Origin of the sequence: Anaerostipes caccae L1-92 (genome assembly GCF_014467075.1) — a bacterium.
Lineage (GTDB): Bacteria > Bacillota > Clostridia > Lachnospirales > Lachnospiraceae > Anaerostipes > Anaerostipes caccae.
In genome coordinates this window covers 2,809,287-2,866,957 of sequence record NZ_AP023027.1, presented here as the reverse complement: position 1 = coordinate 2,866,957, position 57,671 = coordinate 2,809,287, and the positions used below count along the sequence as shown (strand labels likewise).

The window sequence follows — 57,671 nt, the reverse complement described above, 5'->3', positions numbered from 1 at the left end:
CCACAGACTTTACCCATAAAAGTGATTGTTTCAGGAAAAACTTTATCCAGGGATATTGATTATACGTTGAGCTACAAAAATAATACTAAGATTGGGACGGCAGAGGTATGGATTAAGGGCAAAAACATGTATTCCGGAAGTATCATAAAAAAATTTAAGATATCCGCACTAAAAGGTAGGATTTACTCTGTAGGAAGCATGAAATATCAGGTTATAAGTTCGGCGGGAACAGTTAAATTGATTGGCAGTTCGAGATCTAAAACATCCTTAAAAACGCTTACAATTTCGAGCAGTGTTAAAATTGGCGGAAAGAATTTTCGTATTACAGCCATTGGGGACAAAGCGTTTAAAGGATATAAAAAGCTTAAGAAAGTTACTGTTGGAAACAATATAGTGTCAATTGGAAAAGAAAGTTTCAGCGGATGTAAAAGCTTAAAGTATATTTATATTAAAACTGCTAAGCTTAAAACCATGGGGAAAAACGCCATAAAAAGTATAAATAAAAAGTCTGTTATAAAGGTTCCGCGAAAACAGTTGAAGAAGTACAAAAAGCTGATGAAAAGCAGAACCGGTTTTAAGAAGACAATGAAAATAAGAAAATAACTTTAAACAGGAGGTGTAAAAGATACAGGTGTTCAATTCATGAGCACCTGTATTTTCCATGTAAGTCAGTAGAATTCTCAGGTAAATTAAATTAAAACGTTTTCATAAAATTACATTTATATTATAATAGTTCCATATGGAGGTATGACATGCGCCTGTTAATTGTGGAAGACGAAGAGGATTTGAGAAGCATCTTAAAAAAGAAACTGATGAAAGAGCATTACACTGCAGATGACTGCGGAAATGGCCTGGATGCACTGGATTATATCAATATGGCGGATTATGACGGCATCATCCTGGATATTATGCTGCCTGGGATTGACGGACTGGAACTGCTGAAAAAGATCCGGGAGGAGGGCAATGACACACCGGTATTGTTTCTGACTGCAAGAGACGGCATTGAAGACCGCGTGAAGGGTCTGGACCTTGGAGCGGATGACTACCTTGTAAAACCTTTTTCATTTGAAGAACTTATGGCCAGGGTGCGGGTTATGATGCGGAGGAAACCGGCACTGGTTTCTAACCGGCTGACGATTGGTGATCTGGTTCTGGACTGTGAATCAAAGGAAGTTACCCGTGCAGATAAAAAGATATCTCTTTCCAGCAAGGAATTTATGGTCCTTGAATATATGCTGAGAAATCAAAATATTGTGCTGTCCAGGGAACAGATTGAGCAGCATGCATGGAATTATGATTTTGAGGGCGGATCTAATGTTGTGGATGTCTACATCCGTTATCTGAGGAAAAAGATTGACGAAGGATTTGGGTGTAAGCTGATCCACACGGTGAGAGGCGTTGGATACGTCCTGAGGAAAGAAGAATGAGAAGATTTTCGATTAAAAAAAGAGTAACCCTTTGGTACACAGGTATGATCGCTGTCGTGCTGGCAGCAGTATTTGCAGGGGTTTTCATATTTATCAATCAGCTGGAACTGTCCAAGACAGAGGAAGATCTACAGGGAATGGTGGCCGATTTTGCTGACGAGATAGAGTTCCAGAACGGAACCTATTATCTGGACCCGGAGGTAGACTATTATGACGACGGTGTCATGTTTTGTATCTATGATCAGGAAGGCAGGCTGCTGCACGGCAGTATGCCTGTGGAATTTCCCAAAGAGACGAAGCTTCAGTCTCATGAAGTCCGAAACATAAAGCAGGGAAGCAAGCAGTGGATGATCTATGACGCCGCTTACCAGTACGGGACCGGAAAGGCCATCTGGATCAGAGGAATCGTCTCTATTCACGGCATGGAACAGATCATGCATATGGTTCTGCTGGCCTTTTTAGCTGTATATCCGCTCCTGATTCTGGCCATTGGGCTGATCGGATACATGATGACGAAAAAAGCCCTGAAACCGGTGGATGATATTTGTACTACCGCAGGGGAGATCAGCAGCGGTGCGGATTTGTCAAAGCGCCTCCCGGAACCGAAATCGGAAGATGAAATGCGTCAGCTGACTTGTACGTTCAATGAAATGTTTGACCGTCTGGAGGCATCGTTTGAGGACGAAAAACAGTTTACGTCCGATGTTTCCCATGAACTGAGGACTCCGGTTTCTGTGATTATAGCCCAGTGTGAATATGCCCTGGAGGAAGATACACTCAGTGAAGAACAGAAACATGAGATTCAGATTGTTCTCCGGCAGGCTAAGAAAATGTCGGATCTTATCTCACAGCTTTTGATGATTGCCCGGTGCGAGAGAGGAAAAGAGAATTTCCAGTTTGAGCCTGTGGATATGAGTATGCTGGCAGAAATGACCTTGGAGGAACTGTCACAGAGAGCCGGTGAAAAAAGGATTCATCTGCTGAGTGAGATCGAGCCCGGACTCACAGCCAGAGGAGACCAGATGCTTCTGACCAGGATGCTGATCAATCTGGTGGAGAACTCCATTGACTATGGAAAGAGAAATGGGATCGTGAAGGTATCTCTGTTCAAAAAAGACGGGAAGATTCGGGGAATCGTGAAGGATGACGGGCAGGGCATCGGAGCGGAACATTTAGACAAAATCTGGAACCGTTTTTACCGTGCAGACAGGAGCAGGAACAGCCAAAACCAAGTCAGGGGTACCGGTCTGGGCCTGTCTATGGTAAGATGGATTGTCAGGATACATGAAGGACAGATTTGGGTAAAAAGCAAGGAAGGAGAAGGTTCAGAATTCATATTTGAATTAAAGGAAATGTAGTTATGGAGAAGAGAGAAAAGTTTTCATCGAGGATTGGATTTATCTTAATATCGGCAGGATGCGCCATAGGGATCGGGAATGTGTGGAGGTTTCCGTTTGTAACCGGGCAGTACGGAGGAGCCGCCTTCGTACTGGTATATTTGTTTTTCTTATTTGCGCTGGGTCTGCCGATCATGGTCATGGAGTTTTCGGTGGGGCGTGCCAGCCAGAAAAGTATTGCAACTTCATTCCAGACATTGGAGCCTGAAGGGACAAAATGGCATTGGTACAGTTACTTCGGAATGGCGGGAAACTATCTTTTGATGATGTTTTATACGACCGTGGCAGGATGGATGATCAGCTATTTCTTCAAGATGCTGAAAGGTGATTTTGTGGGAAAAAATCCGAAACAGGTTGAGGCCGTGTTCGGAGAACTGCTGTCAAAACCGGAAGTGCTGATCTTCTGGATGCTGGTCGTTATTGTTGTCGGATTTTTGATCTGTTCGCTGGGGCTTCAAAACGGGGTGGAAAAGATTACTACGGTCATGATGTCCTGCCTGTTTTTAGTCATCCTTGTGCTGGTCATAAGGTCCGTCACACTTCCGGGAGCATCAAAAGGACTGTCTTTTTATTTAGTGCCGGATTTTCAGGCCATGAAAGAGCAGGGGATTATGAAAGTAGTCTCTGCGGCGATGGGACAGGCGTTCTTCACACTGAGTCTTGGGATTGGAGCCATCGCAATCTTCGGAAGCTATATTGACCGGTCATACCGTCTGACAGGAGAAGCTGTCAGCGTTGCGGTATTAGATACACTTGTAGCTCTTATGTCAGGACTGATTATCTTTCCGGCCTGCTTTGCTTTCGGAGTGCGGCCGGACAGCGGACCGAACCTGGTATTTATCACACTGCCGAATGTATTTAACGAGATGCCGGGTGCCAGGATATGGGGAGCCCTGTTCTTCCTGTTTATGTCCTTTGCGGCGCTGTCGACCATTATCGCAGTATTCCAGAACATTATTTCTTTCGCACAGGATCTGTGGGGATGGACGATTAAGAAAGCCAGTATTTTTAACGGGATACTGATCACCATATTGTCGCTTCCATGTGCACTGGGCTTTAATGTCTGGAGTCACATCATGCCGTTTGGGGCGAACAGTACGATTCAGGATCTGGAGGATTTTATTGTGAGCAACAATATTCTTCCACTGGGGTCTTTAGTGTATCTTCTGTTCTGTGTGACAAAATACGGCTGGGGATGGAAGAACTTCAGTGAAGAGGCCAATGCGGGAAAAGGAATTAAATATCCGGAATGGACGAGAAAATATGTTACATTTATTCTTCCGCTGATCGTTATTTTTATATTTATACAGGGTTACATTGACAAATTTAAATAAAAAGGCAGAATATCAAAAGGGTCTTGGAATTATCCAAGGCCCTTTCTCTTTAATGAAGCTATAAATTGATGACGCTGCCTGTTTTCATATAGCGCACTCTTTCTTTCATTGTTTTTTTCAATATGCGGAAAGCGGGAATACCCGTGCAGTGGCCGGTATACACACAGGAGATACCCCGATTGAGAAGCTGTCTTCCCAGCGCTTGGATGCCTTCCGGCCGACCGCTCATACTGCCCGGACCCCGGAGTCCCATGGTGTGAAAACCGCCGAATACATAAGAGACTTTCTTACCCGTTGCCTTCAGGGCATGATTGACTTCATCAACGATAGAAACAACACCCGCATGGCAGCAGCTGTTGAACAGCACAAGATCATGTTCGCGTTCAAAGACGAGACTCTGTTCGTGGCTGAAATCATCAGGTCTGAAACTGTTTTTTGCCTTAATATACATGTGCCCGCTGCGGCCCCTTTCCGAAAGCCCGGGAATGTTGTGTGAAACTGTCCAGACACCGGGCTCTGTCTCTGTTGTGCCGGACACAAATCTAAGGCGGCTTCGATATTTTTCCAGGAGACCCTTCGGTACTCCGATGTATTGCCTGTAGAGCAGGAACTTAGAATAACAATTTTCTCTGACAGTATTTTGAAGATAAAGCACCGCTTTTGAATTCTCGGAAAAGAATTCACGGTATCCGCCGGAGTGATCATAATGGGCGTGAGAGAGAAAGGCCGCATCCACATCGGAAAGGCGGATGCCAAGCCGGTGCGCATTTTCTGCATACTGTCCAGAGGCGCCGGTGTCCAGAAGATAATTTTTTCCTTTGTATTCGATATGTACAGCCAGTCCGTGCTCTCGGCACAGAGAGTCCGGAGCCTGATTCTCAATGAGAGTCGTAATTTTCATATGATCTTCCTCCTGAAACGATGATTAATTGTCTGTTTTTTCCTTTGGTATCGCTACATTTAAGACGATAGCAACCAGAGCTGCGGGAACGATCCCGGAGCCGCCGAAGATCAGCTGAACCGCCTGAGGAAGATTTGCCAGGGCCTGGGAGTTGGCGCCGAGCCCATAGCCGAGTCCTAATGCCACAGATACGATGGTTACAATCCGGTTGCTTACTCCATCCTTGGTGATCAGCTGGATTCCGCTGACTACGATGGAAGCGAACATCATAACCGCAGCTCCGCCGAGAACGGATTGCGGCATGATAGAAACTAAAGCGGCAAGTTTCGGAAACAGTCCGCAGATCACGAGGAAGCCTGCGCCCATGGCGATAGAGTATAAATTGACAACCTTTGTCATTCCCACAAGTCCTACATTTTGGCTGAAGGATGTATTCGGAAGCACTCCGAAGACAGAAGCGAAGGAAGATCCCAGACCGTCACAGATTACACCGCCGGAGAGCTCTTTATCAGTAGCTTCTCTGGACAATCCGCCCTCAGTGATGCCGGAAATGTCCCCTATCGTCTCGACAGAAGTCACGATGAACATAATGGCGATCGGTATGATAGCTTTCAGGTCAAATACGATTTTGACGGGCATGAGTTTCGGAAGAGAGAACCAGCCGGCATCGGCTACTTTATCCCAGTTTAAAACCCAGGAAGCTGTCTGCACGGCACCCTCTGCGTTTGTATAAGTAGTGGGCAGAAATATGCCCATGACAGCGCAGAGTATGTAGCCCACGATAACACCGATCAAAATAGAGGAACTGCTGGTGACCCCTTTTGTGAAATGCTTTAAGACAACGATCACGATCAGCACCACGGCTCCCACAAAAAGGTTCGGGAGAGAACCGAAATCCCCTGCTCCGGATCCGCCTCCAAAAGAGTTGATTCCCACAGAGATCAGGGACAGGCCGATAGCCATGACCACAGTACCGGTGACCACAGACGGAAAGAACCTCCTGAGGGGCTTTAAGAAAAATCCCAGAACTCCTTCAAACAGGCCGCCAATAATGCTTGCTCCCAGAATGGCTCCGTATGCGGCTACTCCGCCGCCCATAGAGGCTGCCACTCCGGAACATACTCCGATAAAGCCGGAGCTGGTGCCCATGACGACTGGAAGGCGGGCGCCCACCGGCCCGATGGTGAACAGCTGTACAAAGGTTACGAGTCCGGCCACCAGCATGGCATTCTGTAAAATAGATACCTGAAGAGGGCTGCCTGCACCGATGCCGCAGGCACCGGCGATCAGGATGATCGGAGTCAGATTGCCTGCAAACATTGCCAGGACATGCTGCAGTCCTAAAAGGACGGCTTGAGGGAGGGGGATTTTTCCCTCCAGATCATGAGGGGACGTAAATGTTTGGTTTTTCATATTAATCTCCTTTTTTATATTAAATAATGAAGAAAACCGGAGATCAATGTACTCTTCCCTGAGAGAATTTTCTCCGATTTATCTATTTAAAGTAGCACAGCAGACGAAAAATGTCAAAAAAGACGCTGAATAGAAGAAAAAGCTATAAAAAATAAACGGGGAAAATATAAGATAAACGGTAATGAAATAGGGAAAATAAGGATGAGGAAAAGTTTTCATGACAATAAAACAGCCATTTATTACATTGACGCACACAAATCTGAAATATGATGTATAATAAATCTAAATTCAAGGTTCCCTCCCTTGAATTAGAGATAACCCTCTCTCACACATTAAGTGTATTTTGGTATAATGAAAGGCCTTCCATCGCCAGGTGGAAGGCCTTTCATTTTGTATACGCTCATACGCCAAAGTTTTCAATTCTTACTCAAGAGCTTTTGCAACTTCATAAAGCTTCATCCCATTAGATGCTTTGATCAGCACCACATCATGTTCTTTTAAATAATCCTTTAAATAAGATATCAGCTCATCATTGGAGGAAAACCATTTCGTTTTTAGTGAGAGATTCTTTTTTTGTGCAGCTTCTGCATATTCTTTGGAAAGGGTTCCGGTGATGTACAGATCCGTAATATCTGCCGTGCCCAAAAATTCGCCGACTTCCCTGTGGTAATCCGGAGAGTCCGGTCCCAGCTCCAGCATATCGGACAGAACCGCGACTTTTCTTCCGCTGTCCTGATAATCGGACAAGATTTTAAGACCTGCTTTCATGGAATCGGGGCTGGCATTGTAGGCGTCATCAATGACCGTGTACCCGTGTATTTTAAGGATATTCTGGCGCTGTCCGGAGAATGTGGCAAGCTGCCGTTTGATCGTTTCCATCGGGACATCATACGCAAGGCCAAGTGCGATTGCGGCAAGGGCGTTAGAGACATTGTGATTCCCAAGAACATTTAAAATGACCGGTTCCCTCATATCTTCATGCACGAAAGTAAAATGGGTCTGACCATTGATCTCTTTTGAATCCTCCGCACGATAGGAGCAGTCTTTTGAAAATCCAAAGAATTCATAAGGATGTGTCACATAACCGATGTGTTTTCGGATCATATCATTGTCGCCGTTCAAATACAGCACGCCGTTTTCAGGCAGACCGTTCTGGATATCCAGTTTTTCCCGGCAGATATTGTCCCGGCTTCCCATCTGCTCGATGTGGGAGACACCAACATTTGTGACTACCGCAGCGTTTGGGCGGATGATTTCTCCGAGGATTGTAATCTGTCCCGGTTCACTCATGCCCATTTCCAGCACCCCGATCTGATCTCTGGAAGTGAGACGGTCCAGAGTCAGAGGCACGCCCACCTGACTGTTCTGGTTTCCGACAGTTTCAAATACCCGGTATTTTCCTTTCAGTACATGGGCGATCATTTCCCGCGTCGTAGTTTTTCCGACACTTCCGGTAATGCCGATGATGGGCAGTGACATCTTGTTTCTATAAAAAGACGCGATCTGCTGCATGGCTTTTAAGGTGTCCGGCACTTTTATAATAGGATGAGGGCCTTCCGCCTGCTCGTGTTCCTGGGTCAGAGAAGCTCCCCCGTCCTTTAGGGCACTTTCTACAAACTTATGTGCGTTTACCCGCTCACCGACGATCGGTACGAATAATGTATGAGGCCCTACATCTCTGGAATCAGTGCTGAGACGATTGATTGGCATAGAGGCATCGCCGCATAAGAGAGTGCCGCCGGTTGCTGCTAAAATATCCTGAATGGTCATATGTTCCATAATCTTACTCCTTTAACTTCTTATCTTTTCTTTAGCATTATAGCACAGGATACGGATTTGTGGTAAAATCTAATCTGTATAGAAATGTTGTTCGATCAATTTAAGGAGGACACTGTTATGAGAAAGAAAAAACTGATATTTGCCGGACTTTTGGCTGTGGCAGCCGCCGCGGGACTGGCCGGATGCAGTAAAGATACGAAACAGGCAGAAAAGACCACTGCAGAGACAGCAGCCGGGAAGGAAAACACGACCAAAAAGAAAACGGCGTCAGGGAAAAAATCCGATGCCGCAGAGACAGATTCCAAGAAAACGGTTGTAAGAGAGTGCACGATTTATGCTCCGGATGACAACGTGGAGACCCTGATTAACGGAAAGGTCAAGATTGAGGACGTGACGGCCGGGAAGCTGCTGAAAGAGATGATTAAGATGGGGACTCTGGAGGAAGGGACCAGGATCAATTCCTTTCAGATTAAGAAGCAGACCGCCTATATCGACTTCAATAAAGCATTTGAGAAGACACTGCGTAAGATGGGAAGTTCCGGCGAGGTGCTGACGGTACAGGCAGTGACAAAAACCATCTGTGAGAATCTTGATGCTAAGGCAATGAAGTTTACGGTAGAGGGAAAAGTCCTGGAAACCGGACATAATATTTACGATGAGCCCCAGAGGCCGGGCGAAGAATAAGTACAGGAGAGAATTCCATGAGTTTTACACACTTACATGTTCATACAGAATACAGTCTTCTGGACGGCTCCAGTAAGATCAAGGAGCTTGTGCACCATACCAAGGAACTGGGGATGGACAGCATTGCTATCACAGACCACGGCGTCATGTACGGGGTCATTGATTTTTATAAGGCTGCAAAGGCAGAAGGAATTAAACCCATTCTCGGATGTGAGATCTATGTGACGCCAGGATCAAGATTTGAAAAAGAGGCCAGACAGGGCAGCAGCAATTACTTTCATCTGGTGCTTCTGGCAGAAAATGACCGTGGATATCACAATCTGATGAAGATCGTATCCAGAGGATTTACGGAAGGATTTTACTATAAGCCGCGGGTGGATTATGAAGTGCTCGAACGTTACAGCGAGGGACTTATTGCGCTGAGCGCCTGCCTGGGAGGAGAGATTCCGACTTACATCAGGGAAGGAGATTATGAAAAGGCGAAAGAGACGGCCTTGAGATTTGAGAGGATTTATGGAAAAGGCAATTTCTTTTTGGAACTGCAGGATCACGGGATCAGTGAGCAGACAACGGTAAATTCTGCGCTGATCAAGATGTCAAAGGAGACCGGAATCGAACTGGTGGCAACCAATGATATCCACTATACATTTGCGGAGGACGTGGAACCCCATGATATTCTGCTCTGTATCCAGACAGGAAAAAAGGTCGCTGATGAGGACAGAATGAGATATGAAGGCGGACAGTATTATCTCAAGTCCCCGGAAGAAATGGAGCGGCTTTTTCCGTATGCCAGGCAGGCAGTGGAAAACACCGGAAAGATCGCCGAGCGGTGCAATGTTGAGATCATCTTCGGTGAGCAGAAGGTGCCGAAATTTGATGTGCCGGAAGGTGATACATCGACTTCTTATTTAAGAAAGCTCTGTGAAGAGGGCATCTGCCGCCGCTATGACGATGTGACTGAAGAACTCAGGGAGCGCCTGGAATTTGAGCTGAAAACCATTGAAAATATGGGATATGTGGATTACTTTCTCATCGTTTGGGATTTTATTCACTATGCCAAAGAACATGGTATTGCCGTAGGTCCCGGCCGCGGGTCCGCAGCCGGAAGTATTGTGTCTTACTGTCTGGAGATCACGGACATCGAGCCGATCAAATATCAGCTCCTGTTCGAGAGATTCCTGAATCCGGAACGTGTTTCCATGCCGGATATTGATATCGATTTCTGTTATGAGCGAAGACAGGAAGTCATAGACTATGTGGTTGAAAAGTACGGCAAGGATAAGGTTGTTCAGATCATTACATTCGGAACTATGGCAGCGAGGGCCGTGATCCGTGATGTGGGCAGGGTTCTTGATATTCCATATGCAAAGGTAGACGGGATTGCAAAGATGGTGCCCAATGAACTCAATATCACCATCGAGGGGGCACTGAAAAAAAGTCCTGACCTGAAGAAGGCATATGCGGAAGACGAGGAGACCAAGTATCTGATTGACATGTCCAGGAGGCTGGAAGGCCTGCCGAGACACGCCTCCATGCATGCAGCAGGCGTGGTGATCGGCAAAGACTCCATCGACGAATTTGTGCCTTTGGCGAAAGGAGCGGATGACGCCGTAACGACCCAGTTTACGATGACAACCATTGAGGAACTGGGACTATTGAAAATGGATTTCCTGGGCCTAAGGACTCTTACCGTTATCCAGGATGCAGTCCATCTGATCGAGAAAAGGGAAGGGAAGCCCTTCGACATAAATCAGATCGACACAGAAGATCCCAAGGTATATGAAATGATCAGCCAGGGGCGGACGGAAGGCGTGTTCCAGCTGGAAAGCGGCGGAATGAAAGCGTTTATGAAGGAACTGAAGCCGGAAAGCCTGGAAGAGATCATCGCCGGAATTTCCCTTTACCGTCCGGGGCCTATGGATTTTATTCCGAGATATGTAAAAGGGAAGGTGGACAAAGACAGTATCCGCTATGACTGCCCGCAGCTGGAGAAGATCCTGAAGCCTACGTATGGCTGTATTGTATATCAGGAACAGGTCATGCAGATCGTAATGGAGCTGGCCGGCTATACTCTTGGCCGCAGTGATCTTGTCCGCCGTGCCATGTCCAAGAAAAAGGGCGATGTCATGGTTAAAGAGCGGAAAAATTTTGTCTACGGAAATGAAAAAGAGGATATCCCGGGCTGTATAAAAAACGGAATCGATGAGAAGACGGCAAATCATATATGGGATGAGATGCTGGACTTTGCTAAATATGCTTTCAACAAGTCCCATGCGGCAGCCTATGCGGTCGTCGCCTACCAGACCGCTTTTCTGAGGTGTCATTATCAGAAAGAATTTATGGCCGCATTGCTGACCTCTGTTTTGGGAAATACTAATAAAGTATCTGAATATATCTATGCATGCAGGAAAATGGGAATTAAGATTCTTCCGCCGGATATCAATAAGGGGGAAGGCGCATTTTCTGTGGATGACGGATGTATCCGGTATGGACTGAGTGCCATAAAGAGCCTTGGAAAGCCGGTCATTGAAGAGATTTTACGGGAAAGATCCGAGGGCGGCAGCTACAAGAGCCTGAGGGATCTGATAGAACGGCTTTCCAGCAAAGAAATGAACAAAAGGACCGTGGAAAGCCTGATAAAATCCGGAGCGCTGGACGAACTTGGATATACAAGGAAACAGCAGATGTTCGTATATGCAAGTATTTTGGAAAGCATCCAGAAGGAGCGGAAGCATGAGATATCCGGGCAGATGAGTATTTTGGACTTTATGTCGGAGGACCAGCAGAAGAACTTTGAGATAGAATATCCTGACGTTGGGGAATTCGATAAAGAGCAGAGACTGGCCATGGAAAAAGAAGTGCTTGGGATCTATGTAAGCGGACATCCGCTGGAAGATGATGTGGAGATTCTGGAGCGGCTCACAACGGCCAGCACTGCAGATTTTACAGCTGAGGAGGACACGGGACAGCCGGTGCTGAGGGATAAACAGACTTGTATTATCGGCGGCATCATCAGTGATATGAAGGTGAAACTCACCAGGACCAATCAGAATATGGCATTTCTGACACTGGAGGATCTGATGGGAACGGTTGAGGTCATTGTTTTCCCCAGAGAATTTAATAAGTACCAGCACCTTTTGAAGGAGGATGCCAAAATCTTTGTAAAAGGAAATACTTCGATTTCGGAGGAAGAGAGCAAGATGGTCAGCAGCCAGATTACTGTGTTTGATGATCTTGCACAGGAAGTCTGGGTGCAGTTTGATGATAAAGACCGTTTTTTTGCAGAACAGGACCGTTTTTATGACATTCTGAAATCACATCAGGGCAGCAATCCTGTCATCGTCTACTGTCGGAAAGAGAGAGCCGTGAACAGGCTGGACCGGATGTATGCGGTAAACAGTGAGGATGAACTCATTTATGCTCTTGGAGAACAGTATGGGAAGGGAAACATCAGAGTCAAGAAGACAGGGTTAAAATAATTATATTGAAAACTTTTAACAAATGCATTAAAATGAGTCTAACAAAATATAATTTTATGCTATTATTTGGAGGATTATAACATGGGAACACCGAAAGTAAGAACAATTGGAGTACTGACCAGCGGAGGAGATGCACCGGCTATGAATGCTGCCACCAGAGCAGTCGTAAGGGTCGGCCTGGAGCGCGGTTTAAATGTAAAAGGTATTAGAAAAGGTTATAATGGGTTATTGAATGAAGATATCATCGATCTGACTTCAAGACATACTGCAGACAGTATTTCACGGGGAGGCACAATTTTATTTACCGCCCGCTGTGATGAGTTTAAGACACCGGAAGGACAGAAGAGGGGCGCAGAAGTGTGCCGGGAACAGGGGATCGACGGACTGGTAGTTATCGGAGGAGACGGTTCTTTCCAGGGAGCCCAGAGGCTTGCGGAACTTGGAATCAACACCATTGGAATTCCGGGAACCATCGATCTGGACATTGCATGTACCGAGTATACAATCGGTTTTGATACGGCAGTCAACACAGCCATGGAAGCGATCGATAAGATCAGAGATACATCTACATCCCACGAGCGTTGCAGCATTGTCGAGGTTATGGGACGGGGTGCCGGATATATCGCACTGTGGTGCGGAATGGCAACAGGAGCAGAGGATATCCTGATTCCTGAAAGTTTTGACGGCAATATGCCGAAGCTGGAACAGCAGATCATTGAACACCTGCTCAGGAACAGAGCTTTAGGAAAGACACATCACATGATCATTAATGCAGAAGGTGTCGGACACTCCTACGGTATGGCCAAGAGAATTGAGGCGGCTACAGGAATCGAGACAAGAGCTACTATTTTAGGACATATGCAGCGAGGCGGAAGCCCGACAGCCAAAGACAGGGTATATGCTTCTATGATGGGAGCTTATGCGGTGGATCTCTTATGTGCAGGAAAGAGCAACCGCATCGTCGGATACCAGAACGGCAAGTTCATGGACATCGATATGGACGAGGGACTGGCAATGGAAAAGCATGTGGATGATTATCAATTACAGATTGCCCATTTACTTGGAAAATAAAAAGATTTTATGGAAAAAGCGATCTTTTAAAGATGGCTTTTTCTGTATGTAAGGAGAATTGAAAGGGAATGAAAAAGATTAAGCCGGTCCATATTATTTTGTTTGGATTCTTATTTGTCATACTGATTGGGTCTGTGCTGCTGACATTGCCGATTTCGTCAAAAAGCGGCGAAGCCACGCCGTATATTAACGCACTTTTTACATCGACAACGTCAGTCTGTGTAACCGGACTGGTGGTTGAGACGACGATGACTTACTGGAGCACCTTCGGCCAGCTTGTGATCCTTGTGCTGATACAGCTGGGCGGACTGGGCGTGATTACATTTACCACAGGAATGTTCCTGTTTCTGAAAAAAAAGCTGACAATGAAAAACAGGATGCTGATTCAGGAGTCCTTCAGCTTGAATACAATGTCCGGCCTTATTGAGCTGGTGAGGAAGATTTTAAAAGGTACTTTTATTATAGAGGGAATCGGTGCGGCGCTGTTTGCAACCCAGTTTATCCCTGAGTTCGGTGTGAGATACGGCATCTGGGCATCTGTGTTTAATTCTGTATCCGCATTCTGCAATGCGGGCATCGATATTATACAGACCGACAGTCTGAGAAGCTATATTACGAATCCGGCTGTGAATTTTACGGTCATGGGACTGATCGTGCTGGGCGGGCTTGGTTTTATTGTGTGGAGAGACCTGCTCAGGGTCTTCCGCGGATTAATTCACAGGGAGTTTCCGTTAAAAAGAGCTTTTGGGAAATTGAAGCTGCACTCTAAAATCGTGCTGTCTACTACGGTCATCTTAATTTTTATTGGTACAGTCTTCATTTTTATCTTTGAATTTGCAAATACTAAAACCATAGGCAATCTGTCACTTGGCAATAAACTGATGGCATCCATGTTCCAGTCTGTCACGGTGAGGACCGCAGGATTTGAGACAGTGCCTCAGGCTGCACTGACAGAAGGATCTTCACTGATCTCTATGATCCTAATGTTTATCGGAGGATCGCCGGTGGGAACGGCCGGAGGAGTAAAGACTGTGACGTTTGTTGTGTTAGTATACTGTGTGCTTGTGACAGTGAAGCAGGAGGGTGCGATTCATATATTTAAAAGAACGATACCGATGACAGTCATACCGAAAGCACTGACCATTATCTGTGTCAATTTGATTGTACTGCTGTCTTCTATTTTGGTCGTACTGGTATCCGATTCAGCCTCCTTTATGGATACATGCTATGAGTGTGTCTCTGCGCTGGGCACTGTGGGTCTGAGCAAAGGTCTGACCCCGGACTTGAGTGTGATCGGGAGGCTGGCGATCATCATCACCATGTATCTTGGCAGAGTCGGGCCGGTGTCTCTGGCAGTCGGTTTCGCAGTCCGCGGAAAAAAGAAAGTATTGGCAACATATCCGGAAGAAGATATAATTTTAGGATAAAGGCATTGTTCACATGATTTTCGTTCGGCTCTTAGAATGCCTCACTCCAATCATGTGAACAATGGAGATAGTTTCTACAGTACAAATTGTGTTTTGCAGGAATATATTTTATACGATGATATATAAAGGAGTAAGAAAGATGGGAAAATCATATGCGGTGCTCGGCCTCGGAAAGTTTGGAAAGAGTGTGGCTCTGAACCTGATGAAAGACGGCGCCGAAGTGCTGGCAGTGGATCAGAAGGAAGAATTGGTCCGGGATATTGTGGATTATGTCACCTGCGCAGTCTGTGCGGATGTTACGGACATGGAGGTGATGAACAGTATCGGTCTGGAAGAAATGGATGGGCTTGTCATTGCTACCGCGGAGAGTCTGGAGGCCAGTGTGATGGCTTTGATGATTGCTAAAGAGATCGGAGTTCCGTATATTCTCGCCAAAGCCGATGGCAGACTGAAAGGAGAGATACTCAAAAGGATCGGTGCCGATGAGGTGGTATATCCGGAAGAAGAGATGGGAGCAAGGACTGCCTACAATCTGGTCAGCGGGAAAGTGATGGATCTTTTTGACCTTTCCTCAAAGACGAGTATTGTAGAGATTCACCTGAAAAAGGGATGGGTCGGAAAAAATCTGCGCCAGCTGGACATCCGGGGGAAATACAACATCAATGTAGTGGCGATTCACAGCGGCGAGGACTTTAACGGAGCGCCGGATCCCGATCAGATTCTGAATGAACGTGACAGCCTGATTGTCATCGGGAATAAAGAGGACTTAATCAAGCTCAGATAAAGGAATAACTTATGATTACAACGGTACAGAATAAGCAGATCAGACAGGTGATAAAGCTTAAAAAAAGTTCCAGGGAGAGGAAAAGAACCGGATTATTTGTGGCTGAGGGCCTTCGAATCTTTCGGGAGATTCCGGAAGAGCAGAGGGCAAAGGTTTTTGTTTCCAGTGACTTTTTAAAGCTGCATGGGGAAGAACTGAAAGGTATTCCGTTTGAAGAGGTTTCGCCTAAAGTGTTCCGTGAGATTTCGGATACGGAGACGCCTCAGGGGATCTTGTCCCTTGTGAAGATGAAACAATCGACTCTCTCTGAGATACTAAAGCGCAGCGGAAGCAGTATTCTTCTTCTGGAGAATCTGCAGGACCCGGGAAACCTGGGGACGCTGATTCGGACGGGAGAAGGAGCCGGTGTGAGCGGCATCATCATGAGCAGGGATACTGTGGATATCTATAATCCTAAAGTCATAAGATCTACGATGGGCTCTATATTCCGGGTTCCATTCACTTATACAGAGGATCTTGCCGAAACGGTGGAGTATTTAAGGCAGCAGTCGGTACATGTGTATGCGGCACACTTGAACGGCACAGACTATACAGATGAATCATACGATAAGATCAGCGCATTTCTCATCGGCAATGAGGGGAATGGACTGACAGACAGAATTGCGGCGCTGGCAGACAAGAGGATCAGAATTCCCATGGAAGGCCGGGTCGAATCATTAAATGCAGCTATGGCCGGAGGACTTCTTATGTATGAGGCCAGGAGGCAGAAAAAAGGAGGTAGCTGATTATGTATACGGTATACTGGTTGATTGCGGTAGCTGTTTTCCTGTTGCTTGAAATTCTGACATTGGGACTTACAAGTATTTGGTTTGCGGTGGGATCTTTAGCAGCAGCCATCGGTGCGGGGCTGGGTCTGCCGTTTTTCGGGCAGCTGATCCTGGCTGTGGCAGTTTCCTGTGTGGTTTTTGTATTTGCAAGGCCATGGGCCCAAAAATATCTGAACAACAAGACGGAAAAGACCAACGCAGAAAGCCTGATCGGGAAGACAGGAATCGTAAAGAAAAGAATCGTCAATATCAAAGGACAGGGAATGGTCTATATCCAGGGAATGGAGTGGACAGCGCGTTCTGCCGATGATGATGAGATCCCGGAAGAGACAGAGGTAATCGTAGAGGAAATTCAAGGCGTGAAACTAATCGTGAGCAAGAAGTAGGAGGTGCAGAGTGTTTATTTTATTATTGATCTTATTTTTTATTATCATCATGGCGATGCTTTCCAGCATCCGGATCGTTCCGCAGGCAAATGCCTATGTGGTGGAACGTCTGGGAGCATTCAAGGAAACATGGTCTGTAGGGCTTCACATCAAGGTCCCGTTCATTGACCGTGTGGCAAGAAGAGTTAACTTGAAGGAACAGGTTGTGGATTTTCCGCCTCAGCCGGTCATCACGAAAGATAATGTTACCATGCAGATCGACACCGTAGTTTACTTTCAGATCACAGATCCAAAGCTCTATTCCTACGGAGTCGAGAATCCGATCATGGCGATCGAAAACCTGACGGCTACAACACTTAGAAACATCATCGGTGATCTGGAACTCGACCAGACACTGACATCCAGAGAAACGATCAATACAAAGATGCGTGCTACCCTGGATGAGGCGACAGACCCATGGGGAATCAAAGTCAACCGTGTGGAATTGAAAAACATTATTCCTCCGGCAGCAATTCAGGATGCCATGGAAAAACAGATGAAAGCGGAAAGAGAGCGGAGGGAGGCAATCCTTCGTGCGGAAGGTGAAAAGAAATCTTCTATTCTTCGTGCAGAAGGACATAAGGAATCTGTGATCCTGGAAGCAGAGGGTGACAAAGAATCTGCAATTCTGCGCGCAGAAGCGAACAAAGAAGCGACGATTAGGGAATCAGAAGGCCAGGCGGAAGCGATCAAACAGATCCAGCAGGCGAATGCAGATGGTATTGAATTCTTAAAGAAAGCCTCTGCAGACAACGCAGTTCTGCAGTTAAAGAGCCTGGAGGCATTCGCAAAAGCGGCTGACGGAAAAGCGACAAAGATCATTATCCCATCAGAAATCCAGGGTATCGCAGGACTGGTGAAATCTATCACAGAAGTGGCTGAAGATCAAAAACCGTCACTAAAAGACCAAATTGAAGAGAGTTTGACCAATTCTTCAAAATAAGATATAATATTTATTAGTGTGTACTTTTTCATAACGGAAAGACACGAATATTATCATTTAGGAGGAAAAAGGAATGAGATTGAAAAAAGTTTTAGCAGTAGGTCTCGCAGCTGTCATGGGAATCAGCCTGGTTGCATGCGGCGGCGGAAATAAGAAAGACTCCAAGGAAAAGACATATAAGATTGCGTCTGACACCACATTTACACCATTCGAATTTGAAGATAAGGATGGAAACCGTGTAGGAATCGACCTTGATTTATTAGAAGCGATTGCAAAAGAAGAAGGATTCAAATACAAAGTGACTGCAGTAGGATTTGACGCTGCCATGGCTTCTGTGGAGTCCGGACAGAGCGACGGTATGATCGCGGGTATGTCTATCACGAAGGAAAGAAAGCAGAAATATGATTTTTCTGAGGCTTACTACGATTCTAAAGTAGCTTTCGCTGTGAAAAAGGGCGGAAAAACATTTGATAATATAAAAGACAAGAAAAAAGCAGAAAAAGAAGCACTTTCCAGCCTGAAAGGAAAGACAGTAGCAGCAAAGGTAGGTACGGTAGGTGCCACATATGCCAACGAAAATGCTGAAAAATATGGATATAAAGTAAGACAGTTCAAGGATTCACCGACCATGTACCAGGCAGTGCTGACAGGAAATGCAGCTGCATGTTTTGAAGACTTCCCTGTCATTTCTTATCAGATCGGTCAGAAGAATCTTAAATTACAGGTTGCTTTCACATCCGAGAGCGGAAGCCAGTATGGATTTGCTGTAAAGAAGGGCAAAAACTCTGAACTTGTAGAGAAGTTTAACAGCGGATTAAAGAAGATCAAAGACAACGGAAAATATCAGGAAATTGTAGATAAATATACAAAGACTAAGTAGGCGGACAGATTATGAACTTTATAGAACTATTTCAACAGTATTTTCCGTCATTCTCGACGGCGCTGGGACTGACACTGCAGCTTGCCCTGGCTTCTCTGATCTGTGCCAGCATCATCGGTATTATTTTTGGTATGTTCAGCGTATCAAAAAACAAGATACTGAATATTATCTGCAAAATTTACGTAGATATTATCCGGGGAACTCCTCTTGTCGTACAGGTATTTATTATGTACTATGGAGTGGCGGGAGCCTTTCTGCAGCCTATGGATTTAAACTGGGATGATTTCGGAGGTCCTTTTGTGGCTGCCGTTGTAGCCCTCAGTTTAAACGCCGGAGCTTATATGGCAGAGATTGTCCGGGGTGGAATCGAATCTGTGGACAAGGGTCAGATGGAGGCAGCAAGGAGTCTGGGACTGCCTTACGGGAAGGCTATGTCAAAAGTAATCCTTCCTCAGGCTATCAGGACCATGCTTCCATCCATCATTAATCAGTTCATCATTTCCATTAAGGATACATCACTGGTTTACGCTATCGGTATCCGGGAGCTTACGATGAACAGCCAGATCATTACTGCAAACGAGCCGACCTCTGTCATGAGCATTTATGTGATGGCAGCCATCTATTACCTGGTGATCTGCACCATCCTTTCTAAGGTGGCAAATATTGTGGAAAGGAAGTTGTCTTATGGAAAATAAAGATAATAAAAAAGTGAAGGTTCAAGTAAAAGGGCTGGTCAAGAGTTTTGGTGAGCTAGAGGTATTAAAAGGAATGGATCTGGAAGTCGCAGACGGAGAGGTCGTATGTCTGATCGGACCTTCCGGTTCCGGAAAGAGTACATTTTTAAGGTGTCTTAACCGACTTGAAACGATCACCGGAGGAGAAGTTGTTGTCGACGGATTCGACATCACAGACAAGGGTACAGATATTAATAAAGTGAGAGAGAATATCGGCATGGTGTTTCAGCATTTTAATCTGTTTCCTCACAAGACCGTGCTGGAAAACATTACAATGGCTCCGGTACAGTTAAAGAAAATGACATTGGACGAGGCCAAGACGGTCGGAAGAAATTTGCTGAAAGATGTGGGACTCGAAGAAAAGGCTGATGTCTATCCGGCACAGCTTTCCGGAGGACAGAAACAGCGTGTGGCGATTGCGAGGGCGCTTGCCATGCATCCTGACATCATGCTGTTTGATGAGCCGACCAGTGCACTGGACCCGGAGATGGTCGGTGAAGTTTTAAATGTTATGAAACAGCTGGCCAAGAATGGAATGACCATGGTTGTTGTGACACATGAGATGGGCTTTGCGAGAGAAGTTGCGGACCGTATCATTTTCATGGACGGTGGATATATCGTCGAACAGGGAGAACCGCATGAACTGCTGGCCAATCCAAAGGAACCAAGAACCATCAATTTCTTAAATCAGGTATTATAATAAACGATACAGAGCAACCGCTTCTTATGACGATGATAAGAAGCGGCTGTTTTTATTCCATAGGAAAATTCGTCCTATGGAATAAAAGCCCTGCGGGCAGAATGCACAGCTTCGCGCGCTGAACAAAAGCTGTGTTTAGAAAAAATTGGTTTGCGAGGTGTGCGAAGCACACTTTTGTTCTTCTATAAGGAGGTTTCTTATGAAAACAATACTGTGTTACGGAGATTCAAATACATACGGCTATAATCCGGAAAATGGTTTCCGGTATCCATATGACTTGAGATGGACGAGTATATTAGAGAAAAATATGGAGGGACGGGCCAGGGTGATTCCGGAGGGCCTCAACGGAAGGACCACCTGCTTTGAAGACGAGATCCGTCCGGGCAGAAATGGTTTTGCCTATCTGGAACCCTGTCTCCATTCGCACGGGCCTCTGGATCTGGTTGTGCTGATGCTCGGAACAAATGATCTGAAGATCCGTTTCCAGCTGACCCCGGTGGATATTGGGAAGGCCATTGAACGGCTGGTCAAAAAGATACTTGAGATCACTCCGCAGAAGAGAGAGGATGGAAAGCCGTCTGAGATCCTTCTGGTGTCGCCGATCCTGATCGGGCAAAATATAAGCGAAGTGGCAGACGGAGAGACTATGGGTTTTGAGAGGGCTTATGAATATTCCAAGCGCCTGGCGCCTGTTTATAAAGAATGGGCGGACCTTTATGGTATTCATTTTATGGATGCCGCACAGTTTGCGGAACCGTCCGAAAAAGATGCATGCCATTTGAGCGCGGAGGGGCACAGAAAGCTGGGAGAAGCCATCAGTAAGGCTTGTGAAAACATATTGGGTGCTATATAATGATTGTTATGCAAAGTCCATAAAACGGAGGAAGAAAGATGAATTTAAAAGGAAGAAATTTTTTAACACTGAAGGATTTTACCCCGGAAGAGATCAGTTACCTGCTGGATCTTGCGGCACAGTTAAAAGAAGATAAGAAAAAAGGGATCACAGGAGATAGTTTGAAGGGTAAAAATATCGCCCTTATTTTTGAAAAACCGAGCACTAGGACGAGGTGCGCATTCACCATCGGATGTATCGATGAAGGCGGACATCCTGAATATTTAGGAAAGGACGACATCCAGCTTGGGTATAAAGAAAGTGTAGAGGATACGGCCAGAGTCCTCGGAAGAATGTTCGACGGAATTGAATTCCGGGGATTTTTACATGAAAATGTGGAAAAGCTGGCGAAATACAGCGGTGTTCCGGTATGGAACGGACTTACTGATGATTATCATCCGACACAGATTTTGGCAGACTTTCTGACTCTGAGAGAACAGTTCGGAGAATTAAAGGGATTAAACTTCGTTTTCGCAGGGGACGGACGCAATAACATGGGCAATTCGTTAATGATCGGATGTGCAAAGATGGGGATTAACTTCACCTGTCTGGCGCCTAAGAGCCTGTGGCCGAAAGAAGAATTAATCGAGCAGTGCAGAACGTATGCCAAGGAATCCGGAGCCAAACTTACCTTTACCGAAGACACCGATGCCGTGAAGGGAGCCGACTGTATTTATACCGACGTTTGGTGCTCTATGGGGGAAGAAGACAAAGCCGCAGAGAGGGTGGCTCTTCTGAAGCCCTTCCAGGTCAACGATGAACTGATGAAGAAAACAGAGAAGGATACAACCGTTGTCATGCACTGTCTGCCGGCGGTAAAAGGAAATGAAGTCACGGAAGATGTATTTGAAAAACATGCAGAAGTGATTTTTGATGAGGCGGAGAACCGCATGCATACGATTAAGGCGGTTATGGTTGCAACACTCGGGGAAAAATAAACAATGAAAGAAAAGATACTCATACGATTAAAACAATGCGGCGGCTATGTATCCGGGCAGGAATTGTGCGAAACATTCGGGGTGTCGAGAACCGCAGTCTGGAAACATATAAAGGCATTAAAAGAAGAAGGCTACGTCATTGACTCTGTGAGTAATAAGGGATATAAACTGGTGAAAAGCCCGGATATTCTTCTGGCAGAAGATATAAAGAGCAGTCTGTCAACTTCCTGGCTTGGTAAAACGGTTAAGGTGATGAAGACAGTGGATTCCACCAATCTGGAGGCGAGGAGACTCGCGGAGGCGGGAGCTTCTCATGGGACACTTGTGACGGCGGAAGAGCAGACTTCAGGGAAGGGCAGAAGAGGCCGTTCCTGGGTTTCAGTGCCGGGACAGGGTGTCTGGATGAGTTTTGTGCTGAGACCGGATGTGGAACTGGAAAACAGCTCCATGCTGACCCTTGTGGCGGCTCTGGCTGTAGAAAAAGGAATCAAAGATGCAGCAGGCATTGACGGAAAGATCAAATGGCCCAATGATGTCCTGATCAACGGAAAAAAAGTATGCGGAATCCTCACGGAACTGAGTGCTCAGATGGATGAACTGAATTATATTGTTGTAGGGATCGGGATCAATGCCAATATTGAACAATTTCCGGAAGAAGTCAGGGACAAAGCTACGTCTCTGTTTTTAGAGACGGGAAAACCTGCTGACCGGATCGCACTTCTCTGCAGAGTTTTGGAACATTTTGAGCATGATTATGAGATCTTTAAAAAAACTCAGGATTTTTCCATGCTGATGGAAGAATACAACAGTTTTCTTGCGCATCGCGGACAGGAAATCAAAGTTATGAGGGGAAATGATGAATATATGTGTAAGTCCGGGGGGATCAACCGGCGCGGAGAATTGATCGTGGAAGATTCTCTTGGACGGACCAGAGAGATTTTTTCTGGAGAAGTATCGATACGGGGAATCCACGGTTACAGTGTATAAACAGGAGGAAGTATGTATCAGGAGACCATAACTCTATGCGGTTCCAATGGATATGAAAAGAAATATTATTTAAATGAAGATTTTGAATCCCTTCCCCAGCAGATCAAGGATGAATTAAAGATTGCCTGTGTGCTGTACACAGAAGAGATCGGGGGCATCTTAACGCTTGAGTTTGATGAGGACGGGAAGCTGTCATTTAAAACGACAGCAGCGGAAAATGATTATTTTTATGATGAAATCGGAAGTGCACTGAAGATAAAAGAAATGCAGCGGGACAGAGCGGATCTCTGGGAATCGCTGGAACTGTTTTTTCGGGTGTTCTTTCTGGGAGAAGAGGTATAAGCAATGTTATTGACTATGGACGTGGGAAATACCAATATTACAGCTGGTATCTTTGTGGAGAAGGATCTGGTGGAACTGTTTCGTATCACAACGAAACTTCCGAGAACTTCAGATGAGTTCGGAATCCTGATCCGGGATATGATCGCCGCCAAGGGGCTGGATACAAAACAGATCAGCGCTGCGATCATCGGATCGGTTGTGCCGAATATCATGTATTCTCTCACCAACGGAATCATCAAATATTTTGATGTGACTCCGGTGATCGTCGGACCCGGCATCAAGACAGGAATCAACTTGGGAAGACTGAATCCCAGGGAGGTAGGAGCAGACCGTATCGTGGACCTTGTAGCTGCCTATGAAATTTACGGGGGGCCTACTCTGGTAATCGATTACGGGACGGCCACTACCTATGACGTGGTTACGGAAGACGGAGTATTTCTGGCCGGAGTCACCGCACCGGGCATCCGAACCTCTGCCAATGCATTATGGAAGGGAGCGGCAAGACTTCCGGAGATCGAGATCAAGACGCCGGAGAGTATCCTTGCCACAAATACGATCACAAGCATGCAGGCGGGACTTATGTACGGAGTGATCGGGGAGACCAAATATATCATTGAGCAGATGAAGAAGGAAACGGGATTTAAAGACATGAAAGTCGTGGCGACCGGGGGACTTGGAAAGATGATTTCCAGGGAAGTGCCGGAGATCAACTGTTTTGACGATACACTGACATTGAAGGGATTGCGGATTATTTATGAAAAGCAGCAGTAGACTAAACCCGCTGATCATTGGAGATATTGAAATAGAACATCCTTTTTTGCTGGCCCCGATGGCAGGAGTCACGGACCTTCCTTACCGGCTGCTGTGCAAAGAAATGGGTGCGGGACTTCTCTATACAGAAATGGTCAGCGCAAAAGGTATGTATTACAATAGTCCCAATACAGGACCTTTGCTTGCAAAAGAAGAATGGGAAAGGCCCATTGCGGCGCAGATTTTTGGCTCAGAACCGGAACTGATGGCGGATATGGCTGTCCGGGTCCAGGAAATGGGTTTTGACCTTATTGACATTAACATGGGATGTCCGGTGCCGAAGATTGTAAATAACGGAGACGGATCGGCTCTGATGAAAGATCCTGTCCTTGCAGGAAAGATCATTAAAGCCATGGCAGACAGGTTAAGTGTACCGGTAACGGTGAAGATCAGAAAAGGTTTTGATGATGAACATGTAAACGCAGTGGAGATGGCAAAGATCGCAGAACAGAGCGGAGCGGCAGCAGTCGCTGTCCATGGAAGAACAAGAGAACAGTATTATTCCGGGAAAGCGGACTGGGATATCATAAGACAGGTCAAAGAAGCCGTTTCCATTCCGGTGATAGGAAACGGTGATATCAATTCACCTCTGGATGCGGAAGCGATGCTTCGGGAGACCGGCTGTGACGGCTTTATGATTGCCAGAGGAGCCAAAGGAAATCCGTGGATCTTCAAAGAACTATGTCATTATTTTGACACAGGGGAACTGATGCCGCGGCCGGAGATTGAAGAGATTATCCAGATGATTCTGAGACATGCGAGAATGATGATCGAGTACAAAGGCGAATACATCGGCATCCGGGAGATGAGAAAGCATGTCTCATGGTATACCCATGGGCTCGCCGGTGCGGCAAAGCTGAGAGATCAGGTAAACCATGCAGAGAGTATAGGGGAACTGGAGGCGATCATCAGAAATAACGGGGCGTCCTCTGTTGACAAATAAAACAGTACTGAGATATAATTTACGGATGAGCGTGTACGAACCAGACGGACAGAAGGATTGATATAGAAGGAAAGGAAGCGAAAATATGGCAGAAGCAAAAAAGAATATTCTGACTCAGGAGGGTTTAAAAACTTTAGAGGATGAATTACAGGATTTAAAGGTTGTCAAAAGAAAAGAAGTAGCCCAGAAGATCAAAGAAGCGAGAGAGCAGGGAGACTTATCAGAGAATGCTGAGTACGATGCTGCGAAAGATGAGCAGAGGGACATTGAGGCAAGGATCGAAGAATTAGAACAGATCCTGAAAAATGCAGAGGTGATCGATGAGGAATTCCAGCATGGTGTCATCAGCCTTGGCTGCCTTGTAAAGTTAGAGGACCTTACATTTAAGGAAGAAGTTACTTATCATATCGTCGGTTCCACAGAGGCCGATATCCTGAATAATAAGATTTCCAATGAAGCACCGATCGGCAAGGCACTGCTCGGGGCGAAGATCGGAGATGTGGTAGAAGTGGAAGGCGTAGGCCAGGTGAATCAATATAAAGTTTTAGACGTTAAGAGAAAGTAAGAGGGTTGGAAAGTGGCAGAACAGAACAAAGATGCGGGCGAACTTGTCAGGGTACGCAGAAATAAACTGGAAGAATTACAGAGTGCAGGGAAAAATCCGTTTGAGATCATGAAGTATGATACAACGCACCACTCTATGGAGATCAAAGATCATTTTGAAGAACTGGAAGGAAAAGAAGTGTCTGTTGCAGGCCGGATGATGTTCAAGAGGGTCATGGGAAAGGCTTCTTTCTGTAATATTCAGGATCTTGAGGGACGTATTCAGGCATATGTGGCCAGAGACGAAATCGGTGTAGAGGAATACAAGGATTTTAAAAAGATGGATATCGGAGATATCATTGGAATCAAAGGAACTGTATTTGTGACCAAAACCGGGGAAAAGTCCATCCACGCAAAAGAGGTTGTACTCTTATCAAAAAGTCTGAAGCCCCTTCCGGAGAAGTTCCATGGCTTAAAGGATACCGATGCCAGATACCGCCAGAGGTATGTGGATCTGATCATGAATGAGGAATCTAAAGGCACGTTTATTAAACGTTCTAAGATCATCAGCAAGATCCGTTCTTTCTTAGACGGACAGGGATTTATGGAAGTAGAAACACCGATGCTGGTGCCGAATGCCGGGGGAGCAGCGGCCAGACCGTTTGAGACCCACTATAATGCATTGGATGAAGACGTAAAACTCCGTATTTCTCTGGAACTTTATTTAAAGCGACTGATTGTCGGCGGTCTGGAAAAAGTGTATGAGATCGGCCGGGTATTCCGAAATGAGGGTGTGGACACCAGACATAATCCGGAATTTACGCTGATGGAATTATACCAGGCGTATACAGATTATAATGGAATGATGGAGCTGACAGAAAACCTGTACCGCTACCTGGCACAGGAAGTCGTGGGAAGCACCACGATTACCTACAATGGCATTGAGATGGATTTGGGCAAACCGTTTGAAAAGATTACGATGGTTGATGCTGTAAAGAAATATGCAGGTGTTGACTTTGACGAGATCCATACGGTTGAAGACGCAAGGAAAGCCGCGGATGAACACCATGTGGAATATGAAGAGCGCCATAAAAAAGGAGATATCCTCAATCTGTTCTTTGAGGAGTTTGTGGAAGATAAACTTGTTCAGCCTACCTTTGTTTTGGATCATCCGGTGGAGATCTCTCCTCTTACAAAAAAGAAGCCGGAAAATCCGGACTATGTGGAACGGTTTGAGTTTTTCATGAACGGATGGGAAATGGCAAATGCCTACTCTGAGCTTAATGATCCCATCGATCAGAGAGAACGGTTTAAGGCACAGGAAGAACTGCTTGCCCAGGGTGACGAAGAAGCAAATTCCACAGACGAAGATTTTCTGAATGCGTTAGAGATCGGTATGCCGCCGACAGGAGGCATTGGCTTTGGAATCGATCGAATGGTCATGCTGCTGACAGACTCATCAGCGATCAGGGATGTGCTGTTATTCCCGACGATGAAGTCACTGGATGCCAAGAAGGGCGGGGCAAAGGCGGAAAAAGCTGCAGCAGCAGAGAAAAAAACGGCTGAGAAAGTTGATTTTTCCAATGTAAAAATCGAGCCGCTTTTTGAACAAATGATTGACTTTGACACGTTCAGCAAGTCCGATTTCCGTGCCGTGAAGATCGAGGCATGTGAGGAAGTTCCGAAGAGCAAGAAGCTTCTGAAGTTTACTCTGAATGACGGAACAGACCGGAAACGCACGATTTTAAGCGGTATTCACGAGTATTATGAACCGGAAGAACTGATTGGAAAGACTGCAGTCGCAATCGTAAATCTGCCCCCGAGAAAGATGATGGGCATTGATTCTGAGGGTATGCTGATTTCAGCAGTACACGAGGAAGGCGGAAGAGAGGGATTAAATCTGCTGATGGTGGATGACCGGATTCCGGCGGGAGCAAAGCTGTATTAAATCTTAAAGCTTTTTAAAATAAACCCGATCTTAGTACAGATAAATATATAGTACTACAAGGACACTTTTCTAAAAAATATGTTAGAGAGGTGTCCTTTTCTGTTATGGTCAAGAAATAGAAATTGAAAGAATTTTTAGTCAAAGTCAAAAAGTAACGAAAAAAGGAGATGTGGAATAAAATGTATTACGAAGATAAATAAAGGAAGAAATATTGTGTTAGCAACATCTATTATCATTATCCTGGCTGTTGTAGCAGCGGCTGTGCTGATTGCCCTGATCATATGGCGTATCAGAAGCCGCCGTTTCCGTCCGACTGCGGATATACAGCGCCAGCAAATGGAATTAAATGCCGACCTGAAAGATGCCGGGTTTGCATATGAAATAAACGGTGACTACTTTTATTCACTGATGGACTGCTGGCAGCGTGAGGTCGGATACTGCCGGCTTTATGATGAAGCAGCGCCGATGTTTAATATGATCATGGACTGTGAGCCTGTTGAATTCTCCTATGGAGGAAAGAGATGGCTGATCGAACTGTGGAAGGGACAGTATGGAATAACAACAGGAGGAGAGATCGGTATCTACAACACAAAACGGGAGGATATCGATCACGAAAAATTCAAAGGAACTTTCTATGAAAATATACGGGATGATGAGAGACTTCCGTTATCTTATGTATTGAGGAAAAACGGAAAAGTTCTTCTGCGCCGCAGGGCGGTCCACTGGTGGCTGACCGGCTTTAAACTCGGTGAGTTTTCAGAGACGGATACTCTTACTATGGACGCATCCATCACGTTTCCAAACCGTGAAATGAGGGATTCTTTTATAGATAGTTTGAAGAAACTTGGTTATAGAAGAAGAGAATTTTCGGTGCGCAGGAATACTGTGAATATCCATTATACGGAACCTCATTCAGTGCAGCCGGAAGCCAGAGACGGCATTCAGGAAGCTGTTGTACAGAAAACCAATAAAAATAACTGCAGGCTGTATGAATTTACCACAGAAAAATATCCAAATACACTTGATAAGATTGAATATATAAAGGCTGTCATGCCGGAGCTCTATACAATCTTTGTGGATTCTCTTTACGCAAAAGGAATTTATGAAGCATTTGGATGGATCAAAGACTGGCTGACGGGAAAGCGGCCCGAGCCAAGACCGCCGCATCCGCCAAAGCCGCCGTGTCCACCGAAACCGCCGTGTCCGCCAGAGCCGCCGTGTCCGCCAGAGCCGCCGTGTCCACCGAAACCGCCGTGTCCGCCAGAGCCGCCGTGTCCACCGAAACCGCCGTGTCCACCGCATCCGCCATGTCCATCGGAACCCCCATGCCATCCGTGCCGATCCTGTCCGCCGAGACGGCAGTGTGATTCCAATGACTGCTGCTGCCGGCCGTCAGATTCCTGTCATCATTGCGGAAAGCACAGAGAAGAATGAACTGCCGGGCAGTAGAGCGGAAATTGGATCAGGTATATAAACATGTTCCAGTTATACCATTTGATTCCGGCACAAAACTGGTAGTTATGAGTGACTGCCACAGAGGACAGGGAAATGCAGGAGATAATTTTCTGGCTAACCAGGCAGTGTGTTTTGGCGCACTGGAGTATTATTTTCAGAAAGGTTTTACCTATGTTGAGCTTGGAGACGGTGACGAGCTGTGGGAAAACAGAAAATTAAAGACAATCGTAGAGGTTCATGATGACATTTTCTGGATGATGTCGAGATTCTACGAAGAGAAACGGCTTTATATGGTATATGGAAACCATGACATCGTGAAACGGAATAAAAGCTATATGCAAAGGCACTGCGGATGTTATTACTGCGATGCTGCCCATCAGGTGCAGTCTCTCTTTCCGGATATCTCTGTCCGGGAGGGGCTGATTTTCCGAAACAGAAAAGATGGAAAAGAAATTTTTATGGTACACGGACATCAGGGAGATTTTCTGAACGATACCCTTTGGCCGGTTTCCAGGTTTTTAGTGAGATATGTATGGAGATATATGGAATTGATCGGGTTTTTAGATCCCACCGGAGCCGGACGTCCGAGAAAGGCTAAAGAGCGGATCGAAAAAAGACTGGCCGATTACGGCAGCAGCAGAAAAAAGATTTTGATCGCCGGGCATACGCACCGGCCGGCGTTTTCAAAACCGGGAGAAGGAACCTATTTTAATTCCGGAAGCTGTGTGCATCCCAGGTGTATTACATGTATTGAAATTGAAGACAATCGGATTTCTCTCGTAAAATGGTCTGTCCGGTCCGGAGAGGACAGAATACTCAGAGTTGAGAGAGAGGTACTGGAGGACCCGGTATCCCTGACAGAGTATGCCGCAGCAGAGAAGTAAATAAAAGAGTAAATTATGAGGTACAGACTCCTTGGTCTGTACCTTGTTTTGTGATATAATGTCACCATGCCCAGATATGCAGCTAAGAAGGAGGGGTACATCCTGTGATTTCAGAAGAAAAAGTAAAGATTATGACGTCCCTGGCCCAATATGAAAAAAAAGAGGGAACCGGAGATTTACGCATAAACCGGTACAGCTGCGGTGATTATGTAAGAATGGAGACGATGAAAGTAGGCGTGGCCTTAGTGGTTGCACTGCTTCTTTTAACAGGGATTATCGTTATTTTCCGCATGGAGGATGTGATTTCCATGATGAGAAAGGGAACGATTGCTGTTCCGGCAATACTAATACTGATTTGTTTCGGGATTCTTTTTTTCTGCTATGTAAAGTCTACCAGAAGAAGGGCAGAGAAGCGCTATAATGAGGCCATGGTACGAATCAAAGCTTATGAAAGACAGCTTGAAAAGCTTCTTGAAGTTTACGAAGAGGAAGAAAAAGAGGACAACAGTCCTAAGATAGATATGGATGCAGAGGAGTTGGCAGATGGAAAAATTATTGATTTATAGAGAAAAAATTTTGAATTTCCTGTCTTCCCACTGGCAGGTTTGCGGCCCGGTGGGAAAATTTATCGGAGGAGTGTTTATCTTTTATGTGATAAACTCCCTGTTTGGGTATTCCAAAGTGTTGAATCAGCCGTTCAGTATCCTGATTCTGGCAGGAATCTGTGTGTTTCTTCCATTTTCAATGACATTTTTACTTTGCAATCTGATCATCATCATTCATTTATCCATGGTATCTGTTGAGATTGGAATCTTATATTTCATAATACTTGGTATTTACTATCTGTTATATCAGAGAATGTTTCCGGGGATGAGATACCTTTTGTTTATGACACCGGTATTTTTCTTTTTTCATCTGCCTGCTGTGGTGCCGCTTTATGTAGGTTCTTTTATCGGCATTACAGGGATTCCGGCCATCGTCATGGGCACATTCTTATATATTTTTGCTATGACGGTCCAAAGCGGTGTTGTACAGGTAAACAACGGCTCCTTCGGAAGTCAGCTGTATAATTTTGTGCTTCAGGGAACTATAGAAAATAAGGAATTGATTGTATATATCCTCTGTTTTATATTTGTAGCGGCACTGGTCGTGGGCATTCGAAAAATGCAGGTGGATTATGGATGGTACTTTTCGATTTTTATCGGAGGGATTGCCTATGTAATCGTTGTCCTCGTAGGAGGGTTTTTTACGGGCAACCGTGTAGATATCGCAGGGGAACTGGCTGTCGCGGCATTAAGCATCCTGGCGGTCATGATCATGCAGTTTTTCAAAGTTGTCATTGACTATTCCAGACAGGAGACGATGGAGTTCGAGGACGAGGATTATTACTATTACGTCAAAGCGATTCCGAAGAGCAGGGTCAACGAAGAGGAAATCAATATTACAAAGATCAATCCTTCAGGCAAGAAATTTGGATTTAAAAAACATAAGGGAGAGTAGATTTGGAGCAGTTTTTATCAGTCATCGAAAAGTATTTATATTGGTTGTCCATTCCGCAGATGTCAATTACAGATATTCTGGATATCCTGATTGTCAGCGTGCTGATCTATGAAATTGCCCGCTGGATCAAAAATACAAGGGCATGGACGCTGTTAAAAGGGATCATGCTGCTTGTTTTCGTGGCAATGGCTGCTTATGTTTTTCAGCTGCACACGATCTCCTGGCTCATCAATAATACAATGGGAGTGGGAGTGACTGCGGCGATCATCGTTTTTCAGCCGGAACTCAGGAATGCCCTGGAACAGCTCGGTAGGAAAAATCCTATCGTAAATCTTTTTTCTTCAGATGAGAGCCGGGATGAGAAAATAGGATATACAGACCGGACGATACAGGAGATCGTTCGCGCTACCATCGAGATGTCAAAGGTTAAGACCGGAGCACTGATCGTATTGGAGAGAGAGGTTCCGCTGGGAGAGTACGAGAGGACAGGGATTCCTGTGGATGCGAAGATGAGCAGCCAGCTTCTGATCAATATTTTTGAGCATAATACCCCGCTTCATGACGGGGCAGTGATCGTGAGAAGCAACCGGATCGTATCGGCAACCTGCTACCTTCCGCTGAGTGACAGTCTTGAGATAGGAAAAGAACTGGGGACCAGGCACAGGGCAGCGGTGGGAATCAGCGAAGTTTCCGACAGTGTGACGATCGTAGTCTCAGAGGAGACGGGAGGTGTCTCCATTGCCCAGGGAGGAAGGATTTACAGGGGACTGACCCCGCAGCAGCTGAGAGACCGACTGGCTGTGGTAAAGAGTGATTACAGCGACGGAAGAAAATTCAGACTCTGGAAAGGATTGAACCGCAATGAAAGAAAAATTAGGAAATGATCTCATATTAAAAGTATTCTCTCTTGTTCTTGCAATCCTTCTCTGGCTGTTTGTCATTAATACAGAGGACCCGGTGATCACAAAATCTTTTTCTAATATTCCTGTGGATATGCTCAATGAACAGGTGCTGGATGAACTGAACAGGACTTATAAGATCACGGAGGGTTCAACCGTCAGTTTTACGGTCAAAGGCAAAAAAACAGTCCTCGATAAGCTCAAGAAAAGTGACTTCCGGGCTACCGCAGATGTATCTTCCATGTCAAAAGTGAATTCAATTCCTATTAAGATTGTACCGCTGAAATTTGCAGATCAGCTGGAGATTGTATCAGGCAACAACCAAAGCGTTAAAGTGAAACTGGAAGACCTGAGGAGAGTCCAGGTACCGGTAACGGTAGAGACAACGGGTAGACCGGCATCGGGCTATGCAGTTGGAAGCAAAACGGCCGCGCCGAACCTGATATCCATTTCAGGGCCAAAAAGTGTGGTTAAGCAGGTAAAATCCATCAAGGTCATCGTGGACGTTACCGGCCTGAAAAAGGACATCTCGATCACTCATAAAGTTGTCTGCTATGACAGTGAAGGAGAACAGGTAGATCAGTCCCGGCTGAAGCTGGACAATGATGAAGTAAAAGTGAAAATAAAATTCAGCAGGACTAAAACCGTGCCGATTGTAGTCAAGACAAAGGGAACTCCGGCTAAGGGCTATGCCCTTGGAAGTATCGACTATTCACCTGAGGAGATTGAGATTACCGGTGAGCAGGACGCACTGGATCAGGTCGATGAGATCGCGCTTTCTACGATCGACATAAGCAACAGTACAAAAAGTATAGAAAAGACCATCAAAGCAGCGGACATCAAACTGCCGGAAGGGATCACATTTGTAAAAGACACAAGCAAGATCGAAGATATCGTCGTAAAAGCAAACATTGAGAAGTATAAAAAACGGACGATCACTCTCTCCACGGATCAGATCCAGCTGATCAATAATGAAAATAATTATAAGATTGAATTCGACCAGTCTGAAGTACCGATCAAAGTGACGGGGCTGAAATCCGTTGTAGACGATTTGACGGCTAAGGATTTAAATCCGAAGATTGACGTCTCTGTCTATGAAACCGGCACGCATACGGTCCAGGTCCAGCTGAAAGAAGTAAAAAATATGGACATCATAGGAAACGTACAGGTAAAAATCACAGTATCAGAATAGGAGCCTAATTATGAAGACAATGTCAATCGTCCTTCCGGCTTATAATGAAGAACAGATGATAGAAAAAACGGCCGGGACAATCGCCCGGCTGATGGAGAATGAAGACATAAGCTATGAGCTGGTTTTTGTCAACGACGGATCCAAAGATCAGACATGGGAACGGATTAAGGAAGCTTCAAAGAAGAATTCAAATATTAAGGGAATCTGTTTTTCCAGAAATTTTGGGAAAGAAGGAGCCGTGTTTGCGGGACTCGCCAATGCCTCCGGAGACTGTGTGGCAGTCATGGACTGCGATCTCCAGCATCCTCCGGAGACTCTTATCACAATGTACCGGCTTTGGGAACAGGGTTATCAGGTGATCGAAGGCGTTAAGGCCTCGAGAGGCAGGGAGGGATTTCTTCACAAATTTTTTGCCAAAACATTTTATAAGATCATAAGCAATGCCACAGGGGTCGATATGTCCAGGGCATCTGATTTTAAGCTTCTTGACCGGGCCGCTGTGGATGAATTTCTGAAACTTCCGGAGCGGAATGTGTTTTTCCGGGCACTGTCTTCCTGGGTTGGGTTTAAGACTACTTATGTGGAATTTCATGTCCAGGAGCGCGAGGCTGGAGAATCAAAGTGGTCCATGAAGTCACTGTTCAAATATGCCATTAACAATATTACTTCGTTCAGTGCTGTGCCAATGCAGGTGGTTACATTCTGCGGTGTGATCTTTTTCCTGTTTGCAATCGTACTGGCAGTACAGTCACTGTATCTGTATTTCAGCGGAAGGGCTGTGGCCGGTTTTACGACAGTTATACTGCTTCTGCTGATCATTGGAAGCATTCTGATGTTCAGTCTGGGAGTGATCGGATATTATCTGTCGAAAATCTACGAAGAAGTGAAAATGCGGCCGAGATATATTATATCAGAAATAACAGAGACAAAGAACGTAAACTAAAAACAGCGGAGGGATCTGAATCCTTCCGCTGTTTTGCTATGAATCCCAGTCAGTCGCTTTGACCCAATTTTCATAGTAGTGCATCTGCCGGTGTTTTCGTATCGTTCTGCGTTCTCTGTAATAGTAGGGAAACATCCTTTTTTTGACCCGCATGTATTTTGGATCCTGAGGCGGACCGATGGGCCGGTCAGGAGGGAGCTGCCTGTAATATCTGCCGAAATAATAGAGCCGGTCAAAATCATGTTCTTTTTTTGCGGCAGAAGTTACGATGTTAGATGTTCCGATATGGTGAGGGTGCCCATATTCCCCTTCAGGGTTATGGGTAGCGATCACTTTCCATTTCTTATACCGAAGTAAAGTCAGGATATCTTGTTCAATGCGGCCCTTGTATGGTTTCCATGAGACGCGTCTTCTGTTGACATAGTCCGGGTAGTTCAGCATAATACTGGGGGAACCGGCCACGTTCATGGCATATTTGAATTCTTTATATCTAGTGAGATGGTATGTACTTGCATTGGTAAGGCACACAACCAGATACCGGTCTTTTGCCAGATGGGCGCCGCCCCACAGAGATTCATCGTCGGGATGTGCCACGATCATAAGGCGGTCAACACCTTTTAAATCCAAGGTGTCCAAATATTTATTTGTAGCATCTTCTTTCACCGGCAGAGAAGTACTGTGTACTGCCAGGACAAAGGCAAAAATTAGAGTGAAGCATATGATTATCTTTTGTGAACGGTCAAGTTTCATGACGGCCTCCGTTTTGAGGGTTTCTAATTTGAATGTAAAATCGAATATAACGGATGAGTTATATAAGCTACATTATTATAGAATCAAAGGCAGAGGTTTTCAAGAGAGTTCGATGTTTTGTAAGATTATTTAACTTTATAAAAATATCTGTTATATTGTCACTCAAAATGTAACAAAATGATAATATAATGAAATGATGCCATGGTCAAAAAATTTTTAGCGCAAGATCATAAAGTTGTTTCATCCTTTGCAGTTGTTTCTTTAAATACAAGGAATTTACTGATAAAATAGTTTACGATTGTAACGATAATTTGAGTTTCCAGCTTTGCAAGCCATTTTGCCTGGCTGATATACTGGACGAGAACAAAAACACCGCCGACTTCGATGATCATTGTAGAAAGACGCCCCAGAACAAAACGGCAGAATTCAATCCATACTTCTTTCCAGGAAGAACTTTTGGATACAAATACAAAAATCTTATTCACAACAAAAGCAAATACGATAGCGGAAGCTACTGAAATAATGTTACTGATTGTATAGTTTACTTGGCAGGCATACACCAAAACATTAAAAATTAAAAGGTTGACAAGTGTTGTGCATCCTCCGAAAAAAACATAACGGAGCCCTTGATTGTTCCATAATTTTTTTATTATATTTATCATATTGATTTCCTCTTTCGGTTTCTATAGATTTTAACTTATTACATTATAAGATTACATACAATATTTTGCAACAATATGAAGAATTTCTTACATTAACAAAGATCTGAACAGCAATATGGAAATATATAGTCGTCTATGATATAATAAATCATATTTTAATTTATGATATCATATCTTGACAGCTTTGTTCTGGAAAAAGAAGATCAGATTTAAAGGAGAGACATTCATGACGCCACAAAAGAATACAAGAAAATATTATTTACTATATCTCGTGTTATTTGTTTTCATGTGCTTTACAGCATTTTATCCATTTATTGCGGAGGGCAAATCTTTTGTCTGGGCCGCAGGGGTAGAGGACGGGCTGTCACAGCATTTTGAATCACTGGCCTATTGGGGACATTACCTGCGGGAACTGTTTAATAATATTGCATCAGGCCATCTGTCTCTTCCTATGTGGAATATGAGTCTCGGTTACGGGGGAGATATTTTATCGACTCTAAATTATTATGCGATCGGAGATCCCCTGAATCTTCTGTATATCTTTGTGCCTGTGAAACATACCGAGGCTATGTATAACTTCATGATTCTGCTGCGCATGTTCCTTTCTGGTGCCGCATTTATGGCATATGGAAGAAAGATGAACAAAAATAATTTTGCAGTTGTTTTAGGGGCGCTTGTCTATGTATTCTGCGGATTTACGTTTCGGTCAGGGCTGAGGCATCCGTTTTTTATCAATCCGATGATTTATTTTCCGCTTTTATGCCTTGGTGTTGAAAAGATTTTTAAAAAGGAACGGCCGTTTTTATTTATTATTGTCACGGCTGTGGCCTCTATGAGCAATTTTTATTTCTTATATATGCTGACTATTTTTACGGTAATTTATGCGCTGATTCGCTTTTACCAATACTATACAAAGGAACGGCTGAAGAATTTTTTTGTTCTGCTCAGAAACTTTGCAGGATATTATATACTGGGAGTTGCCCTGTCGGCAGTGATCCTTCTGCCCGCAGTCTATGGATTTTTAGGAAATGGACGGGGAGGCGGACAGGTCCACAATCTGATCGCATATCCCTTCAAATATTACGTTTTGTTTTTGGAAAATTTTGTGGGGTACGGAAACAGCGGACAGTCTACCAACGTAGGTTTCATTCCGATTGCCGGCATCGTTGTATTATTTTTGATGTATTCAAGAAGAATGAAACACAAAAAGTATAAGATGGCATTTGTCGGATGCATGATATTCCTGGCACTCCCGGTGTTCGGATATATCTTCAATGGTTTTTCTTATGTGACCAACCGCTGGAGTTTTGCGTTTACATTTATTATAGCACTGCTTGTGGCAGAGATGTATCCGAGGCTCTTTCACATGTCAAAACGCCAGATTATCGGTATTCTGGTGGGCATTTCAATCTATAATCTGATCATCAAAGTGGCAGAGCTGAGCAAGCCGGAAGTATTTAAAAATGATGGGGCTTACATCGCAGGCATCTTTTTGTTCTTGTTTTATTTGGTCTTCCTCTTCTTTCAGTGGAAAGGAATGGATGATAAACATATGGTGACTCGGATTGCCGTTGCTGTCCTGGTTGTGGCCAGTATAGGAGTCCATGGGTTTTACCGCTTTGGTGACGGGGGAAGGTACTATGCCGGTGAATTTTTAGATTCAGGAGAGGCATTGAAAGCGATTCAGACAGAGGAAAATAAACGGTTGAGAAAACAGGCGGGCGGACAGCTGGTCAGGGTGCACGATGAGGGCCAGAGATTTCACAATTATGGACTGTTGGATGGGCTGAATACAGTCAGTGCCTATTACAGCATTATTCCAAAGGAGATAATGGAAGCTGTAAAAAGTTATGAGACTTTGGGAATGCAGTACGCAGATAAATACCATGGACTGGACCTCAGGCAGGGACTTTTAAGTCTTGCCTCTGTAAAATACATTACGGTGCCGGGAAGCCAGAAGCTGGAGGGATACCGTCTCCTGGATGAAACAGAAGAATCGAGGGTGTATGAAAATCCATATGCACTTCCGTTTGGTTATACCTATGATTCATGGATCAGCCAAAAAAAATATGATACAATGAATGGAGCAGAGCGGGAGCAGGCCATGCTGAAATGTGCGGTTCTGGAAGATGAGGTAAAAGGCCTGAAAAAGCAGAGCGGCCTGGCAGCGCAGACAGAAGACAAAATTCTTTCCGGGAAACACAGTACGTCTGTAAATAAGGCCGGTAAAAGTAAAGAATACCGTTTAAAACTCGATCCGGAGAAAGATCACTATATTTATATAAAAAATCTTCATTACAGTCCGTTGACAAAGAATAAGTCTAATATTGGCGAGATTGCTTTGAAAGGGAAAAAGGGAAACCGTGGAATTGATGTGACAGACGGTTCGGAGGAACACCATATTTATATTCAGGATAAGATGAGCTCCTACTATTTTGGAAGGCATGATTATCTGATGAAGATATCGGACAGCGGAAAACTTAAATTCCAGTTTCCGAGTACCGGAACGTATAAGGTGGATGAGGTTTCGCTAATTTCTGTGAAGCCGCAGGATATGAAAAAGGAGATGAAGAACAGAAAACGTAATTCATTAAAAAATATTTCCTATAAGAATAATGTTTTTAACGGAGAGATCACGACGAAGAAAACAAAATTATTATGCATTCCGATTCCGTATTCCAAGGGCTGGTCAGCCGAAGTTGATGGAGAGAAGCAGCAAATCATAAAAACAAATGGAATGTATATGGGGCTGGTGCTGAAGCCGGGAGAACACAAGATCACTTTAAGATACCGGACGCCATGGCTGGTTCCGGGGGCTGCCGTCAGCAGTATGGCCGGATGTATATTTATTATTTATATAGTAATAATGAGAAAGAAAAGAGGAGTTATATGAGAAAAATAATCGGAGGATTGGCAGCAGTCTGCCTTGTAGGCAATCTCTCGCTTTTTCAGCCGGAGATAAAGGAAGTAAAGGCGGACACAGCAGAAAATACATCGGTTTCTGTCACAGATACAGATGAATATAAAACAAAGGAAGTCATTGTAAAGTTTAAAGACGGCCTGTCCGAGAATGAGAAGGAAAACATCATGAATGAGTCCCCGGGAGATGCACAGCAGGTGACCGACTCCATGGCTGTCGTAAAGACAGATACGAAGAAAGAGACGGCAGCAGCAGTTAAAAAACTGGATCAAAACAGCGACGTAGAATATGTTCAGCCAAACTATGTCTATCGGCTTGTAGACGGAAACGGCAGGACATCAGGGAAAGAGACTGCGATGAAGACAGCAGGAGTCAATGATCCATTCTTTTATGTACAGTGGGGGCTATTGAACTATGGATCGAATCTCGCAGATTATGTCTATGATCAAGAAGGGAGACAGGACGAGACTATTTCACAGAAAAAAGGATTGGATATTAATATAAAGAATCTCTGGAAACAGATGAACAAAAATAATACCCAAAAAGTAATCGTTGCAAATATTGACACGGGAGTGGATTATTCCAGCCCTGATCTGAAATCTGTCATGTGGAAAAATCCGAAAGAAAAGAAGAACGGAAAAGACAGCGATAAAAACGGTTATAAAGACGATATTTACGGGTGGAATTTCTATAATAATAACAATAAGGTATTTTCAAATAAGTATTATCGAGTCTCCAAGGAGTATGTCTCTTATGAAGACGACCATGGTACCCATGGTGCCGGTACGATTGCTGCTGTCCGCAATAACGGATACGGCATCGCAGGCATTGCGTCCGGTACAAATGTAAAGCTGATGTCCATAAAAGTTTTGGGCGGAAAAAAGGGAGAAGGGACAACACTCAGCGTCATTAAAGGAATTAAATATGCAAAAAAGATGGGGGCGAAAATCTGCAATTTCAGCTTTGGGTCCTATCAAAATGACAGGATGCTTCGGGATGTCATAAAAGAAAATAAAGATATGCTGTTTATCTGTGCCGCCGGAAATGAGAGAAATAATAATGACCGGTATCCTGTTTATCCTGCCAGCTATAATTACAGCAACGTAATATCTGTTGCGAATCTGGATTACAACGGATATTTAGACGGGTATTCAAACTACGGGAAAAAGAGTGTGCTTTTGGCTGCTCCCGGAACTGATATCTTTGGGCTGGGTGTCAGAGAAAGAGGAATCATTGAAAGCGGAACGTCCATGGCAGCTCCAATGGTGACGGGTACGGCGGCGCTGATCTATGCAAAATATCCGGGAGTAACACCGGCCATGGTGAAATCTGCGCTGAAACGCGGAGCAACCAGACTCAGCAGCTTGAATGGAAAGACAGCTTCCGGCGGGTATTTAAATGCTGAGAAGACCGTCAATTCCAATTATTATCCTCCATATATTACGGTAAAGACATCAAAGAAAAAGAATTATTCTCTGGTAAAGGTAAGTGCGAAGAAAAGAGGCAGTACGCAAATTACAAAAGTAAAATACATAAAGGGCAAGAAGACTGCTTCATACTTTGCAAACGGGAAAAGGGGTTATTCTGTAAAAAACAGTTCCATTAAAGTTAAAAAGACAGACTATTATACGATATATGCCAGAGACAATGCGGGAAATCAGACAGTAAAGACAGTAAAAATAACTGCGGGGAAAGCGCCGAAGCTTAAAGTGAAAAAATATAGAAAGAGCCGAAAAAGTACGAAGGTTAAAATAACAGCTTCAGATGAGAGCAAGAAGACATTGAAATTCAGATATGCAAAAGGGAAAAAATCAGTTTCCTATTTTAAAAAAGGGAAAAAAGGAACGAAATTAAAAAATAAAAAAGGGAAAGCAGAATTTCAAGGAAAAAAAGGCCGTTATTATACCGTATATGTCATAGACAAAAGTGGGAATGAGATCATCAAGAAAATAAAATTATAGTGAAAAAACTTTCATTAGCAGTTGAGAAATGTCTGAATTTGTTAAAAGAATTAGGCAAATATGTTGTAGATATGTTACTTTTGTGATAAAATAGGGAATCACAGAGATAGGGTTAGGATGGGGACTGATATTTACTGATCAGCATGAGAGAGAAAGTATGAGGTGTAGTATGAAAAAGCTAAAATTTTTACTGCGAACGGCATCATTATGTATGGCGTTTATTTTGATGGGCACAAATAGTGTATCAGCCAAAACTCCTAAGGTGAAAAAAATCAAATTCTCTAATGTTTCTTCTAAAAAGACCATGTACAGAGGAACAACGAAAAAGTTTACAGTAAAAATTACGCCGTCTAAGGCGAAGAAAAGGAAAATACAGTGGTATTCCAGCAATAAAAAAGTTGCAACAGTCAACTCTAAAGGAGTTGTTACTGCCAAGAAGAATGGAAAGGCTTACATAACAGCTAGAATAAAATCACAAAAATCTAAGAAAGTAAGATGCAGAGTCACTGTAAAAACGAAAAAGGTATCCAAGGTTTCTTTTAATACAAGTAAGGCTGTACTTCAACAGGGAAAGTATTATACAAGAAAGCCTTCAGTGTCGCCGTCTTACGCTTATAATAAAAAGGTTACATATAAGTCATCAAACACTAAGGTGGCAACAGTAAATTCTTCCGGAAAGATTTATGCAAAGGGACAGGGGACAGCGACGATAACAGCAACCGCAGCGGATGGAAGCAAAAAGAAGGCAAGTTATCCGGTGAGGGTGATTGGCAAAATAAAAAGCAGTGATGCAAACTTTGTTGCACACCGCGGATTAAGTTCTGAGGCGCCGGAGAGTACGGTAAAAGCATTTGAGCTAGCAGGAGATGCAGGCTTTTGGGGCGCAGAGACAGATATACGAATGACGAAAGATGGTAAGTTTGTTGCCGTGCATGATACTACCTTAAAAAGAACATGTGGTGTTGACAAGAGGCCGGAAGATATGACCGAGGCGGAGATCCGTAAATTAAAGATTATCAGCGGCAACGGGTATTCTAAATATAAAAATGATCCGAAAGCAAATAAAGTAGCATTTTTAGACGAATATCTTGATGTGTGTAAAGAAAAAGGAATGGTCCCGGTCATTGAAATTAAGATGGAATATACAACCAATGGAAGAGTTGCGGACAGCAGGATGCAGGGAGTTAAGGAAGGTGATTTACAGAAATTAAGTGAAACTGTGGAGAAAAAAATGGACGGCGAACAATATATGTTCATTGCCTATGATTTTGATACCATGGTTGAGATGAGGAAAATTGTTAAAGATATGCCAAATGTTAAGCTTCAGCATGTGACCAATAATGCAGACGCAGGGATGATTAACTATTATTATAAAAGAGGAATTGCGCTAGACTGTAATTATGAGACGATTTCTGATGCGACGTTGAAGAAGTTTCTTGATTCTAAAGTACTGGTAAATTTGTGGACTGTGGATAATGAAGAAAAAGTTTGGGATTTTATTGGTAAAAAAGTAGATTATATTACGACGAATAGGAAGTTTTGGTAGTTATATGACTCTGAATCTAAAGAAACAAAATAAATAGCTGGTAGGAAAGGAAGCGGTTATGAACGAAAATGACGAGATTGAAATTGACTTGATTGATATGTGTAAATACTTTTTGTCGAAATGGATTATTATTATAGTAGCTGTGTTCATATGTGCAGGCGCGGTATTTGGGTTTAGTAAGATTAAAAACAAGAAGTTATATACGGCTACAACTCAATTATATGTAACAGTTCCAAGGACCTCTGATAAAGTGTTGATCAGAGATAATGCGAATGAATTGATGCAGGATTATATGGCATTAATAAAAACTGATTTGATCAGTGATAAAGCTGCTAAAAAAGCAAATATATCACCGGATAAAGTAAAGAGTGCTATAGCAGTGGAACAGGTAGAAGGTGCAAGGATAATCAAACTTATAGTTACGGAGCGAGACTCAAAACGTACTATGAAAATATCAAAATCAGTTTTGGACACTACAATTGAGACGATTACCAAGACATTGAAAAAAAATAAACCTGTAATTTTGGAACAGTCTAAGAAGCCAGAAATAAAGGATTCGATAAATATTAAAAAGAACACTGTTATCGGTGCGGCAGCAGGATTTATTTTGTCATTAGGAAGTTTATTTATAATATATCTTGTAAGATATTCAAAGAGAAATTAAAGAAATGAACTGAGTCATACAAGGGGTAGGATGATAAAGTATGAATGTTAAAAATTCTCAGATACAGAATTTGATTATATTTACAATTGATATTGTGGGAATATCAATTGGGTATTTTCTAATGACTTTTTTAAGGTTTAGAGGAACGTTCCCGGTAGATCCTGAAAAAATGGTTTTCTATCGTTTATTTATTGCGGTTTTTGTTTTGACTTTATTGTATTTAGTATTTAATCCAAACCATGATTTTTTTAAAAGAAGTTTTTGGCAGGAGTTAATCTGTAACATTAAAACAAATGTTATGGCAGCTGCATTTATGGCAACAGCAGCATATTTGATTGATGATGCCAGGGATTATTCAAGATTTATATATATTATGACCATGGCATTCAGTTTAGTGTGGATGCAGATTATGCATAGAATTTATCGATTATACATGTTACACTATAGAAAGCATAGTTCCATGAGCCGGAAAATGCTGATTGTAACTACTAGCGACAGGGCTAAAGAAATAATTGAAAATATTATTAGAGAAAAAACGTGGAATTTATGGATTACAGGAGTAGTTATTATTGACAAAAATATGGTGGGAAAAGAAATTTTATCTATTCCTATAGTTGCAGATTATGATACAATGATACAGTACGCTATTCGTTCTGTAGTGGATGAAGTTTTTATTCATGTACCGGATAATCAGCTTATTCCTATCAAAGAAATGATTTGTGCATTTGAAGATATGGGCATAACTGTAGATTTAAATATTCACTTATTTGAAATGGAGATTGATACAGAAAAGTATTTACAAAAAATAGGTAAATATAATGCGGTTTCATTTGTTCAGAAAAATACTCCTTTACATATGATTGTAATAAAACGAGTGGTGGATATTATTGGTGCATTTGTGGGATTAGGGATTACCGGAGTTGTTACACTTCTAATTGGACCATTAATCAAATTGGAATCACCAGGGCCTTTATTTTTTTCTCAGCTTCGAGTGGGAAGAAATGGAAGAATATTTAAAATATATAAGTTTCGATCTATGTATGCAGATGCGGAGGAGCGAAAAAAGGAATTACTGGATCAAAACGAAATGGAAGGCTTTATGTTTAAGATGGAACATGATCCTAGAATTACGAAAATAGGTAATTTCATTCGTAGGACAAGCATTGATGAGTTACCTCAATTTTGGAATGTGCTGAAAGGTGATATGAGTTTAGTAGGGACAAGACCGCCAACAGTAGATGAGTTTGAACAATATGAAGGATATCATAAACGCAGGCTTAGCATGACTCCAGGATTAACCGGTGTGTGGCAGGTTAGCGGTAGAAGTGATATTAAAGATTTTGAAGAAATTGTTGCGATGGATGTGGATTACATAAGCAACTGGTCACTGAAGAGAGATTTTGAGATTATTTTGCGAACAGTTCAGGTAGTTCTCAGGAGCAGTGGGGCAAAATAATAACTATTATTTGAGGGTAGTAAAGCATGAAATCTGTTAAAAAAAAGCATATCTTCATCATTGGATCAAAGGGAATCCCTGCAAAATATGGAGGATTTGAAACATTTGTTGAAAAGTTAACGGAATATCAAAAAGATGCGTCAATTCAATATTACGTAGCGTGTATGAATGCAGATAAAACGACATTTAAATATAATGGGGCTAATTGTTTTAATGTACATGTTCCAAACATTGGAGCGGCAAAAGCTGTTTATTATGACCTTGCCGCATTGAAATGGTGTATTAGTTATATTAAGCAACATAAGATAACAGACGCTGTTGTTTACATCCTAGCATGCAGGATCGGACCTTTCATCGGTCATTATAAACGACAGATGAATAAATTGGGAGTCCAATTATATATCAATCCGGATGGCCATGAATGGATGCGTGATAAATGGAACTGGATTATTAAAAAATATTGGAAGTCCTCTGAAAAACGTATGGTAAAACACGCGGATTTATTAATATGCGATTCAAAAAATATTGAAAGATATATTCGGTCAGAATATGGCATGTATCATCCTAATACGACGTTTATTGCTTACGGTGCTGATATTGAGAAATCTTCTTTAAAAGATAATGATCCAATATTGACAAACTGGTACAAACAATTTCATATCCGGCCGAAGGAATATTATCTGGTTGTTGGCCGGTTTGTCCCGGAAAACAATTATGAGACTATGATCCGGGAATTTATGAGATGTAAAACAAAGAAGGATTTTGTTTTGATCACCAATGTAGAAAAAAATAAGTTCTATGAAAGATTAAAAAAGGAGACAATATTTGAAAGTGATAGGAGGATCAAGTTTGTTGGAACGGTATATGACCAGGAATTGTTAAAAAAGATTCGTGAGGATGCCTATGGATATCTTCATGGTCATGAAGTGGGCGGAACCAATCCTTCTCTGCTTGAGGCACTGGGAAGCACAAAATTGAACTTGTTGTTGGATGTAGGGTTTAATCGGGAGGTTGCTGAAGATGGAGCAATCTATTGGAATAAAGAAGAACAAAATCTTGCAAAAATAATCGTAGAATCAGAAAAATTATTTTTTGATCAGATCCGATGTTATGAAGAAAAAGCAAAACAAAGGATAAGAGAAATCTACAATTGGGAAATTATTGTAGACATGTATGAGGCAACATTTTTAGATGTTGAAAAGGTAGGAACATGAAAATATTAATGGTTAACAAGTTTTTTTATATAAAGGGAGGTAGTGAAACTTACTATTTTTCTTTGAAAAAACTTTTAGAACAACACGGACATGAAGTGATTGATTTTTCTATGAAGGATAAAAGGAATTTTCCGTCTGATTATTCTGAATATTTTGTCAATAATGTTGATTATAATGATAAAAATACTATATTAAAAAAAATTCAATTAGCGAAAAATATTATATATTCAACCGAAGCAAAAACAAAATTCGAGAATTTGGTTAAAGCTACACGGCCCGATATAATCCATTTAAATATATTTCAACATCAAATTTCTCCTTCTATTTTAGATGTGATAAAGAAATATCGTATCCCAACGGTCTATACAGCACACGATTTGAAAATGGTTTGTTTAAACTATAAAATGATGAGTCATGGGAAAATATGCGAAAAATGCATGCATGGGCATTATTTTCAATGTCTAAAGAATCGCTGTGTTAAAGATTCTTTTGTAAAAAGTAGTATAAATGTAATTGAAGGATATGTACATAAGTTTAGAAAAAGCTATGATTCCATTTCAACAATAATTACACCGAGTCTATTTTATAAAAAAAAATTAGAGCAGTTTGGGATTGAAAAAGAAAGAATTGTGCATATTCCAAATTTTTTAGAATCTGATACTGAGTGTATACAGATTCCAGAAAATCTCAAAAAATATTATTTATATTTTGGGCGATTATCTGAAGAAAAAGGAGTATTAACCCTTATCAAAGCAGCAGTTAAAAGTAAAATAGAAATGTACATTGTGGGCACAGGCCCTTTAAAAGAACGTTTAGAAAAATATATAGATAAGAATAAAATAAAAAATGTAAAAATGCTTGGTTTCAAAAGTGGAATAGAATTAAAAACTCTTGTTGGAAATTCAAAGGCTGTAATTTTACCGTCAGAGTGGTATGAAAATGGACCGTATTCCGCTATTGAGGCTCTACAGCTTGGTAGGCCTTTAATAGGATCGGATTTAGGTGGAATCCCAGAGCTGATTTTTGAGAATAAAAATGGATATATATTTAAAAACAAAGATATTTCTGATTTAAAAAAATGTTTTGATAAAATGGAAAACTTAAATGCTTCTGAATATCAGAAAATGGAACGGTATTCAAAAGATATTTTTGATAAATATTATACGTCAAAAGTCTATTATAAAAAAATTTTTAAAGTTTATTCTGATTTATTAATTTAGAGGAGAAATTTATAATGAGAGCTAGAGTAATTGCTTACTATTTGCCGCAGTATCATCCTGTTCCGGAAAACGATAAATTTTGGGGTCCGGGGTTTACAGAATGGACAAATGTAGCGAAAGCAAAACCTTTGTTTAAAGGACATTATCAGCCACAGATTCCTGCGGATTTAGGGTTTTATGATTTACGGTTATCAGAAGTAAGAGAAGCACAGGCAAAATTAGCAGCAGATTGTGGAATAGAAGGCTTTTGCTACTGGCATTATTGGTTTGGAAATGGGAAAAAGGTACTTGATATGCCGTTTAACGAAGTATTAAAATCAGGTTCACCGGATTTTCCTTTTTGTCTAGGTTGGGCAAATCATAGCTGGACCACAAGAAGCTGGGAAAAAGGAAAAAGCTTCTCTTCTGATTCTATGATTTTTGAACAATTATATCCTGGCGATCAAGATTATATAGATCATTTTTTCGACGTATTGCCAGCATTTAAAGATAAAAGATACATTACAGTGGACGGGAAACCGCTTTTTGTGATTTTTCAGCCGGATGATATACCTGATTCTAAACATTTTATTGATTTATGGACAAACTTAGCTATTCAAAATAATTTAAAAGGAATTTATTTTGTATGTAAGTATGACGCATTACCTGTTATGAATACTAAAAATTTGAAGAAAATTGATACTTTAACAAAACCAAGATACGAAAGAATATTATCACAAGGATACGATGGCATTAATTCTGTGACATTAAAGTATGCAGAATTTAAGGCTACAGGAGTACTGCATAAAGCAGTACATTCTTTTTTGAGAAAATATTTTGGGGGTATTGTATTAGATAGATATAAGTATGATACTATAATGAATCATTTTATTATGCCGGAAGATTTTGAAGAATCTATTTATCCGCAGTTAATTCCAAAACGAGATCGGTCACCCAGATCAGGAAGAAAGGCGATGATTTATTATGGCAGTACTCCTGAGAAATTTAAATCTGCTGCTGAAAATGCAATTAAATGTGTAGAAGGAAGAGATAAAGAACATAGGCTCATATTTTTAAATGCCTGGAATGAATGGGGAGAAGGAGCATATATGGAACCTGATCTCAAATTCGGTCACGGCTACTTAGAAGCACTGAAAGAAATCTTAAAAAAGAAAAAGAAATAGATTTCTATCCTTTATCTGGAGAAATATAATGAAAGTTTCATCGACATTAAATTTAAGAAAATTTAATACAGCAATTTTGTTTGTCTTATTATTGTTTATTACTTGTTTAGACTCGATTTCAGATAACATTCTTCTAAACCTCTTTTTTAAACATGTAGATGAACTTATTACTATTATCCTATTATGTTATATTATTTGTAATTATAGGATAGTATTCAAAAAAAAGAGTTTTGTATTATGCATCGCCTTTGGTTTCTTACTGATTGGGTTTATATCCAGTTGCATATACCACTATCAACCAGTAATTCCTATGCTTATCGACGCATTTCTTTTGACATCTAGGTTTTTAATTGGATATTTAGCAGTAATAATTTATGCGTCAAAAAAGAATAAAAACATTTCTGGAGGGCTGACAAGAATTGTTAAATTCATAACCCTGATATTGTTTTTGCTTACATTGCATGATCTTGTATTGTCTCCCTTCTTCCCTAAAAGTGATTATCGTTACTTTATGTACGGCCTGCAGTTAATGTTTCCTCATGCAACCTATTTAGCTTCAAGTGCTGCTGTTTTATTGATATATTTGGGCTATAATAACAGAAATGGACAGAATTTGAAATATATGCTTATGGCTACGTTTTTTGGGGTTGCAACGCTGAGAGGAAAAGCGCTGGGATTCTTTGCAGTTTATTGGTTTGTCTATATTATTATAAAATATGTTAAAAGTAAAAATTATTACTTTACATATTTTTTAGGTATAATAGGAACGGCGTTCATTGCCAGGGATCAATTGACAGCTTATTTTGGTTCTATAGATTTATATTCCCCCAGACTTATATTATTTAAAGATGGCCTAAAATTAATGTTAAGCCATTTTCCATTTGGTACTGGATATGCTACTTTTGGATCTTCTATTGCAGTTAATTATTATTCACCATTGTATGTTGCATTGAAGTATCCGTATAATTGGGGGATGAGCCCTTCCTACAGCGCATTTTTATCAGATTTATTTTGGCCAACAATTTTTTCTCAATTTGGGATTCTGGGCTTAATTTTATTTTTATTCATCATCATATATTTTTTAAAATTATCAATGAGAAAAATGAGATTAAACAAAAATGCAGGATTTGCTATGTTAATGACTATCGTTTACTTGTTAATTACGTCTATTGCCGAATCCAGTTTTTTTAATCCAACAGCATTATTATTTTTTATGTTGTTTGCAGTCTATGAGAAAGAGATGTAATCCAGAGACTTTTATAATATATCAAGGAGAGAAACAGTGTTTGTTAGCATATTAAATAGACTAAAATTGATCCAGTTTAGGAAGACATGGAGAAAATATAATTCACATAATACAACAATTGCGGCCAATCAGTTTGACGTTGGAGCCGTTTGTGTCGGAAAAAATACTTATGGAGCAATCCGTGTATTAAACTGGGGAAAAGATGAACATTTAAAGATTGGAAATTATTGTTCGATAGCTCAAGAGGTAATGTTTATTTTAAACGCAGATCATTTTACACAGAATATATCGACTTTCCCGTTTAAAGTTAAATGTTTAGGACAGCAGCGTGAAGGTATATCAAAAGGTGATATTATTATCGATGATGATGTATGGATAGGTTATCGGGTGATTATAATGTCTGGTGTTCACGTCGGACAGGGGGCAATTATTGCAGCAGGGGCTGTTGTGACTAAAGATATACCTCCTTATGCAATTGTAGGAGGGGTTCCTGCAAAAATTATTAAATTTCGTTTCTCTAAGAATATAATTGAAAAACTCTTGGAGATTGATTACAAAAAAATCAATGATGGGTTTATTAATAGAAATATAAGACATTTTTATGAAACTATTGAAAATGTAGAACAACTGAGTTGGCTAGATACCGAAGAAATTTTAAAAAATTAAAATTATTGCAGTTTGATAGAGGATCGGTCAAGGGATTTGAGAGAAAGGATTATAAAATTGATGGAAATAATGCCTAATCGTATGGACAGAGGATTTTTTAAATATCAAAACGAATTTGAAGCTAAGGCTCTAGAGGTATTGCGGTCTGGCTGGTATGTGTTAGGAAAGGAAGTCAAATCTTTTGAGGAAGAGTTTGCAGCATTTACTGGAGCAAAATATTGTGTAAGCCTTGCTAGTGGTTTGGATGCGCTATGGATTGCTTTTAGAATTCTTGGTATTGGCGCTGGAGATGAGGTGATCGTTCAAGGTAATACCTATATTGCCAGTATAATGGGGATTACCATCAATGGTGCAACGCCTGTTTTTGTAGAGCCAGATGAAAGTTTTGGAATAGATACAGAAAAAATAGAAGAAAAAATTACTTCAAGGACAAAAGCAGTTTTAGTGGTGCATCTGTATGGGATGGCCTCCAGAATGGATAAAATAGTACAAATATGCCAAAAGCATAATTTAAGACTAGTTGAAGATTGTGCACAAGCACATGGAGCATGTTTTGAAGGAAAAATGACAGGAACCTTTGGTGATGTCGGATGTTTTTCTTTTTATCCATCTAAAAATCTTGGTGCTTTTGGAGATGCCGGAGCTGTTGTGGTAAACGATGAACAACTTGCAAAAGATTTTAGGATTTTTAGAAATTATGGAAGTGAAAAACGTTATTATAACAAGACTGTTGGCGCAAACTCAAGGTTAGATGAAATACAAGCAGGATTATTAAGAGTTCGATTATCTCATATCCAGGAATTAACAGAAGAAAAAAATATGATAGCAGCAAGATATAGTACAGAAATTCAAAATTCAAAATTCAGTCTGCCTTTACTCGTAAAAGGAGCAACCTGTGTATGGCATCAATATGTAATTCGATGTCATAAACGAGATGATTTGATGAATTACCTGAATGAAAAGGGTATAGGAACAATTATTCATTATCCAATTCCTCCGCATTTATCAGAGGCATATCAGTATCTTGGATACAAACATGGTTCATTGCCGATAACTGAAAACTTTGCTGATACAGTACTTTCAATGCCAATGTATAATGGGATGAAAACCGAAGAACAATCCTATGTAATTGATGCTCTCAATTCGTTTTGAGCAGATGGAAATCAGTGCGGACTTGGCGTAAGAATGTTGATATCAGTAATACTAATACAAGCATAAATCCAGGCTTTGAGGATGGAAAGATCACAGCAGGTTTTACGAAGGACTTTTAAATATAGATAGATTCTTCTGTGAAGATTGCAGAAACTGGCCATCCGGCGAAATCGAGTTGATTTGGGATAAGATAAGTTTACGAGCTACGGTAATATGTCATTTATTGGTGCCTTGACGGATACCCTATAAAAATATACGGGGTTGTAATACGCAGCCCTTCCACTTCACCTCCTCAGATTCTATAGCATATAGCAATCTATAAAAGGGGGGATAATATAAAGGTACGAAAGGAAGATGAAGTTTGAAATGTTTCATAACCCTATCAGTGCCTTTCGAAGAAAGGCGGTTTATAAAATATGTCTATAAAAGAAAAATGTCCAATAATACATTTTGATGATTTAGGTGACGAAAGAGGAAAGTTAGTTGTTATAGAAGGTGGAAAAGGGATACCTTTTGATATACAAAGAGTATTTTATATTTACGAATCCGACTCAATGGTTGTTAGAGGACAACATGCAAATAAAGAGTCAGAATTTGTTCTAATTAATGTATCTGGAAAAAGCAAGGTCAGAATTACAGATGGAAAAGAAGAGTTTGTCGTTGAATTAAATAAACCAATGATGGGGGTATATATTCCAACAATGATTTGGAAAGATATGTATGATTTCTCGTCTGATTCAGTACTACTGGTGCTTGCAAGTACTCACTACAATAGTAAAGAATATATACGTGATTATGATGACTATTTAAAAATCATGGGGGAAGAGGAAAACAATGAGTAAACCGCTATTATCTTTGTGTATGCCGACAAATGGGGTTGTCGAATGGGTTTTTCCAGTTTTAGAAAGTATATATAAACAAGGTTGTGATAATTCGTTATTTGAAGTTGTAATTACTGATAATGGGAACAATATTGAATTTAAAAGATTAATTAAAAAATATGCCTCTGAGCATGACAATATCCTTTATGCGGAAACAAAGGTGCTTCCATTTCATAATGAAATTGAATCTTATAAAAGAGCTTCCGGTGAATTAATTAAATTTGTCAATCACCGCACACTTTTGATTGATGGGACATTACAAATACTAATAGACTTTATCGACAGACACAAAGAAAAAAAACCTATTATTTATTATTCTAATGGGGTATTGATGCTTGAGCGAAAAGAAAATATGTTTAAAACATTTGATGAATTTGTATGTAATTTATCATATTGGTCTTCTTGGTCCACAGGCATGACAATATGGAAAAGTGATTTTGAAAAACTGCCCGTTGATATATCTAATTTTAATGAGTTATTTCCTCATATGGATGTTCTTTTCGCAGAGAAAGAAAGAGAAAATTATATTATTGATAATAGAAAGATCTTTAATGAATTGCCGGTGAATGGAATATCTAAGGCAAAGTATGATTTATTTTATGCTTTTTGCGTAGAATATTTGGCAATTATTTTGAAATTATTGATAAATGGAGATATTAAAACTTCTACATTTTTAACTATTAAAAATGATAATCTTATATTTATTAGTAGGTTATATTTAAATTTTGTAATAAGGAAAAACCCCTGTTCCTATGATCTTTCAAGTTTAAAAAATTCAATAAAAGTATTTTATAGCAGAAAAGAACTATTTTTTGCAGTTTTCAAATTATCTTTAAATAAAATAAAAAGGAAGGGGTAGAATATGGCTATTTTCGTTTTTTCACAAAATGTTAAACTTGATAGTTTAAAAAAATATGCTGATTTAAAAGAAGATAAGAATGTTATTATTACTACTCATTTTTTGTTTGAGAATGAAAGAAAATTCCTGGAATCGTTGTTCGTAAATATTGATTTTTATACTTTTGCAGATTTTTTGTCTGATACAGAAATGGAGAAAATAGATTTAGAATCTTATTCTTCTAGTAGTATACCATATGAAGAGTATCTAAAAAATATAAAAAAGAAGAAAAATATTTTGGTTATTTCAAAAGTTGTTTCTCAATTTCAGAAAGGGAAAAAATATATATTTTCTGATGACTTAGGAATAGAGTTAAAAGCATGGGAAAGAATGGGGTTTAAGTTTCTGGAATGCGATTATTATTATCACTCCGAAGCATTAACATTTAAACAAAAGATTAAGCTGAGATTAAAAAAAATACGTTTATTGAGAAAATTAAAATCATTAGTAATAAAAAGAACTTTTATACATCAACCTAATGAAGTGAGTGTAGCGTATTATAAAGGTCACAAATATGTTTTTTTAGGAAAAATGAATAGAATAGACTATAGATTGAGCATACCATTTAAACCTTCTGAAGAAGAATGTCATAGATTAAACAAAGGAGAATTTGAAACGAAGCAGTTTTGTACTTACATGACAACTTGGCATGAACATGGGAAGTGTAATGTACCAGATGAAGATAAATATGAAGTTCGATGGGCTCAAGATGGCTATCTTCCCCCAAATTATTCTCATAAAGATTATTTTTTTAAACCTAATAATGTCAAGTACTTTTGTTGGGATATATTAGGGACTCAATTGTTCAAAAATCAGGGGTTACCATATGAGATGATACCTTTTAGAAATAAACTATATTTACCAGAGCCCAAATTTCCAATGAATGTAAAAAATGTGTTAATAGTTGCATCGGGTTCCGGTGATTGGACAGCGTTAAAAAATAGATCTGATGATGACATTATGGTTGATGCTTTTGTTCAAATGGCTAGAAGATTTCCTAATATCCATTTTATATACAGATGCCATCCTACTTGGATTCATCCACAAAATGTGGGTGTAAATGCGATAAATAGAGTACATAATTATTTTGAATGGTTAGGATTAGAAAATTTAACATTATCAAGCAATATGCCTATTCCAGATGATGGAAAGGAATTTCGGTTCTCCTTTTCGAGAAGTACTCTTGATGAAGACCTGACAACTGCTGACTTTGTATTTGGTGAACATTCTATATCAATGATTGATGCTGCTTTTAAAGGGATACCTTTTAGTTCAGTCAATCTTACAAAGAGAAGAAATTTTTTTGTTGGAATAAATAATTTAGGATTTCCTTCATGCAGTACAATTGATGACATAGCAAGTATGATCGATCTTGCGAATACTGTTGAATTCAAAAATACTTATTTAAAAGCAGTAATGAACTATAATAATATGACAAAGACAGATAAATAGATCGAGGTTCTTTCATGAATATATTGCTGAGGAAATATAATAATCTTTCAAAACCAATTAAAGCGGCATTATGGTTTACTATTTCAAATGTATTACTGAAGGGGATTTCTTTTATAACGTTACCTTTATTCACTAGGATGATGTCTACAGAGGAGTATGGAATTTTATCTTTGTATCAATCTTGGGTTCTTCTCGTCACTATTACTATTACAATGAATGTATGGACAGGCAGTTTTAATGTCGGTCTATCAAAAAATATCGAAAAAAAAGATGAGTATGCCGCTGCCGCACAGGGATTGGGTATTACAATTTCTGTAATCTTTTTGGTTCTGTCGTTAGTGAATATTAAAAAGATATCGGGTTTTTTTGGATTAACTCAGATAATTACTTTGGCAGTGTTTCTGCAAGTTCTCTTTGAAATACCAATTAATGTATGGTCTCAAAAAATGAGATTTGATTATTCGTATAAAAAAGTAGTTTTAGTATCTGTGCTTACGGCTATTATTAATCCCATTATTGGTTATTTTTTAGTGCTATATTCTACGAATAAAGCTGATGCTAGAATTCTTAGTTTATTAGGAGTACAAATCTTTTTTGGTTTAGTGTTAGGCATTAGCAATTTGGCAAAGGGTAAGAAATTCTATGACAAGTCAATTTGGAGATATATATTTACATTTAATATGGTTTTGATTCCACATTATTTATCTTACCAGATTTTAAATCAGTCAGATAGGGTCATGATATCGAAAATGTGCAGCAATTCGGATGCTGCAATGTATAGCGTTGCCTATAATTTCTCAATGTTAATTACTCTTGTTACAAGTGGAATTGAAGCTGTTATTACTCCGTTTACTTTTAAAAGGATGAGAGATGGTAAAACTGATAAATTAAAAAAAGTTGTTAATATAGCAGTTGTTATTGTTGCTTTAGGTTGTATATTACTTATGTGCTTTATACCAGATGTATTTAGATTAATGATGACCGAGGCTTATTATCCATCTCTTTCTATTATACCTATAGTCTCATCTGCGGCATTTTTTCAGTTTTTATATCCTATTTTTAGTAATGTCGAATTATTTTATGAACAAAAAAAATATATTACATTTGCGTCATGTTTTGGTGCTGCAATAAATGTAATTCTTAATTATATTTTCATACAATTGTTTGGGTATATTGCAGCTGCTTATACGACTCTAGTATGTTTTATTTTATTCTGCATAATGCATTTTATTTTTATGAATAAAGTGCTCAGAGAGAATAAGAGTAAACCAGTTTATGATATTAAATTTATTTTACTGATATCTATATTTTTGCTGATAAGTTCATTTATAATTCTAATATTATATTCAAATTCAATAGCAAGATATATTGTGATAAGTGTCATTTTAATGCTGTTAGTTTTTAATAGAAAGAAATTAATGGATCTTTATGAAAAGAACTTAAAAAGTTAAAAAGGAGATTTTTATGTATTCAAACGAAAAAAGTGTTCAAATACTTTTAAAGCTTCTCAAAGAGTATAAAATTAAAGATGTTGTATTATCCCCAGGTGGTTCAAATGCACCTATTGTAAAATCATTTGAATACGATAAAGAGTTCAATTGTTATTCAGTGGTTGATGAAAGAAATGCTGCATATGTTGCTTTAGGAATGGCACAGCAGTTGAGGAGGCCAGTGGCTTGCGTATGTACTGCTGGGACTGCAGTAAGTAATTATTTGCCTGGAATAACAGAAGCTTTTTATCAAAATGTACCGGTTGTTGCGATTACATCGGATGGATTGTCATCTCTGCTTGATCAACTAGAACTTCAAAAAATTGATCAAGTAGGGATTTTCAAAGGTTGTATTAAAAAAGAGGTTGCACTTCCGGCTGTTAAAACAGAAATGGATGAGTGGTATTGTAATCGTTTAGTAAATGAAGCTTTATTAGAATTAAATCATCATGGTACAGGTCCAGTACATATCAACATTCCTATTACATTATCTTTGGAATGCAGTGAGAAGGTACTTCCAAAACAAAGAATAATTGAACGACATACTATTTCAAACACAGACTTTTCTACATTTTCAAGTTATTTAAGGAATAAGAAAATTATGATAGTTGTTGGAGAAAACTTAAATATAAAAGAAACACAGATAAAATTATTTAATTCTTTTTTTGAAAAGTATGATTGCTTTTACTCAGTAGAAGCTGTTTCTAATTTGAACTGTAACGGATGCGTAATTACTTATCCGATAACAGAGACAGAATATGCGTTTAAGAGACCTGAATTAATACCTGATATAGTGATATCCCTAGGAAATTTTGTTGCAACTTACAAACTCAAAGAGATATTGAGAATGTATAATAAGAAAATTGAAAATTGGCTTGTTTCAGATTCTGGATGTGTAAGAGATCCTTATTTTTCTTTAACAAATATCTTTGAAGGAAATTTTGTTGAGTTTTTTCAAAAATTAACGTGTGTTGATTTTAGTGAAGCAAATCATGAATATTATAAGAAATGGAATAATGCGGCCAGTTCTATAAATTTGGGTGATTTAAAATTTTCAAGCTTAAGTATTGCAAGAGAACTCTCAAAGAGCATTCCTGATTATTCAATTCTTCATACAGCTATTTTAAACAGTACGAGGATCACTCAATTTTTTGATTTTAATAAGACTGTTAAGTACTACAGCAATCTAGGTGCTTTAGGAATTGATGGATGTCTCGCTACATTCATCGGTCATTCATTAGTGACAGAAAACTTGTCTTTCCTTTTAATAGGAGATTTGAGTTTCTTTTATGGAATGAATGGAATAAGCATTCGAGGTATAAAAAATAATGTAAGAATAATTTTATTAAATAATGGCGGTGGAGAAGAGTTTAAAATTAAGTTGCCATATACTGGTATGGATAAATTTGTATGTGCGCAAAATAAAAGAACTGCTAAAGGATGGGTAGAATCACTTGGATTTGAATACTTTTCAGCTGCCAGCAATGATGAGGTTAGAGATGCTCTTTCAATTTTTGCGCAAGAATCAGAAACACCGTTATTTCTAGAGATATTTATAGATATTGATGAAGATTCTGAATTAATACGTGATATTTATGCTTCGAATACAAATAATCATTCTACAGCATCTGTATCTCTGAAAAAAGGTATCACTAAACTATTACCAAGTGATGTTAAAGATAAAATTAAAAATATATTAAACCCGTGAAATAAAATGATGGGAGAGTTACAGTGAATTTAATTCGTAGATTATTTAGAAAGATTAAAAATATGTTTTCCCAAAAGGAGATAATACCTATTTATCAACCTGTAGATACAAATAAAATTCTTCAGAATAAAGTGATTTTGA

The 57,671-nt window shown here is 41.0% G+C and carries 52 protein-coding genes (2 of these 52 cut by a window edge); 47 read left to right on the top strand and 5 right to left on the bottom strand.

What is annotated here, in order from left to right:
• The 4 genes from ANCC_RS13845 to ANCC_RS13830 form a co-directional block, all read left to right on the top strand.
• A protein-coding gene (locus tag ANCC_RS13845) for a GLUG motif-containing protein (RefSeq protein WP_167319330.1) crosses the window boundary here: on the top strand, positions 1-603 show its 3' end. 4,773 nt of this gene lie to the left of the window's left edge; 603 of the gene's 5,376 nt are visible here — the last part of the coding sequence; its start codon lies beyond the left edge, outside the window; the stop codon is at positions 601-603.
• 149 nt (positions 604-752) lie between these two features.
• A complete protein-coding gene (locus ANCC_RS13840) occupies positions 753-1,427 on the top strand; it encodes a response regulator transcription factor (RefSeq protein WP_006566098.1) in 675 nt (224 codons plus the stop codon).
• A complete protein-coding gene (locus tag ANCC_RS13835) occupies positions 1,424-2,785 on the top strand; it encodes a HAMP domain-containing sensor histidine kinase (protein WP_006566097.1) in 1,362 nt (453 codons plus the stop codon). The genes ANCC_RS13840 and ANCC_RS13835 overlap by 4 nt, the downstream gene beginning before the upstream one ends.
• Before the next feature lie 2 nt (positions 2,786-2,787).
• On the top strand, positions 2,788-4,158 hold the full coding sequence (locus ANCC_RS13830; protein WP_006566096.1) for a sodium-dependent transporter: 1,371 nt from the start codon (positions 2,788-2,790) through the stop codon (positions 4,156-4,158).
• 58 nt (positions 4,159-4,216) lie between these two features.
• Here ANCC_RS13830 and ANCC_RS13825 read toward each other — a convergent pair whose 3' ends face one another.
• The 3 genes from ANCC_RS13825 to ANCC_RS13815 all read right to left on the bottom strand — a co-directional run bounded on the left by ANCC_RS13825 (position 4,217) and on the right by ANCC_RS13815 (position 8,251).
• Entirely contained in the window at positions 4,217-5,059 is an 843-nt protein-coding gene (locus ANCC_RS13825) for an MBL fold metallo-hydrolase (protein ID WP_006566095.1), read from the bottom strand.
• Positions 5,060-5,083: 24 nt separating this feature from the next.
• Positions 5,084-6,472 (bottom strand): uracil-xanthine permease family protein, encoded by a 1,389-nt coding sequence (locus tag ANCC_RS13820; protein ID WP_006566094.1) that lies wholly within the window; start codon positions 6,470-6,472, stop codon positions 5,084-5,086.
• Positions 6,473-6,895: 423 nt separating this feature from the next.
• Entirely contained in the window at positions 6,896-8,251 is a 1,356-nt protein-coding gene (locus ANCC_RS13815) for a UDP-N-acetylmuramoyl-tripeptide--D-alanyl-D-alanine ligase (protein WP_006566092.1), read from the bottom strand.
• Positions 8,252-8,368: 117 nt separating this feature from the next.
• On the opposite strand from ANCC_RS13815, the gene ANCC_RS13810 reads away from it, so the two are divergent.
• The 26 genes from ANCC_RS13810 to ANCC_RS13685 all read left to right on the top strand — a co-directional run bounded on the left by ANCC_RS13810 (position 8,369) and on the right by ANCC_RS13685 (position 34,481).
• On the top strand, positions 8,369-8,935 hold the full coding sequence (locus ANCC_RS13810) for a GerMN domain-containing protein (protein ID WP_233458293.1): 567 nt from the start codon (positions 8,369-8,371) through the stop codon (positions 8,933-8,935).
• A 17-nt stretch (positions 8,936-8,952) separates the two neighbouring features.
• Positions 8,953-12,414 carry a DNA polymerase III subunit alpha gene (locus ANCC_RS13805; RefSeq protein WP_006566090.1) on the top strand — a complete coding sequence of 1,154 codons (3,462 nt, stop codon included), beginning with the start codon at positions 8,953-8,955 and terminating at the stop codon, positions 12,412-12,414.
• An 81-nt stretch (positions 12,415-12,495) separates the two neighbouring features.
• Entirely contained in the window at positions 12,496-13,485 is a 990-nt protein-coding gene (gene pfkA, locus ANCC_RS13800) for a 6-phosphofructokinase (protein WP_006566089.1), read from the top strand.
• Between the two features lie 68 nt (positions 13,486-13,553).
• Positions 13,554-14,912 carry a TrkH family potassium uptake protein gene (locus ANCC_RS13795; protein WP_156340199.1) on the top strand — a complete coding sequence of 453 codons (1,359 nt, stop codon included), beginning with the start codon at positions 13,554-13,556 and terminating at the stop codon, positions 14,910-14,912.
• Positions 14,913-15,051: 139 nt separating this feature from the next.
• A complete protein-coding gene (locus ANCC_RS13790; protein WP_009290596.1) occupies positions 15,052-15,696 on the top strand; it encodes a potassium channel family protein in 645 nt (214 codons plus the stop codon).
• A gap of 11 nt (positions 15,697-15,707) precedes the next feature.
• Positions 15,708-16,481 (top strand): TrmH family RNA methyltransferase, encoded by a 774-nt coding sequence (locus tag ANCC_RS13785; RefSeq protein WP_006565748.1) that lies wholly within the window; start codon positions 15,708-15,710, stop codon positions 16,479-16,481.
• 2 nt (positions 16,482-16,483) lie between these two features.
• The gene (locus ANCC_RS13780; RefSeq protein ID WP_006565747.1) at positions 16,484-16,909 is read left to right on the top strand and encodes an NfeD family protein; all 426 of its coding nucleotides are present in this window, start codon (positions 16,484-16,486) and stop codon (positions 16,907-16,909) included.
• A 49-nt stretch (positions 16,910-16,958) separates the two neighbouring features.
• Positions 16,959-17,891 carry an SPFH domain-containing protein gene (locus tag ANCC_RS13775; protein ID WP_006565746.1) on the top strand — a complete coding sequence of 311 codons (933 nt, stop codon included), beginning with the start codon at positions 16,959-16,961 and terminating at the stop codon, positions 17,889-17,891.
• 73 nt (positions 17,892-17,964) lie between these two features.
• Positions 17,965-18,771, top strand: coding sequence for a transporter substrate-binding domain-containing protein (locus ANCC_RS13770; protein ID WP_006565745.1), 807 nt, complete (start codon positions 17,965-17,967; stop codon positions 18,769-18,771).
• Between the two features lie 11 nt (positions 18,772-18,782).
• On the top strand, positions 18,783-19,466 hold the full coding sequence (locus tag ANCC_RS13765; protein WP_006565744.1) for an amino acid ABC transporter permease: 684 nt from the start codon (positions 18,783-18,785) through the stop codon (positions 19,464-19,466).
• Positions 19,456-20,205 (top strand): amino acid ABC transporter ATP-binding protein, encoded by a 750-nt coding sequence (locus tag ANCC_RS13760; RefSeq protein WP_006565743.1) that lies wholly within the window; start codon positions 19,456-19,458, stop codon positions 20,203-20,205. Before ANCC_RS13765 ends, ANCC_RS13760 begins: the two co-directional genes overlap by 11 nt.
• Positions 20,206-20,404: 199 nt before the next feature.
• Positions 20,405-21,058 (top strand): SGNH/GDSL hydrolase family protein, encoded by a 654-nt coding sequence (locus ANCC_RS13755; RefSeq protein WP_006565742.1) that lies wholly within the window; start codon positions 20,405-20,407, stop codon positions 21,056-21,058.
• Between the two features lie 38 nt (positions 21,059-21,096).
• A complete protein-coding gene (gene argF / locus ANCC_RS13750) occupies positions 21,097-22,035 on the top strand; it encodes an ornithine carbamoyltransferase (protein WP_006565741.1) in 939 nt (312 codons plus the stop codon).
• A 3-nt stretch (positions 22,036-22,038) separates the two neighbouring features.
• Complete coding sequence (locus ANCC_RS13745; RefSeq protein ID WP_006565740.1) at positions 22,039-23,022, top strand: biotin--[acetyl-CoA-carboxylase] ligase; 984 nt, start codon at positions 22,039-22,041, stop codon at positions 23,020-23,022.
• Positions 23,023-23,034: 12 nt separating this feature from the next.
• Entirely contained in the window at positions 23,035-23,364 is a 330-nt protein-coding gene (locus ANCC_RS13740; protein WP_006565739.1) for a DUF6145 family protein, read from the top strand.
• Between the two features lie 3 nt (positions 23,365-23,367).
• Positions 23,368-24,135 carry a type III pantothenate kinase gene (locus ANCC_RS13735; protein ID WP_006565738.1) on the top strand — a complete coding sequence of 256 codons (768 nt, stop codon included), beginning with the start codon at positions 23,368-23,370 and terminating at the stop codon, positions 24,133-24,135.
• Positions 24,119-25,117, top strand: coding sequence for a tRNA dihydrouridine synthase DusB (gene dusB, locus ANCC_RS13730; protein ID WP_006565737.1), 999 nt, complete (start codon positions 24,119-24,121; stop codon positions 25,115-25,117). Before ANCC_RS13735 ends, dusB begins: the two co-directional genes overlap by 17 nt.
• A gap of 85 nt (positions 25,118-25,202) precedes the next feature.
• Complete coding sequence (gene greA / locus ANCC_RS13725) at positions 25,203-25,682, top strand: transcription elongation factor GreA (RefSeq protein ID WP_006565736.1); 480 nt, start codon at positions 25,203-25,205, stop codon at positions 25,680-25,682.
• Between the two features lie 12 nt (positions 25,683-25,694).
• Positions 25,695-27,608, top strand: coding sequence for a lysine--tRNA ligase (lysS, locus tag ANCC_RS13720; protein ID WP_006565735.1), 1,914 nt, complete (start codon positions 25,695-25,697; stop codon positions 27,606-27,608).
• Between the two features lie 213 nt (positions 27,609-27,821).
• Positions 27,822-29,042: a DUF4474 domain-containing protein gene (locus tag ANCC_RS13715; RefSeq protein WP_006565734.1), complete on the top strand. Its 1,221-nt coding sequence runs from the start codon at positions 27,822-27,824 to the stop codon at positions 29,040-29,042.
• The gene (locus tag ANCC_RS13710) at positions 29,039-29,947 is read left to right on the top strand and encodes a metallophosphoesterase family protein (RefSeq protein ID WP_006565733.1); all 909 of its coding nucleotides are present in this window, start codon (positions 29,039-29,041) and stop codon (positions 29,945-29,947) included. The genes ANCC_RS13715 and ANCC_RS13710 overlap by 4 nt, the downstream gene beginning before the upstream one ends.
• A gap of 104 nt (positions 29,948-30,051) precedes the next feature.
• The gene (locus tag ANCC_RS13705) at positions 30,052-30,513 is read left to right on the top strand and encodes a hypothetical protein (protein WP_006565732.1); all 462 of its coding nucleotides are present in this window, start codon (positions 30,052-30,054) and stop codon (positions 30,511-30,513) included.
• Positions 30,491-31,447 carry a hypothetical protein gene (locus ANCC_RS13700; protein WP_006565731.1) on the top strand — a complete coding sequence of 319 codons (957 nt, stop codon included), beginning with the start codon at positions 30,491-30,493 and terminating at the stop codon, positions 31,445-31,447. The genes ANCC_RS13705 and ANCC_RS13700 overlap by 23 nt, the downstream gene beginning before the upstream one ends.
• A 59-nt stretch (positions 31,448-31,506) precedes the next feature.
• Positions 31,507-32,331 (top strand): diadenylate cyclase CdaA, encoded by an 825-nt coding sequence (gene cdaA / locus ANCC_RS13695; RefSeq protein WP_006565730.1) that lies wholly within the window; start codon positions 31,507-31,509, stop codon positions 32,329-32,331.
• Positions 32,309-33,538, top strand: coding sequence for a CdaR family protein (locus ANCC_RS13690; protein ID WP_006565729.1), 1,230 nt, complete (start codon positions 32,309-32,311; stop codon positions 33,536-33,538). The genes cdaA and ANCC_RS13690 overlap by 23 nt, the downstream gene beginning before the upstream one ends.
• A gap of 10 nt (positions 33,539-33,548) precedes the next feature.
• Positions 33,549-34,481 (top strand): glycosyltransferase family 2 protein, encoded by a 933-nt coding sequence (locus ANCC_RS13685; protein ID WP_006565728.1) that lies wholly within the window; start codon positions 33,549-33,551, stop codon positions 34,479-34,481.
• 36 nt (positions 34,482-34,517) lie between these two features.
• Here the strand turns inward: ANCC_RS13685 and ANCC_RS13680 are convergent, their stop codons facing one another.
• Positions 34,518-35,231, bottom strand: a complete 714-nt coding sequence (locus ANCC_RS13680) for a PIG-L family deacetylase (RefSeq protein ID WP_006565727.1) — start codon at positions 35,229-35,231, stop codon at positions 34,518-34,520.
• A gap of 227 nt (positions 35,232-35,458) precedes the next feature.
• Complete coding sequence (locus ANCC_RS13675) at positions 35,459-35,893, bottom strand: GtrA family protein (RefSeq protein ID WP_006565726.1); 435 nt, start codon at positions 35,891-35,893, stop codon at positions 35,459-35,461.
• Positions 35,894-36,119: 226 nt separating this feature from the next.
• Here ANCC_RS13675 and ANCC_RS13670 point away from each other — a divergent pair, with 226 nt between their 5' ends.
• The 17 genes from ANCC_RS13670 to ANCC_RS13590 all read left to right on the top strand — a co-directional run.
• The gene (locus tag ANCC_RS13670; protein WP_039946154.1) at positions 36,120-38,786 is read left to right on the top strand and encodes a YfhO family protein; all 2,667 of its coding nucleotides are present in this window, start codon (positions 36,120-36,122) and stop codon (positions 38,784-38,786) included.
• Positions 38,783-40,774 carry a S8 family peptidase gene (locus ANCC_RS13665; RefSeq protein ID WP_050754272.1) on the top strand — a complete coding sequence of 664 codons (1,992 nt, stop codon included), beginning with the start codon at positions 38,783-38,785 and terminating at the stop codon, positions 40,772-40,774. The genes ANCC_RS13670 and ANCC_RS13665 overlap by 4 nt, the downstream gene beginning before the upstream one ends.
• 169 nt (positions 40,775-40,943) lie before the next feature.
• A complete protein-coding gene (locus tag ANCC_RS13660) occupies positions 40,944-42,320 on the top strand; it encodes a glycerophosphodiester phosphodiesterase family protein (protein ID WP_006565723.1) in 1,377 nt (458 codons plus the stop codon).
• Positions 42,321-42,378: 58 nt separating this feature from the next.
• Positions 42,379-42,984, top strand: coding sequence for a YveK family protein (locus ANCC_RS13655; protein ID WP_006565722.1), 606 nt, complete (start codon positions 42,379-42,381; stop codon positions 42,982-42,984).
• A gap of 40 nt (positions 42,985-43,024) precedes the next feature.
• Positions 43,025-44,440 carry a sugar transferase gene (locus ANCC_RS13650; protein WP_006565721.1) on the top strand — a complete coding sequence of 472 codons (1,416 nt, stop codon included), beginning with the start codon at positions 43,025-43,027 and terminating at the stop codon, positions 44,438-44,440.
• Positions 44,441-44,466: 26 nt separating this feature from the next.
• Positions 44,467-45,654, top strand: a complete 1,188-nt coding sequence (cps2T, locus tag ANCC_RS13645; protein ID WP_006565720.1) for a beta 1-4 rhamnosyltransferase Cps2T — start codon at positions 44,467-44,469, stop codon at positions 45,652-45,654.
• On the top strand, positions 45,651-46,874 hold the full coding sequence (locus ANCC_RS13640; protein WP_006565719.1) for a glycosyltransferase family 4 protein: 1,224 nt from the start codon (positions 45,651-45,653) through the stop codon (positions 46,872-46,874). The genes cps2T and ANCC_RS13640 overlap by 4 nt, the downstream gene beginning before the upstream one ends.
• Positions 46,875-46,888: 14 nt before the next feature.
• Entirely contained in the window at positions 46,889-48,037 is a 1,149-nt protein-coding gene (locus tag ANCC_RS13635; protein ID WP_006565718.1) for a glycosyltransferase WbsX family protein, read from the top strand.
• Positions 48,038-48,065: 28 nt separating this feature from the next.
• Positions 48,066-49,283, top strand: coding sequence for an O-antigen ligase family protein (locus ANCC_RS13630; RefSeq protein WP_006565717.1), 1,218 nt, complete (start codon positions 48,066-48,068; stop codon positions 49,281-49,283).
• 36 nt (positions 49,284-49,319) lie between these two features.
• Positions 49,320-49,949, top strand: coding sequence for a CatB-related O-acetyltransferase (locus ANCC_RS13625; RefSeq protein ID WP_006565716.1), 630 nt, complete (start codon positions 49,320-49,322; stop codon positions 49,947-49,949).
• A 60-nt stretch (positions 49,950-50,009) separates the two neighbouring features.
• On the top strand, positions 50,010-51,101 hold the full coding sequence (locus ANCC_RS13620; RefSeq protein ID WP_006565715.1) for a DegT/DnrJ/EryC1/StrS family aminotransferase: 1,092 nt from the start codon (positions 50,010-50,012) through the stop codon (positions 51,099-51,101).
• 416 nt (positions 51,102-51,517) lie between these two features.
• Positions 51,518-51,943 carry a sugar 3,4-ketoisomerase gene (locus tag ANCC_RS13615; RefSeq protein WP_006565714.1) on the top strand — a complete coding sequence of 142 codons (426 nt, stop codon included), beginning with the start codon at positions 51,518-51,520 and terminating at the stop codon, positions 51,941-51,943.
• On the top strand, positions 51,936-52,841 hold the full coding sequence (locus ANCC_RS13610) for a glycosyltransferase family protein (protein WP_006565713.1): 906 nt from the start codon (positions 51,936-51,938) through the stop codon (positions 52,839-52,841). The genes ANCC_RS13615 and ANCC_RS13610 overlap by 8 nt, the downstream gene beginning before the upstream one ends.
• 3 nt (positions 52,842-52,844) lie before the next feature.
• Positions 52,845-54,332: a hypothetical protein gene (locus ANCC_RS13605; RefSeq protein ID WP_006565712.1), complete on the top strand. Its 1,488-nt coding sequence runs from the start codon at positions 52,845-52,847 to the stop codon at positions 54,330-54,332.
• A gap of 14 nt (positions 54,333-54,346) precedes the next feature.
• Positions 54,347-55,783 (top strand): lipopolysaccharide biosynthesis protein, encoded by a 1,437-nt coding sequence (locus ANCC_RS13600; protein WP_006565711.1) that lies wholly within the window; start codon positions 54,347-54,349, stop codon positions 55,781-55,783.
• 13 nt (positions 55,784-55,796) lie between these two features.
• On the top strand, positions 55,797-57,530 hold the full coding sequence (menD, locus tag ANCC_RS13595; protein WP_006565710.1) for a 2-succinyl-5-enolpyruvyl-6-hydroxy-3-cyclohexene-1-carboxylate synthase: 1,734 nt from the start codon (positions 55,797-55,799) through the stop codon (positions 57,528-57,530).
• A gap of 23 nt (positions 57,531-57,553) precedes the next feature.
• Positions 57,554-57,671: the start of an SDR family NAD(P)-dependent oxidoreductase gene (locus tag ANCC_RS13590; protein ID WP_050754270.1), read on the top strand. 716 nt of this gene lie beyond the right edge of the window; the window shows 118 of its 834 coding nt (coding positions 1-118); the start codon lies at positions 57,554-57,556; its stop codon lies off the right edge, out of view.

Excerpts from the sequence above, each read along its gene's own strand:
- ANCC_RS13840 (WP_006566098.1), top strand. The coding sequence starts at position 753 with ATGCGCCTGTTAATTGTGGAAGACGAAGAGGATTTGAGAAGCATCTTA.
- ANCC_RS13835 (WP_006566097.1), top strand. The coding sequence starts at position 1,424 with ATGAGAAGATTTTCGATTAAAAAAAGAGTAACCCTTTGGTACACAGGT.
- ANCC_RS13830 (WP_006566096.1), top strand. The coding sequence starts at position 2,788 with ATGGAGAAGAGAGAAAAGTTTTCATCGAGGATTGGATTTATCTTAATA.
- ANCC_RS13825 (WP_006566095.1), bottom strand. The coding sequence starts at position 5,059 with ATGAAAATTACGACTCTCATTGAGAATCAGGCTCCGGACTCTCTGTGC.
- ANCC_RS13820 (WP_006566094.1), bottom strand. The coding sequence starts at position 6,472 with ATGAAAAACCAAACATTTACGTCCCCTCATGATCTGGAGGGAAAAATC.
- ANCC_RS13815 (WP_006566092.1), bottom strand. The coding sequence starts at position 8,251 with ATGGAACATATGACCATTCAGGATATTTTAGCAGCAACCGGCGGCACT.
- ANCC_RS13810 (WP_233458293.1), top strand. The coding sequence starts at position 8,369 with ATGAGAAAGAAAAAACTGATATTTGCCGGACTTTTGGCTGTGGCAGCC.
- ANCC_RS13805 (WP_006566090.1), top strand. The coding sequence starts at position 8,953 with ATGAGTTTTACACACTTACATGTTCATACAGAATACAGTCTTCTGGAC.
- pfkA (WP_006566089.1), top strand. The coding sequence starts at position 12,496 with ATGGGAACACCGAAAGTAAGAACAATTGGAGTACTGACCAGCGGAGGA.
- ANCC_RS13795 (WP_156340199.1), top strand. The coding sequence starts at position 13,554 with ATGAAAAAGATTAAGCCGGTCCATATTATTTTGTTTGGATTCTTATTT.
- ANCC_RS13790 (WP_009290596.1), top strand. The coding sequence starts at position 15,052 with ATGGGAAAATCATATGCGGTGCTCGGCCTCGGAAAGTTTGGAAAGAGT.
- ANCC_RS13785 (WP_006565748.1), top strand. The coding sequence starts at position 15,708 with ATGATTACAACGGTACAGAATAAGCAGATCAGACAGGTGATAAAGCTT.
- ANCC_RS13780 (WP_006565747.1), top strand. The coding sequence starts at position 16,484 with ATGTATACGGTATACTGGTTGATTGCGGTAGCTGTTTTCCTGTTGCTT.
- ANCC_RS13775 (WP_006565746.1), top strand. The coding sequence starts at position 16,959 with ATGGCGATGCTTTCCAGCATCCGGATCGTTCCGCAGGCAAATGCCTAT.
- ANCC_RS13770 (WP_006565745.1), top strand. The coding sequence starts at position 17,965 with ATGAGATTGAAAAAAGTTTTAGCAGTAGGTCTCGCAGCTGTCATGGGA.
- ANCC_RS13765 (WP_006565744.1), top strand. The coding sequence starts at position 18,783 with ATGAACTTTATAGAACTATTTCAACAGTATTTTCCGTCATTCTCGACG.
- ANCC_RS13760 (WP_006565743.1), top strand. The coding sequence starts at position 19,456 with ATGGAAAATAAAGATAATAAAAAAGTGAAGGTTCAAGTAAAAGGGCTG.
- ANCC_RS13755 (WP_006565742.1), top strand. The coding sequence starts at position 20,405 with ATGAAAACAATACTGTGTTACGGAGATTCAAATACATACGGCTATAAT.
- argF (WP_006565741.1), top strand. The coding sequence starts at position 21,097 with ATGAATTTAAAAGGAAGAAATTTTTTAACACTGAAGGATTTTACCCCG.
- ANCC_RS13745 (WP_006565740.1), top strand. The coding sequence starts at position 22,039 with ATGAAAGAAAAGATACTCATACGATTAAAACAATGCGGCGGCTATGTA.
- ANCC_RS13740 (WP_006565739.1), top strand. The coding sequence starts at position 23,035 with ATGTATCAGGAGACCATAACTCTATGCGGTTCCAATGGATATGAAAAG.
- ANCC_RS13735 (WP_006565738.1), top strand. The coding sequence starts at position 23,368 with ATGTTATTGACTATGGACGTGGGAAATACCAATATTACAGCTGGTATC.
- dusB (WP_006565737.1), top strand. The coding sequence starts at position 24,119 with ATGAAAAGCAGCAGTAGACTAAACCCGCTGATCATTGGAGATATTGAA.
- greA (WP_006565736.1), top strand. The coding sequence starts at position 25,203 with ATGGCAGAAGCAAAAAAGAATATTCTGACTCAGGAGGGTTTAAAAACT.
- ANCC_RS13710 (WP_006565733.1), top strand. The coding sequence starts at position 29,039 with ATGAACTGCCGGGCAGTAGAGCGGAAATTGGATCAGGTATATAAACAT.
- ANCC_RS13700 (WP_006565731.1), top strand. The coding sequence starts at position 30,491 with ATGGAAAAATTATTGATTTATAGAGAAAAAATTTTGAATTTCCTGTCT.
- cdaA (WP_006565730.1), top strand. The coding sequence starts at position 31,507 with ATGTCAATTACAGATATTCTGGATATCCTGATTGTCAGCGTGCTGATC.
- ANCC_RS13690 (WP_006565729.1), top strand. The coding sequence starts at position 32,309 with ATGAAAGAAAAATTAGGAAATGATCTCATATTAAAAGTATTCTCTCTT.
- ANCC_RS13685 (WP_006565728.1), top strand. The coding sequence starts at position 33,549 with ATGAAGACAATGTCAATCGTCCTTCCGGCTTATAATGAAGAACAGATG.
- ANCC_RS13680 (WP_006565727.1), bottom strand. The coding sequence starts at position 35,231 with ATGAAACTTGACCGTTCACAAAAGATAATCATATGCTTCACTCTAATT.
- ANCC_RS13675 (WP_006565726.1), bottom strand. The coding sequence starts at position 35,893 with ATGATAAATATAATAAAAAAATTATGGAACAATCAAGGGCTCCGTTAT.
- ANCC_RS13670 (WP_039946154.1), top strand. The coding sequence starts at position 36,120 with ATGACGCCACAAAAGAATACAAGAAAATATTATTTACTATATCTCGTG.
- ANCC_RS13665 (WP_050754272.1), top strand. The coding sequence starts at position 38,783 with ATGAGAAAAATAATCGGAGGATTGGCAGCAGTCTGCCTTGTAGGCAAT.
- ANCC_RS13660 (WP_006565723.1), top strand. The coding sequence starts at position 40,944 with ATGAAAAAGCTAAAATTTTTACTGCGAACGGCATCATTATGTATGGCG.
- ANCC_RS13655 (WP_006565722.1), top strand. The coding sequence starts at position 42,379 with ATGAACGAAAATGACGAGATTGAAATTGACTTGATTGATATGTGTAAA.
- ANCC_RS13650 (WP_006565721.1), top strand. The coding sequence starts at position 43,025 with ATGAATGTTAAAAATTCTCAGATACAGAATTTGATTATATTTACAATT.
- cps2T (WP_006565720.1), top strand. The coding sequence starts at position 44,467 with ATGAAATCTGTTAAAAAAAAGCATATCTTCATCATTGGATCAAAGGGA.
- ANCC_RS13640 (WP_006565719.1), top strand. The coding sequence starts at position 45,651 with ATGAAAATATTAATGGTTAACAAGTTTTTTTATATAAAGGGAGGTAGT.
- ANCC_RS13635 (WP_006565718.1), top strand. The coding sequence starts at position 46,889 with ATGAGAGCTAGAGTAATTGCTTACTATTTGCCGCAGTATCATCCTGTT.
- ANCC_RS13630 (WP_006565717.1), top strand. The coding sequence starts at position 48,066 with ATGAAAGTTTCATCGACATTAAATTTAAGAAAATTTAATACAGCAATT.
- ANCC_RS13620 (WP_006565715.1), top strand. The coding sequence starts at position 50,010 with ATGGAAATAATGCCTAATCGTATGGACAGAGGATTTTTTAAATATCAA.
- ANCC_RS13615 (WP_006565714.1), top strand. The coding sequence starts at position 51,518 with ATGTCTATAAAAGAAAAATGTCCAATAATACATTTTGATGATTTAGGT.
- ANCC_RS13610 (WP_006565713.1), top strand. The coding sequence starts at position 51,936 with ATGAGTAAACCGCTATTATCTTTGTGTATGCCGACAAATGGGGTTGTC.
- ANCC_RS13605 (WP_006565712.1), top strand. The coding sequence starts at position 52,845 with ATGGCTATTTTCGTTTTTTCACAAAATGTTAAACTTGATAGTTTAAAA.
- ANCC_RS13600 (WP_006565711.1), top strand. The coding sequence starts at position 54,347 with ATGAATATATTGCTGAGGAAATATAATAATCTTTCAAAACCAATTAAA.
- menD (WP_006565710.1), top strand. The coding sequence starts at position 55,797 with ATGTATTCAAACGAAAAAAGTGTTCAAATACTTTTAAAGCTTCTCAAA.